We start from the raw sequence: 48,891 nt of genomic DNA on the forward strand, positions 1-48,891 counted from the left end.
ACGTCTTAAGTTTAACTCCAATCAGGCAACTTAATGTTTTGTTACATAGATTGGTTTTTTCCCGCCTATCTACTTACTTAGCTTTTTTTAGCGACAAGTGTAGCAGACAGCGGGATTACTGATTCCGTGTTTATTCTAGCAGTATAAGTGACTTGTGCGCCTTGTATTCCTTTTAAATCTTCAACTCGTTTTTGAATTTCGGAGACTCCAGCAGTTTTTAATCCACTTAAAAATGCTTGGTCATGATAAACTTCTTCGGAAAACGAAACTTCGTCACTTTTAGAAAGATTTTGAATCCTGGCAGCTTTGTTGACTGTGGAGCCAAAATAGTCGATCGAATTATTGAGATTTACGAGCAAAGCCGTACCTCGGTGAATACCAATTCTGACTTGAATCCACTCTGCTTGTTGGCGAGTTGAATTGTATTTCCTGAAACTAGCCACAGCATCGGTGGCTGTCATAATTGCTTGTTCGTTGCTGATAAAAGAAGCCATGACGGCATCGCCGATGGTTTTAATTACTTTTCCGCCAAATTTCTCGATCGACTCAAAGAAAATTTCAAAATGATCGCGGACAATATTGTAAGCTTTGGTATCTCCCAGTGTTTCGTACATTCTGGTAGAACCGGTAATATCAGTAAACATAATAGTAATCGCCCGAATCTTGACTCGCTCTCTTTCCGATATTACTTGATCGCCAAACAAACGCTTATAATCCGGGTGATGAAGCAGTTGCATTCCTGACAGCCGCAGGGGCAGTTGTTCTAATGTCAGTTCATCGGGCAATTGATCTGAATGCAAAATCAGCCCGGACAAATTGTGTTCGGTATTAGTTAATTCAAGCTTAACTTTTCCCGGACGCACGGCGAGCTCTTTTTTGTCAAAATCTGGGCCGGCTAACTGCTGGAGTTTAATTTCTTGTATGGCTTCTGTTTCTTCGCCTTCAACCTTTAAAATCCCTTTAGCTAAAGTTAGGGGACAGCAGTAGCGGTATCTACCTTCTTCTAAGGTGACAATCTCTGATTCGGTGCAGTATAAAGGCGTTACCAGTTGCAGTTTGCTCTGGAGTACGGGAGGGGGAGCGCAGACGGGCCGCAGTTGCGGGTCTTCGATTTCTTTGTTCAGGGAAAAAGTAACTTCGACGCGATCGAGCAAATCAATTTTAAACTCGCGCTCGCACATCGGGCAAAAAGACATTTCTGATGTGTCTGCCAAATCTTTAAATTCTTCTGTAATCATGTTGCAGTGGGGGCAGTGAATATCCCAGTGCAAGTCGAAGACGCCGGCTTTCACTCCGTGCAGAAATTCGGAAGTAATTTTTTTAACATTCTTGACTGTATCGCCTGCTACGTAGTAAGGATTAATTCTCAATCTCTGCAAAATGTGGGAACCGGTTAACCAGTTTTCGATTTGGTCGATCGTTCCTTTGCTCGAATTGGGACGTTTTTTTAGCTGTTCTAATTTTTCTTTTAATAGTTCGATGTTCATGATCCACTTGCCTTTGAGCGTCAGGGCAAGAAATTTCTAAGTATTATTTTGTGTAATTTGCTTGTCTAGTTTGTTTTTGCCTGACAATGCTGATGAGTTTGCACTTGTGCGGAGGTCCCTGATGTTTGTAAATCTTAACAAATTAGCAGCGTAAAGGCTAGGTTTATTTAGGCAGATTGATCGCGCTGCCACTTTTTTTGATTCAAAGTGCGATCGCTGCATCGGTCTACAGAAATAGGTTAAATCTCGGTAATTAAGAATGGGGAATTGGCAACTGGGAATTGTCAACCACCGAGCAGCGACTAATGACTAATGACTAATGACTAATGACTACTGACTAATGACTAACTCAAAAAAAAAGAGGGAAAATTCCCTCTTTTAATCACACTAACTGTGATGTTATTCTTCTGTCGCAGGAGGGATTTCTTCCTCTACATCTAATACTGCTTCGGGTGCTGCTTCGGGTGCTGCTTCGGGTGCTGCTTCGGGTGCTGCTTCGGGTGCTGCTTCGGGTGCTGCTTCGGGTGCTACTTCCGGCAGATCCTCTTCCATTGCTGAGGGTACATCTTCGAGTTCGTCGGAGAAGTCATCAGCATCAGTTGAGTCTACAGGAATGTCTATGCCTGCTTTAGCTTGCTTTTGAGCCAGCATTTTCTCGCGGAACTTAGCTGCCATTTCCTCAGCTTTTTCGTATACCAATTCGCGATTTTTGACCATCGCGCCCGGTTCCGGTTCCAACTGCTTGGTGGAGAGAGAAATCCGGCCCCTCTCGGCATCCAAGTCAATGATCATCACTTTCACTTCGTCGTTGACATTGAAAACGCTATGAGGCGTATCGATGTGATCGTGCGAAATTTCCGAGATGTGCAGCAAGCCGCTGACGCCGCCGATGTCGATAAAGGCACCGTAAGGCTTGATACCGCGTACTGTACCGATGACGACTTCCCCAACTTCGAGGCGGTTCATCTTGCGCTCAACTAAGGCGCGACGATGACTCAACACGAGGCGGTTGCGGTCTTCGTCTACCTCTAAGAATTTTAATGGTAATTCTTCGGCGACTAATTCTTCCTTCGGTTTGCGGGTACTGATGTGAGAACCGGGAATAAAGCCTCGCAAGCCTTCTATTCTCACGAGTGCGCCGCCGCGGTTGGTGGCAAATACTTGCGATCGTACTGTGGCATCTTCTGCTTGCAGTTGTCGCACTCTTTCCCACGCCCGCATATACTCGATGCGCCGGATGGACAGGGTTAATTGTCCGTCTTCATTTTCATCGGTGAGGATGAAAAATTCTCTGGTTTCGTTTGATTGCAATACCTCTTCAGGGCTTTCCACTCGATTGATGGACATTTCCTGAATGGGAATGTACGCTGCTGTTTTAGCACCGATATCAATCAGAGCGCCCCTGGGTTCTATACTAAAAACTGTACCCGCTACTACATCGCCCGGGCTAAAGTGATAGTCATATTTATCAAGTAGGGCTGCAAAATCTTCGTGAGTAAAGCCGATGTCTTTGACTGTGGTTTTGAGATTGACCATGCGAATAGTTTCCTAGGATTTCTCTCCTTCATGTTTTTCGTTTGTGCCGGCAGATATTAGAGATTTTGGTGAAAAAGCGATTAACTTTTTTCAAAATCTTTTACTAAAGTCAGTTTTCGCTAACTTTTGCCGGGTGCAACTGCACACCAGCGCTTGCCATTACTGTTACTCCATACTCTGTGTTAAAACGTTGCATCTTAACATTCCGAGTCAAGTAGACTATTTTGACACTCTCAGGTATAAATAAACTGAGATTCTTCATTCAACGAGCCGACTTGCTGGCGACAGGATTACTCCAGTCTAAGTAGAGGTCGGTTTCTCCAGAAGCGTAAATTTCGGTATGCCCTACCGTATTTAATTAGTCACCGATCTTTAGTTAGGTTTTGTTCAAATGCGAGCTTTCCTAAACTGCAACACCGTTAGGTGTGACTACGCACTCAACTAATCCAGTTAAGTTTTTACGTTGTCTAGTTATACTCTATTTTAGACCGATGACGATCATATCACACCCAGGACTCTTACTGAGAAAAAAGAACACTCGATCGAATGAGAGTCCCTTGAGTCGCTATTCCTCCCGGCCTTCCTCGCGACACGGTTTTCAATCTCCCAGAATATATCGATAAATTAATTTAAGCGAGCTTAGCTGGGAGTAGCGCAGGATGCTGGGCTTTCTCGATCGACTGCTTCGGAATCCGGCAAATCTGCGTCAAAATTTGTCTTTGTTTCTGTATCTTCAGCTTCGTTGAGGGGATTCTGAAGGTGATTTAGGGTATCTACAAAATCTCGGATGCCTCGAAATTGACGATATACGGAGGCAAAACGGACATAAGCGACTTCGCTGAGCGGCCGCAGGTGCAACAGCACCAGTTCCCCTATTTCTGAACTGGCGATCTCTCGGAGCGATCGACCTTGGAGTTGGGCCTCAATTTCTTCTGCCAGAGTTTCGAGATGCCCCGAAGACAAACCGGTTTTTTCGCAGGCCCGAATCAATCCCCTAACTAATTTTGACCTGTCAAAAGATTCGCGCTTGCCGTCCCGCTTGATCACCGTAATCGGCACAAATTCTATGCGTTCGTAAGTTGTGAAGCGGTGCTGGCAGTTCAAACACTCACGCCGCCGACGGATGCTTTGACCTGATTCGGCTGAACGCGATTCTAAAACGCGACTATTTGTGTGTTGGCAGGAGGAACAGCGCATGATTGCTGATTTTAAAAGGCATGGCCAGCAAATGGCCATTCATCTAACCGCCTGGGGTCTGATGAATGGCTGGACTAGAAAAAATCACTTAGCACACAGCGGTGAAATAGTCCCGCACCAAATTAGATCACTATGATGCGGGCTAACCGCAGTCCGGTTCAAGATATTTTGGACTTGCTGGAGGCGTATAGCTAATTATTTGCCAATCCGGGGAGGTTCCCGAAAGGCGATCGCAAAAAATAGTACGCCTATGGCTAAAGCCAGAATCAAAATGTAAGCAACGCTTTCCATGTTAAATTTTCCCTATCTTCCCTTGCCGTATTATCTTATCTTAATTGTTGGTTTTATTATTAACTAAAAAAACCCGGTTTCTTGAAGAAACCGGGTTTTTTTACACCGGGGATGTTTCCCGGCTAGCCAGAGGCTGGCAAAATTTAGAGAGGTTCTTCTCTTCTGGTGGTCACGTCGCCCAGTTTTTGGAACAGGCCCCACTCGACTTGTTCTTCCAAGTCAGCCTCAACTCCAGCAAACACGTCGCGGAAAATAGTCCGAGAACCGTGCCAGATATGGCCGAAGAAGAACAGCAAAGCAAAGCAAACGTGTCCGAAAGTGAACCAACCGCGAGTCGAAGTGCGGAACACCCCGTCAGAGTTCAAGGTTTCGCGATCGAACTCAAATACTTCACCCTTTTGAGCAGCGCGAGCAAACTTCTTAACATCTAGAGGATTATTAAAGGTTTGACCGTTAAGTTCGCCGCCGTAGAAGCTGACGGTAACTCCGCTTTGTTCAAAGCTGTATTTTGATTCAGCACGGCGGAAGGGGATGTCAGCGCGAACGACCCCATCTTTGTCCGTCAAAATTACTGGGAAAGTTTCAAAGAAGTTGGGGAGGCGGCGAACCGACAATACCCGACCTTCGCTGTCAGTAAATACTGGATGGCCCAGCCAGCTTTTCGCAATACCGTCGCCATTGACCATCGCGCCGGCCCGGAACAAACCGCCTTTAGCAGGAGAGTTGCCCACGTAGTCGTAGAAAGCCAATTTTTCAGGAATTTGTTCGTAAGCTTCTTGGAAGCCTTGACCACCGGCCAAGCTAGCTTGAGCTCTGCGATCGATTTCTTGTTGGAAATAGCCGCTGTCCCACTGATAGCGAGTCGGGCCAAAAAGTTCGATCGGAGTAGCAGCAGAACCGTACCACATCGTACCCGCAACCACAAAGGCTGCGAAGAAAACGGCAGCGATACTGCTAGAAAGTACAGTTTCGATATTTCCCATCCGCAGGGCTTTGTAAAGACGTTCCGGCGGCCGCACTGTCAAGTGGAACAAACCGGCAATTACGCCGACTACGCCCGCTGCAATGTGGTGAGCCACGATGCCACCCGGATTATACGGGTCAAAGCCTTCAGGGCCCCAAGCAGGTGCCACTGGCTGGACGTGACCGGTCAGGCCGTAGGGGTCGGAAACCCACATTCCCGGGCCAAAAAGTCCCGAAAGGTGAAATGCGCCGAAGCCAAAGCAGAGCAAGCCGGAGAGGAACAGGTGAATGCCAAACATTTTTGGCAAGTCGAGGGCTGGTTCACCGGTGCGAGGGTCTCTGAAAAGTTCTAAGTCCCAAAATACCCAGTGCCAAACCGCTGCTAAGAACAGCAGGCCCGAAAGGATGATGTGAGCGACAGCGACGCCTTCAAAGGACCAGAAGCCCGGATCGACGTTACCTTCGCCAGTGATGCTCCAACCACCCCAAGAACCCGTAACTCCCAAGCGAGTCATGAAGGGCAACACGAACATCCCTTGACGCCACATTGGGTTCAGAACTGGGTCTGTGGGATCAAAAACTGCTAGTTCATAAAGGGCCATTGAGCCGGCCCAACCTGCCACGAGGGCAGTGTGCATTAAGTGTACAGAAATCAATCGGCCTGGGTCATTTAAGACGACTGTGTGTACGCGATACCAGGGTAGTCCCATTGACTGCGGTTCTCCAAGGTGTAAGTGATGATGTCTATTTTTACGGAAAAATCAGATTCTTAATCCCCAGCAGTTACCTGCAGGGTTTAAACTCTGCCTTTTGCCGACTGCCATCTACCTTCAAAGGTGGAGGCATAAAAATGAAAGTTATTTAAAGAAGTGTATCGAGTGTTAGAACCGATTGCAATATGTTGAGCATTACATTAGTTGCGGGTTGCCCATTTCGCAGCGGGCGGCGATCGTCCCGAGGCGTTCGAGGACTTGCTCGGCATCGATCAGTCTGGTGAGGGTGACGTTGCCGATATTTTTGGCGGGATCGGCAGGATCGGGACGGACTGCTGGTTGGACTTCTACCATGAGTACGGCGTCTTCTACGCGGTAGAGCCACATTTTTTCGTTGCGATCGGAAAGACAGAGGTTGAGCTGTTGGATGTCCGGCGCCCGCCTCCAGGCGGCGTGACTCCACTCGCCGCCCACGCCCCAAACGCGCCCAACTTTCCAGCCGTCGGATAAGAAGAAGTATTTCACTTGTGTACGCTTGTTGAGATTTTTTTGTCTAACATAGCGCAAAACTGCAATAGTACGGAATGATTGAACCGCGAAGGCGCGAAGGGTGCGAAGGAAGAGTAGAGAAGATGTAGGTAATCTGCAAGCTGTTGGGTAAATCTACAGCATTGTCAGATAAGTTTCGGTCTGGTCGATCGGTAAAACTTCCAATCTTAGATTTTTCAAGTCGAGTGGAATTCCTAGTATTTCGAGAAGGAATACTCCTCACAGCGCCTCGCTTGGGTCAGAAAGTTCTAAACATTCAAATGTATATTGTGGTACTAACAAGGTTGTGGTACTTTTGCTGTTTTGGTCGCTGGCTGTCGATCGCATAATCTTAATCTCAATTAATATGCCCCAATTATGAGCGTTCGATATTTGACCAAACCTTTTACTATACTATATAATGGTATTAAATGACAGGTGCCCCGAACTGCACGGGGAGGTATGGTACGGTTGAGATACCGTGCGCCTGTCAGAGACAAGGTGCCCCGAACTGCACGGGGAGGTATGGTACGGTTGAGATACCGTGCGCCTGTCAACCTGAAACATGATTTTAATGATCATACCATCACTGCCAAAATAACGCCCCGCCAAGGCGTAGAGAGTTATTTTAAGCCCCTCTTAAAAGAGGGTTAAGCTCTCAATAAGGGCGAAATCCACGACTATAAATAGTCGTGGATTCGCATTTAAACTTACCCTTCATTTTAGCGGTCTTCAAAGTGGATTTTATGCTGGAGAATAGGAATTTTCAACAACTACATTTTCGGCTCAAGTAGATGGAAGGCTTCCTCCAATTCAGTATGACCACTGGCTGTCCCTGCTTCCTTTGAATAACGATCTATCAAGTACACCACATAATCTGCTAGCTGCAAACCAGTGTAAAATTCTGAGAAGCCAAACAAAGGTAGTTCCACAAAGTTAGAATATTTTTTTTGTGACTTCCAATCTCGATACACTCTGATCAATCTCCCATCCTGAATACTGGTATGCTGAGTTGAGCGCGAATCCATAAGTAATATTCCAGTTTCGCTAGATTGCTTTAGATAAGCATCTAGCTGCTCTAATAATTGATTGAAAGTTAAGCGATACAAACCAGTTTCATCTTTAATATATTCGCTGGTTTCGCGCAATCTTTTTTTGTTGGCTTGAACAGCGAATATATTGCTAGGTAACTGACTGATAGTTTCTGAAACTTTCTTGAACGCTTGAAGACGGAATTCCCTTGGAAAATTCTTAAATGAACCCACACCTTGCCAAATATCCCGCCCCTTAAGTTCCCAGTCTTCAGGTTCCTTCCCACTAAATAGCTCCTTTTTAAGTGCTGAAAATTCTCTATCCATTTGTGACCAGTGCTGGACATGGATAGCAAAGCTAGCTAAAAAAAAGAAATTTGTCTCCATATCTTTCCAGCCAGTGCCACCCTCATCAACGTAAAATAAAATGGTCATCTCGCCTTATGGTAACTTTTTGACATAAACGCTACATTATAAGTGTTTTTTAGCTTTTAACTTATACTAGAATAAAGACAAGACTAGAACCCCATCTCTCACCGGCGCTTATATTGATTGCCAACATCCAGGATACAAGCCCCCAGATTAATCCGTAGAGTCACCTCTTCAATTTAAAATCTAAAATCTAAAATCTAAAATCGAATGACCGCACAAACTCCAGTACAATTCCAAGACAGTTTCGACATCATCGTAGTTGGTGGCGGACACTCCGGCTGTGAAGCCGCCCTCGCCACTTCTCGCCTCGGCTGTCGCACCCTTCTCCTCACCCTCAACCTCGACAAAATTGCGTGGCAACCTTGCAATCCTGCTGTCGGTGGCCCGGCTAAAACCCAACTCACTAACGAAGTTGATGCGTTAGGCGGGGAAATTGGCAAAATGGCCGATCGCACCTACCTACAAAAACGCATCCTCAACTCTTCGCGAGGCCCCGCAGTGTGGGCGCTGAGGGCACAAACTGACAAGCGGGAATACGCCGCTGTAATGAATAATATTGTCGAAAACCAAGAGAATTTGACCATCCGGGAAGCGATGGTGACAGACTTAGTTTTGGGAAAAAACGAAGAAGTTATCGGAGTAGAAACATACTTCGGCGTCGCTTTTGAATGCAAAGCAGTAATTCTCACCACAGGCACTTTTTTAGGTGGCACGATTTGGGTAGGCAATAAGTCGATGCCCGCCGGACGTGCGGGAGAATTTGCCGCCGTTGGTTTGACGGAAACTCTCAACCGTTTGGGCTTTGAAACAGGCAGGTTGAAAACTGGAACTCCCGCAAGAGTTGACAAACGTACTCTCGATTACACCAACCTGGAACCGCAGCCGGGAGATGCAGAGGTTCGCTGGTTTAGTTTCGATCCAGAAGTGTGGATCGAACGGGAACAAATGCCTTGTTATTTGACTCGAACTACACCAGCTACTCATCAGTTAATTAGAGACAATTTGCACCTTTCTCCAGTCTACGGTGGCTGGGTTGATGCGAAGGGGCCGCGCTATTGTCCGAGTATTGAAGATAAGATTGTGCGGTTTGCGGATAAGGAAAGTCACCAGATTTTTATTGAACCGGAAGGTAGAGATATTCCTGAACTTTATATCCAAGGTTTTTCGACTGGTTTACCGGAAAATTTGCAATTGCAAATGCTGCGGACTCTTCCGGGTTTGGAAAAGTGCGAGATGATGCGCCCTGCTTATGCTGTGGAGTATGATTATTTGCCGGCAACTCAGTGCTTTCCCACGCTGATGACTAAGAAGATTGAAGGGCTGTTTTGCGCGGGTCAGGTGAACGGTACAACTGGATATGAGGAGGCGGCTGCACAGGGGATTGTGGCGGGGATTAATGCGGCCAGGTTTGCGAAAAATCAGGAGATGATTGTGTTTCCTCGCGAGCAAAGTTATATCGGGACTCTGATAGATGATTTGTGTACGAAGGATTTGCGGGAACCTTACCGGATGTTGACTTCGCGATCGGAATATCGGCTATTATTGCGATCGGACAATGCTGACCAACGCTTGACGCCGCTGGGACGGGAAATTGGTTTGATTGACGATCGCCGCTGGGAGTTATTTGAGCGGAAAAAAGCTAATATTGTGGCAGAGAAGGAACGCTTGTACTCGACGCGGGTGAAAGAGCACGAGGAAGTTGGTAAGGCAATTTTTGCGGGCACTCAACAAGCGATTAAAGGTTCAATTACTCTTGCTGATTTGTTGCGTCGTCCTGGTTTTCATTATGTGGATTTGGAACGCTACAATTTAGGCAATTCTAGTCTGAAGTTGGCTGAGAAAGAGGGTGCGGAAATTGACATTAAATATTCTGGCTATCTGCAAAAACAGCAAAATCAAATTGATGAAATTGTCAGACATGAACGCCGACAATTGCCTGCGGATTTGGATTACATGGCAATTACAACTCTCTCGAAAGAGTCGCGGGAAAAGTTGGCTAAGGTGAAACCGCTGACGATTGGCCAAGCGGCGAGAATTGGCGGGGTGAATCCGGCTGATGTTAATGCTTTGTTGATTTTTCTGGAAGTGCGAAACCGTCAGCAGCCAGCGGGTGTAGGTAAATAATTTAAACTAGAGGTGTCTCAAGGCTTCCTTCAATTTTATGCAATATAGCAATCCTTGCAGGAGTCGTAAACTTTTTACCCCACCCCAACCCTCCCCTTATCAAGGGGAGGGAGTAAGAAATTCACAAATGATGCGATGATTCCTATAGCAGTATGTAAAAGTGTGGCTATTGTGGCACCACTTTTTTGTTTGGCGGCTTTCATATTGATGGATATAGATTCTGGGCTTTGCTGAGTCACGGTATGAATCAACTTTTCGCTTGATGTTACAAAACTCACCCGACTGGGCTTATAAAAATTCCGAAATCTTGAATTTATACCTGTCTTCAGCAACGCCATAAAAAAGGAAAACTGGCAGAATGTCAACTCTAATTGATGAAGTTCTGCCAGTATATTGTAGATATTGATCAATCCTCGAACCAAGTCTGAATTTCGCAAACATCCTGCATAAGAATTAGCGTTCATCGGTGGTTCAAACATCCCCGAAATTCCCACCAGTGTTGCCCCCATCAAAGGCTTAAAAGAACAGCCAGATGCCTTGCTGTACGCTTATATACGCGGTCACTGGTGGTACTGGGAATCCAGCGGAATTTGGTATTGGGCGATCGCACAATCGGCTACATAGTCATTCCCCAACTTCGATAACAAAAGTGGGAGAGTCGGACAGAGGGAGAATTAGGAAAATCTTCCTTTATTCTCCTGACTACTGACTACTGACTGCTGACTACTGACTAATGTGCCCAGAGAATCACACCAGCTTCATAAGGACTGCTGAGATTATTGTGCTTCGGCAAAACGCGCAACGACAAACCTTGCAAACCGCTAGAAGTATAAGTAATGTCAGCCGTATAAAGGCTAGCATTCTGAGAATCTTCTCCCAAATACTCCATCACCACCGGCACGCCACCAATGATATCGCCGTTAGCATCAACCGAGCCTTGATAAAGTTCAACTTGTACGTCTGCAGGCGTCAATCCCATCAGATTAATCCGAGATTTAACAGATATCGACTGATTGACCTTAACTTCTTTATCCTGCGAAATATCAACAGCCTCAATCTTAATATCGTGCCATTTCGCGAGAACGTGCTTCTTCCAGTGAGACAACTCCTTGGCCGGAGCGCAATTATCCGAAGTCATGGTGTGGTAGCGATCGCTCACCGGGAAATATGCCCGTCGCGCGTAATCTTTCACCATCCGAGCAGTATTGAACAAAGGACAATTCAAGCGAATAGAATCCTTCATTTTCTCCGTCCAACCGCGGGGAATGCCATCAGCATCCCGGTTGTAAAACAGCGGTACAACTTCTTTTTCCATTAAGTCGTACAAAGCATTAGCCTCGACCTCATCCTGATACTTAGTATCTTCGTAAAACTCCCCATGTCCGATCGGCCAACCGGTACGAACATAATCAGCCTCATCCCACCATCCGTCAAGAATGCTCAGATTCGGCAAACCATTCATCGAAGCTTTCATCCCGGAAGTACCCGAAGCCTCACGCGGGCGGCGTGGCGTATTCAGCCACACATCGCAGCCAGACACCATCATCCGAGCAACGTTAATGTCGTAGTTCGGTAAAAACACCATCGAGCTCATCGTCTCGTGCTCGCGGATGAAGTGAACGATATCCCGAATCAATTCCTTACCCGGAATATCCATCGGGTGAGCCTTCCCAGCAATCACAAACTGCACCGGGCGATTTTGATCCCGCATGATCCGCATGATTCGATCGACATCGCGCAAAAATAGTGTCGCCCGCTTGTAAGTAGCAAAGCGGCGGGCAAACCCGATCGTCAGCACCTTGGGATTGAGAGCTTCCCGCGCGTGTTCGATTTCCGTTTGGGCCGCACCGCGTTCACGCAAAGTCTTTTGCAGCCACTCCCGCGCGAACACCACCAACTCCGATCGACAGCGTTCGTGATTGCGCCATAGTTCCTCATCAGGAATCGACGAAAGCCTGTCCCAGAGACGATCGTCCTTACCGGTCATTTCCCAGTCCGGGCCAAGGTATCGATCGTACAACTCCTGAGTAGACTTCGCCACACAACTGCGAGCGTGCACCCCGTTGGTAATCGAAGTAATCGGTACTTCTTCCTGGGGCAAACCCGGCCACAAACCCTGAAACATCGGGCGCGACACCACCCCGTGCAAAGCCGCCACCCCGTTGACAAAACTCGACATTTTAATAGCCAAAATTGCCATATTCAGAGGTGCGGACAAATCGCCAGTATTCTCCCGGCCCAATCCTAAAAACTCATCTTGGGACAAGCCAAACATCTTGGGATACTGACCTAAATAGTGCATCACCATATCCGGCTCGAACAAGTCAAACCCAGCAGGTACCGGCGTGTGAGTCGTAAACATACTGCTCGAAACCACCACCTGTTCCGCTTCTACGAAACTCAGGTGATATTCCTCCATCAGCATCCGAATGCGTTCCAAAGCCATGAAAGCCGCGTGGCCTTCATTCATGTGATAAGCCGTAACTGTCAGCCCCAATGCCTTGAGCATTTTCACGCCGCCGATGCCCAGCATGATTTCTTGGTGCATCCGCAGAGTTTTATCACCGCCATACAGTTGGTCGGTAATATCTTGGTCGTAGCGACTATTAGGTTCAATATTTGTATCCATTAGGTACAAAGGAACCGTTCCCACTTGTACCCGCCAAATCCGGGCATACACCTTGCGGCCGGGATAGTCTACCTCAATCCGCAATTCCGAACCGTCGGGATTGCGTTCTGGGTGCAGCGGCATATTGTAGAAATCGTTGAGCGGATAGCGTTCTTGTTGCCAGCCGTCGGCGTTGAGATACTGCGAAAAATAACCTTCTTGGTAGAGTAGGCCGACACCGACTAAGGGCAAGCCCAAATCACTAGCTGATTTGAGGTGGTCGCCTGCGAGCACGCCCAAACCGCCTGAATAGATGGGTAGGGCTTTAACTAAGCCGAATTCCATCGAAAAGTAAGCGTAGCATTCCTGCTGCTCGGTGCCGCGCTGTTTGCGGTACCAGGCGCGATTTTTGAGATAATCGTCTAACTGCTGGGCTGCTCGGTTCATTTGGGCAATGAAGCCTTCGTCTTCTGCCATTTCTTGCAGCCGCTCTTGAGATATGGTTCCGAGCATCAGCACCGGGTTTTGGTTGCTGGAGTCCCACAGGTCTCGATCGAGGCGGCGGAATAGGTCTTTGGTATCGACGTTCCAGTCCCAGTGCAAGTTGTAGGCAAGCTTGCGTAGGGGTTCGAGAATTGTCGGTAGCGACGGGGAAACGTTAAATGTACGAATTGGCTGCATAGACAAAGCCTTTATGTTGGGGTAGCGATATTTTCCTCTGTCTTTAGGTACAAGTCCGTTATTCTGCACACTATTTTAAGTTTTAACCAGTTCATGCACGATGCCATCAAGCAGACGAAACGGAAGCGCAGGTCGTTCGATGTGAGCGAACTAGCCGTTTTCGGCTGCGATAACTGTCGCAAGAAGGCCTCGCCACCAGACCATCACGACTGGACGGCGATCTGTCTTGAGTGCGGCAACGAGTTTTCCTACAGTGGCTGCTCGTGCGACGGCTGTTGCGGCGGGACCTATGCGGGTTTCGGCGGTGGTCGCACGACTTTTTACGTGTAACGTTCGCAGGACTTGCACGCAGCGTTACAACCTCACGCAGTCGTAAGTCGCGACCCAATTAAGCAATTTGCACTTGTCGCAAATGAGAATTTACCAAAAGTTTGCTAGCCTCACCAGCCGAGAGGGCAGGGCTGAAATAGTGGCCCTGAATTTCTTGACAGTGGAGTTCGCGCAAACACTCCAACTGCTCTTTAGTTTCTACTCCTTCGGCTACCACGCTCAAGTTTAAATCTCGCCCCAGGGTCGCTACAGCCTTGGCGATCGCCCGTTCGCAGGGATCAGTAGTCAATCCGCTGACAAAGGATTTATCTATTTTTAGGATATTCAAGGGAAACTTTTTGAGATAATTTAGAGAACAATAACCCGTGCCGAAATCGTCCAGCGCAATTTGCACTCCCATATTCTGCAACTCCCTGAGAACTTTTGTGGTATAATCCACATCTTGCATAGCTGTCGTCTCGGTAATTTCTAACTCTAAATACTTGGGTGCTAAACCGCTTTTTTCCAAGCATTTCGCTACCATTTCTAATAAATTAAATTGCTGGAACTGCCGAGCCGAAACGTTGACTGCTACCCGCAAATCTGGCTGCAAAGCATCCTGCCAAGCTTTATTTTGAGTGCAGGCTGTTTGCAGCACCCATTCCCCAATAGGTACAATGAGTCCGTTCTCTTCGGCGATCGGAATAAATGTAGCGGGAGTAACTAAACCTAATTGTGGATGTTGCCAGCGTAGCAGAGCTTCCATGCCCTGAATTTGCCAAGTAGTGATGTTGACTTTGGGCTGGTAAAAAACCTCAAATTCTCCCTGTTCTAAAGCTTCGTGCAGTCTGTGTTCTATAGTTAGTAAATGGCTGCCGTGGGGATTAAGTGTTGAAGTATATAACTGATAGTTATTTCTTCCCATTTCTTTAGCGTAGTACAAGGCAGCATCGGCATTTTTGACTAATGTTTCGGCATCTTCACCATCATCGGGATAAAGGGCAATGCCGATGCTGCTGCTGACATGAAACGGTTGTCCTTCTAGTTTAAATGCTGGCTTTAAATTGTTGAGTATTCTTTGAGCTGTTTTAACTGCATCTTCTAAGCAATTGATGTCGGGAAGCAGTATGGTAAATTCGTCGCCTCCCCAGCGGGCAACCGTGTCACTCGATCGCAAAGTGTCACTAATGCGTCCGGCAAAACCTTCTAACAGGCGATCGCCCGCAGCGTGACCTAATGTATCATTAATCTTTTTGAACCTGTCCAAGTCTAAAAACATCACAGCAAGCATTTTTTTTGTTTGTTTAGCTTGTTTTAAGGACGCCACCAGCCGCTCGTTAAAAAGTATCCGGTTCGGTAAACCGGTGAGTTGGTCATAAACAGCTTGATAGCGAATAATTTCTTCAGCTTGCTTGCGCTGAGTGATATCCATCATCGTGCCGATCGCCCTGACTGCTTGGCCACTTTCATTGCGGATGATATAGCCGCGATCTAGCACAAAAACATATCCCCCATCTGCACGGTGAAAGCTGTATTCTTCCGACCAACATTGAGCGTCTGAGTTCATTGTTTGGTTGAAGCTTAACATCACTCTTTCCCGTTCTTCGGGATGAATATTTAGCCACCATGATTCTAACTCTATAGTCTGAGTTTCGTTGAGTTTGTATCCAAAAACTTTTTCAAATTCTGCGCTCAACCAATACTCATTTTTTAACAAATCAAAATCCCATACGGCGTCATTTGTCGCCCGCGTCAGCAGGTGAAAACGTTCTTCACTTTTGCGGAGTTTTTCTTCGGATTGCACCCGTTCCGTTACATCCCGAAAGCTGAATACTCGACCAGTAATTTTGCCTCCCGTGCGCTGGGGCAACGAGTAGCGCTCGAAGATTCTGCCATCTGTCAACTCGATGAGATCGTAACTTTCTGCTGCAGGGCGATCGGACAATTCTTTAGCACGGTTGAGAAATATTTCCGGGTATTTTAACTGGTTGATTTCAAAACCCAAAATTTGGTTATTATCTCTCGAATCCACCAGCAAATCTGGCAAATGCCACATTTCGGCAAATTTACGGTTAAAGCTAACAACTTTTCCTTCACTGTCAACCGCCAGAATACCGTCAGCCGTAGATTCAATGGTTGCTTGAAGCAACGAAAGAGATGTTTCTAGTTCTAACTCTGCTAATTTGCGATCGCTGATGTCAAATGCTGTGATTAATATTGAGGCTTTTTTTTCAAATTTTATAATATCTACAGTTGCTTCAATCCAGCGCATTTCTCCAGTTTTCGTGACTATTACTAATTCATATTTAGAGCCTGCAGTTGAGCGCGCATGGCTGGATTTACCCCATTTTTTAACTATTTCTATAAAATCTAGATGAATTAAGTCGTATAAATCCAATGCTAGTAATTCTTCGCGAGTATATCCTGTCAGAGCTTCTGTCTGAGCATTGACATAGCGGAACTGTCTGCGGTGATAGATAAATGCAACAGCATTCACAGTTTCTATCAGTTGGCGAAACTTTTTTTCACTGCGCCGCAAATTTCTTTCAGCCCGCTTGCTATCAGTAATATCTTGTGCTATGTATAACTTGCCGCTGACCTTGCCTTGACTGTCGCGAATAATTGAAATAGAAAGCAGTATAATTATTTTTTTTTGCTGTTTAGAAAGGTAGACTTTTTCCACGTTGTGGACAGAACCTTCGGCTGTTAAACTTCCTAAATCTAACTCCGGGGCTGGTGATTCACTTTTCTTAAAAAGTCCGGCTATTGGTTTGCCTAACAACTCTTTTTTAGAGTATCCCAAAAGTTGACAGGTAGCTTGGTTTAACGACAGGATATGACCGCCGGGGGTAGTCGCAATTATCGAGACGTTCATTTCCTCGCAAATATCCAGGGCATATTCGGCAGTTTGCTGCAAATCTTGGGTCATTTGGGCAATAGTATGCCAGATATCCTGTTCTTTTTTTGGATACAACACTTTTTCTCCTTTTGGTAGCTTGTCATTCTCTGTTTCAGACTTCGGCTTGATTAACCTGATCGTCTTGGATAAGCTATTTACTGTTTTACACCTGATTAATAATGATGAGATTACTACACAAATAAAAATCAGGTAATAAGCGATTGTTTTTAATCTAAAAGTAGCTTCTTTTCTAGGAGTTTCCTGAGATTCTATATAATTGTAATTCGGTAATTTTACTGACTCAATTTGGGATAACTTATCCAAAAATAATGGGGCGCTTGCAGAAGTAAGGGGGCGAGCTGCCGATCGCAAATAGCTATGTTTCTGAGACCGAACCAAAATCCCTGCTACAGGGCGACTGCCAGGTTCATCTCCTAGACTTGTCGGTAATATTTTTGGATTTATGTCACATTCCACACCAAAAACAGCAACCGCGAAATATCCCAACATTAATTGAAAAATTCTTCTCATTGGCTCTATTTCCTAATTTTAAATATCTTTTTAGCAATCATAAATCTCAAAAAGTTTAGCAGAACTTTCTGTACAATAGGAAAACGCAGCCACCCTGAATTTATGTGGATTTGTAAATTAAATTTTACCAAGCTAATAACTTAGCTTTATAACTAATTACAATTTTAATCTTAATTTAAAATGTGTCATCAGCCATTGTGCCACAAATTATCCGCCATTCTGCCTAGACACCGGGTGGAAGCGCGCTAAGATTAGATAATTCCCGCAAGGAGGCGACCGGGATTTGTTATAAAAATAAACAATTAGCTTAAAATCGATGCAGAGGTCCACTAATTGAACCCATGAGTCAGACCATCCCAGAACTCCAAAAAGAAGTCCGCACGCTGCAAGCAGAAGTTACCGCCCTGCAAGAGTGGCGGGAAAAACTTGGCGTACAGCGCTCTGAGTGCCGAGTGGCAGTCAGTTTTCCCAAAAATAATACTCCTGAAGCCATTGCCGAGTTCCACCAGCAAACTGCTGCTTTTGGGGAGCAGTGGTTGCAGCAAATCCAGGAAATTGACCGAGAGACTAAAAATATTGAAAAGCAACTGCAACAAAAACAGGCTTTACTCAATTACAAGCAAGGTGAACTAGAAAAATTGCTGGCAGGAGAACACTGGCAAGAAGTAGAAAACACTGTTCAAACCGGGGAAAAGCGCTTGCAAGCACAAGCTCGCAGAATCAATCAAGTCGCAGCGCAGCTAGAGGTAGAAATTCAAGCTTTGAAAGCACTGTACGATCAACTAAATCCGAGTTATTCCGAGTGGTTTCAACAACCAACTCAAATAGTCAAATTTTCGGCAACAACTATTCCTTATGCTGTTCCAAGCAGCAGCGGTTTGATATTAGAAAATAAGGAGATTGAATGGGAAAAAAATAGTTTTAATTTGTAAATTTTAAAGGTAAATTAGTGATTGGAATGTCGCCGTCGAACCATCTAATAAGCAAGACGGATTCGACGGCAACATTGCAAGGCTTTTTCCTGCTTTTCTAGATAAAAAATACAAAACTGCCTCTGGCGCAGCTAAGTTTAAGATTTTTTAGTTTCTTTTTTTGAAACAGGTTTATTTTCAACTCTGGTGTCAATCTAAAATCTAAAATATAACTGTTCTGGACGCATCAACCGGGTTTTACGAAAAGACTTTGTTGCAGCCCTCGCTTCCGCTAAAACACCCGGTTGATGAAAGCGAGGAGTGCGTAAGCTCGGTCTAAAATCTCAAATAGACTTACTAATGAAACAATTGATTTGGATAGCGCTATTTATTCTGGTTGCGGTGACGGCTGTGGGTTGGCGTTCTGACTCGTTGCAGCGGTTTTCGGGTGTACCCGAATTAGGGATCGATCGCAATATCCACACTTCCCAAAACCCGTCTCCTTTACCGCTTCCTGCTGAAAAAAATACTTTTTTTCAGCCCCAAATTGACCCGTCTCGTTTGTGGAAACACGTCGATAGTTTAGCAGGAGAACGCGAGGAAGAACGAGATCGCTCTTTTACGAGAGATTACATTTCTAAACAACTACAAACATTAGGATTTTCCCCAGATTTGCAGCCGTTCGATCGCGGAATTAACGTCTTCGCTGAGAGAAAAGGCACTGACTCAAACGCGGGTGCAATTTTAGTGGCAGCACACTACGATACTGTACCAAATTCCCCAGGCGCTGACGACAATGCGACGGGAGTTGCAGTAGTTTTAGAAGTAGCAAGATTGCTGGGTTCTCGTCCCACGCCTCGGACATTGCAAGTAGCTTTTTTCGACAGGGAAGAACTCGGACTTTTAGGCAGTTTAGCATTTACAGGTAGCGACGCGCGGTTAAAAAATTTGCAGGGTGCGATCGTCCTAGATATGGTAGGTTATGCCTGCCGCACGCCCGGATGCCAGCAATATCCCGAAGGATTGACAGCGCAACCTTTTCTAGAAGCATCGGGGGTAACATCTCCCGACAAAGGCGAGTTTATCGCTGTGATTGGGGATACGGAACATCCGCTGCTATTGAAAAGTTTTGCGGAGTCTGGAAAAGCCGGTTTGCCGCCGGTGGTGGCGTTGCCTGTTCCCCTGAAAGGGTTGCTGACTCCCGATGTTTTACGCAGCGACCACGCGCCTTTCTGGTATAAAGGAATTGGTGCTGTGTTGGTGACGGATACTGCAAATTTGCGATCGCCCCACTATCACCAATCTAGCGATACATTAGCAACTATCGATCGACCTTTTTTCGCCGGTTCTGCTCAAATTGTTGTCAATGCCGTGGCTAAATTATTGGAATTAGGTAATTAGTAATTGGGAATTGAGCATGGGGAATTGGGAATTGGGGATGGGACATCGGGCATTGGGCATTGGGCATGATGACTGTTATTGATACTGCCAACTGCCAACTGCCAACTAATAACTAATGACTAATGACTAACAAAGAAAGCCTGCAACGGCATTTACTGCAACTAGACAATCGAGGCTACAAAGCCTACAAAGACATTCAAGGTAAGTACGAGTTTTCTGAATTCACATTAATTATTGATTACGTGCAGGGAGATCCGTTTGCTTCTCCCAGTAAATTTAGAGTCATAGTCCCCCCCAACATTGCTCAAATTCCCCGCGAACTTTTCAATTCTCGCAGTCGAGAAATAGCTTTGCGAGATTACCTAACTCGCCAGTTTGACCGAGCAGCGCACAGCATCAGCAGCAAACGTGGTACTGGCAAAAGTGGTATGATTGCAGTGACTCGGTTCGGACAAGAAGTTTTAGAGCGAACTTCGGCATTTATCATTTCCTCAAATACATACGATCTCGAAGATTTAGGAGGAGTTGAACTGCGATTTGCCGTCGGACTTCCAGCGGGCGGACGCAGTATATTAGGGCGACAAGCTGCTGAAATGCTGTGCGAAGATATTCCCCAAATTGTCAGCAATTCTCTCAAATATTCTCACTTAAATGCTGCGGAATGTCGCCGTCACGTTGAAACTGTAGAAGATGCTGACTGGCTGCGACAGCAGTTAGCTGAAAACGGATTAGTTGCGTTTGTTGCTGACGGTTCTATTTTGCCCCGTCGCACTGGTGTTGACAACAGTCCTTTGTTAAATAATGCTGTGGCTTTTCAATCGCCGCCGTCGTTAAAAGTTGAGTTTAATTGTCCGAATCGCGGTTTGATTTCCGGTATGGGTATTCCCGCTGGCATTACTTTGATTGTTGGAGGTGGCTATCACGGCAAATCAACTTTACTCAGGGCGATAGAGTTGGGAGTCTACAACCGAATTCCGGGAGATGGCCGGGAATTTGTGGTGACTAACCCGGCGGCGGTGAAAATTAGAGCGGAAGATGGCCGAAGTGTGGCGGGAGTTGATATTTCGCCTTTTATTAACCACTTGCCGCAAGGTAGAGATACTACACAATTTTATACTGAAAATGCGAGTGGCAGTACGTCGCAAGCTGCTAATATTATTGAGGCTTTGGAAGTGGCGAGAATGCCTGTTTTATTGGTGGATGAGGATACGGCGGCGACGAATTTCATGATTCGCGATCGCAGAATGCAGGAACTCATCGCTAAGGATAAGGAACCGATTACGCCGTTTATTGATAAAGTTAAACATTTGTATGCGGATTATGGCGTATCGACTATTTTAGTCATGGGCGGAAGCGGTGATTATTTTGATGTGGCGGATACTGTGATTGCACTGGAGAATTTTCAAGCATATAATGTGACGGAAAAAGCTAAAGAGATTGCTAAAAATTACTCGATTAGCCGCGCTGCTGAAGGGGGAGAAAATTTTGGTGAGATTACTCAAAGAGTGCCGGTTCCTGCTAGTTTAGATCCGAGTCGGGGAGGGCGAGATGTGCGGGTGAAGGTGCGGGATGTTGATGAATTGGCTTTCGGAACTGAGGATATTGATTTGGGTGCTGTTGAGCAAATTGTGGACAGCGGACAGTTAAGGGCGATCGCTGCGGCAATGGTTTATGCTAAGCAGCAATACATGGACGGAAAACGCACTTTGTCGGAAATCATAGATTTGGTGATGGCAGATATTGACGCGCAGGGGATGGATATTTTATCGCCTTTTCCTGAAGGGGATTTTGCCATGTTTCGACGGTTTGAATTAGCGGCGGCAATTAATCGGCTTCGCAGTTTGTCGGTTGTTGCCAAAATGACTGTTGACTGTTGACTGTTGACTGTTGACTGTTGACGGTTGACGGTTGACAGTTGACAGTTGACAGTTGACAGTTGACAGTTGACTAATGACTAATGACTAATGACTTCCACTTTTTGATATGCTGACAAAAGTGAGTGCAAAAACCGCCATTAAAGTATGACAGGCAATATAGGACAACTGACTGCTTTAAGCGATCGACCGTATATAGTATTAAGCAATCAAGGCGAGGTTTTACAGTTAGAGTTAAAACAGCAGCAGCACGTATTGGGGCGCGATCGCACTCGTGCTGATTTAGTCATTCCGGATGCTTGGCGGGCAGTTTCCGGCGTTCACGGTGTTTTGCGCCAAATTGGGGATAATTACTGGATTTACGACGGTGACGGGCAGCGGCCGAGCACTAATGGCTTATTTGTCGATCGCACTCGCATCACTCCCAATGACGGTTATTGTCTGAAAAACGGCACAGAAATTAAAATCGGTCTCGATCCTCAAAATCAAGTTTTGCTGAGTTATTTTAATCCGCTGGCGAATCAGGTTGCTGTCCCTAGCAAGCAGTCAATTCTTCTTAAGAATCGGTCGGTTTTGTTGGGCCGCGATCCAAACGCTTCGCTGCAATTAGATGCCCCGCTTGTTTCTAGACGCCACGCCACAATCGACCAAGACAGTCGCGGTAATTATATTTTGCGAGACCACAGCGTTAACGGGGTTTTTGTTAACGGTCAGCGAGTGACAAATTCTGTACAGTTGTCCGAGGGAGATGCAATTCGGATCGGCCCGTTTACTCTAACTTACCGCAGCGGTGAGTTGCAGATGCAAGACTCCGGCCATCAAATTCGTTTGGATGCTGACAGTCTGGTGATTCCGAAGCGTTTGGATAACATCACTTTGGCGATCGAACCGGGGCAGTTTGTGGCTTTAGTCGGCGGTAGCGGCGCTGGCAAATCTACTTTAATGCGGACGCTTTTAGGCATCGAAAAAACTACTAACGGCGCTGTGTTTCTCAATGGCGACAACCTGCGCCAAAACTTTAATATTTACCGCAATCAAATCGGTTACGTGCCTCAAGATGATATTGTGCACGCAGATTTGACAGTAGAAGAAGTTTTGAGTTATGCAGCTAAATTGCGCTTACCTCCCGATACAGATGTCAAGCAGGTAGTCGCAAAAACTTTAGAAGATATTGAAATGACTCACCGCCGCAAGGCTTTGGTAAAACAGCTTAGCGGCGGACAGCGGAAGCGGGTCAGTATCGGAGTTGAACTGTTAGCCGATCCGAAACTTTTCTTTTTAGACGAACCGACTTCAGGACTCGATCCGGGTTTGGATAAGAAGATGATGCAACTGCTGCGAAAGTTGGCAAATCAAGGCCGGACGGTGATTCTGGTGACTCACGCGACGGCAAATATCACGATGTGCGATCGAATTGTTTTTATGGGTCGCGGCGGACGCCTTTGTTACTTCGGCCCGCCTAGGGAAGCGCTCGATTTTTTCGATGTCAAAACAAGCGATTTTGCAGACATTTACAACGAATTAGAAACAGGAGAAAACAACGTTCAAAGCTGGGCAGAAAAGTTTAAACAATCTCCCTACTATCAGCGCTATATTGTCAACCACTTCAGCATCGGCAACCCCGGTGGAAAAACACCCTCTGCACCTTCTGTGCCAAAATCTGTATCTTTTGTAAAACAACTCGTTTTGCTCGCCCAGCGCTATTTTAAGCTTATTTCCCGCGACTTAGTTAACTTGAGTTTAGCTCTTTTAACGGCTCCGATCGGCATTAGTTTGCTGCGGCTAGCCGTCAGAGATAAAGACCCATTAATTGGCGCACCGGAGGCAACTTTAGCACCTTTAGCGCTCAGAGTTTTATTTGTATTTACCTGTGCGGCTATTTGGGTAGGACTGGCAACTTCTCTGCAAGAAATTGTTAAAGAATCTGCTATTTATTTGCGAGAACGTTTGGTCAATTTAGGATTATTTGCTTATTTAGGTTCAAAAATTTTTATACTTTCGGGTTTGGCAGTATTGCAAACGCTGTTAATGGTAGGAGTTATCCTGATTGCTTTTAAATCCCCCGAACCGAGTTTGATTTCCTGGGCGATGGGGGCAACTATTACCACATTCCTAACTTTGATGAGCTGCATAAGTCTCGGATTAGTCGTTTCCGCGATTGTTAAAAATAGCTCTCAAGCTAATAGCGCTTTACCTCTCTTATTGCTGCCTCAGATTATTTTTTCGGGAGTTTTGTTTAAGATGGAAGGTGCGGCGAGCAAGTTTTCTTGGCTGATGTTAAGCCGCTGGTCTGTGGGTGCTTACGGCTCTTTAGTTAATGTGAATGGGATGGTTCCCGCGCCTACTACATTACCGGATGGGAGTACGCTTCCTCAGCCGTTTGAGCCTACTCCTGTTTACGACCCAACCTGGGAAAATTTGGGTTTAAACTGGGGTATTTTGTGCGTGCATATTTTCGTTTATTTGATGTTGACTCTGTGGTTGCAGAAGCGCAAGGATATTTTATAATTAAAATTACGCCTTTTTAACTCACAGTTCCTTATCAAATCAGATCATTGGAGAGATAAATGTTAGTTAAAACCAACGCAGTAGTAGAAATTGCTGCATCGCCTGAAGTAGTCTTTGATTTTGTTACGTCCCTATCAAATCTGCCCAAAGTCTTTCGCGGATATGGCCCAATTCCAGCAATTATTAAAGCTGAGATGGCAGATGGTGGAGAAATGCGTGAAGGCGGCGTGCGGCGGATAGAAAATGCTGACACTTCGGTGATTGATGAAGAAATCATTACTTTCAAAAAGCCAGAAAGACAAGCCTACCGACTGGTTAGAGGGTTTAAGTTTCCGATTTCTCTACTCATTGAGTCTGGTGGCGGAGATTGGAATTTCACTGCCACAGCAAAGGGAACTCGGATTGATTGGGAGTTTTATTTTATGCTGACTTCTCCGGTATTCTATCCCGTTGGGTTGTTGCTCGTTCAGATTTTTATGCAAAAAGCTATGCAGCAGTGTTTAGAGAAAATTAAAGAATATTTGGCTAACCCAAGCGAATAGATTGTATGAATTATTGGCTGATGAAGTCGGAACCGGATGTTTATAGTATTGCGGATTTGAAGGGCGATCGCACTTCCATTTGGGATGGCGTTCGCAACTATCAAGCGCGCAATTTTATGCGAGAAATGAGTCGGGGAGATTTAGTATTTTTTTACCATTCTAATACTCAAATACCGGGAATTGCCGGGTTAATGCGCGTCATTGAATCTGGGATTGCTGATCCGAGTCAGTTTGATATGAATAGCGGATATTATGACCCTAAATCGCAGTTTGATGCTCCTCGCTGGCAAACTGTGAAAGTGGAGTTTGTTGAAGAGTTTGCTAAGTTAATATCTTTGGATGAACTGAAACAAAAGTTTAGTGCTGATGAGATTTTGCTGGTGAGGAAAGGCAATCGGTTATCGGTGATGCCGGTATCTGAAAGTGCGGCTGAGAAGATTTTGAAGATGACATAACTCTACCTAAATATGGTGCGCCAGCAGAGCGTTATTTCTTCAACAATCTAGAAGCTTAAAGCTGACGCACCATACAATTATTAACTAAAGACCGGCCGCACAAACTGCGGCTCCAATTAACCCTACATTATCATTTAAAACCAATCTCACCGGCATCATTTCTAACAGCGAATCCATCCGGCCTTTGTGGGTAAAAGCTCGCATAAAACCCCCTTCTTGAATCAGTGGCAAAATTTTAGGAGCGATGCCGCCAGCTATGTACAAACCACCGTAAGGTAAAAGTGACACAGCCATATTTCCTGCGACAGCGCCGTAAGCTTCTACAAACATTTGCATTGTTTGTTCGGAAAGCCGATCGCACTTTTTGAGTGCCGCCTGTGCAATTGTCGCCCCCGGATCGACAGTCTTCTCAGTTTTCCCGACTTCTGACTCCCATTGTTTGATAATTTCTCCTACCTCCGCTGATTCCGGCGCAAATTTTCTGTCCCGCAAAAACTGGTAAATTGCCACAATTCCCTGTCCCGAAACGACTCGCTCGATCGATATTCTGGGAATGTCGTGTTTTGCCAACAAATAATTCAGCAATTCAAACTCTAACTCCGATCGCGGCGCAAAGTCACCGTGTCCCCCTTCCGAAGAAAAAACCCTCACCCCATTTACGTCGGGAATAGCAAAACAATTTCCCAAACCAGTACCCGCACCAATCACAGCAATTGGAGCGTCTTGTCGGGGTTTTCCAACTTGCAAAGTCTGCAAATCTGTAGCATCCAAACCGCACACGCCGTAGCCAACAGCGACAAAATCATTAATTAAACTAACGTGTGATATTCCTAATTCCTGTTCCAGACGTTTCGCATCCAGCCTCCAAGGCAAATTAGTCAGTTTTGCAGTGTTATTAACCACCGGGCCTGCGATCGCAAAACAAGCTTTTTCAGGCAATGGCGCAAAATCCAATTTCATAGCAGCTTCCGTCAAAAACTGCTGCACCATCGGTACTAAATCGGGAAACTCCCCGCTCGGATAGCGAAACTCGTAAAGAGCATTCATTTCACCGTTAACAGTCCTTTCCACTAAGCGCAAAATAGTCTTAGTTCCGCCAATATCGCCCGCTAATAATAATGCCATAAATCTCTTTTTCCACCAAAGATAACATTCCCCATTTAAACACCCACAGTATTAATTGCCAACCAAGACCGCAGCACCTCAGCCACAGTCCAAGCTTGAGCCGTGCAACCCCGAGGCGAGTGGGGGGCGTCGCCTTCAAAAATTTCGCCCAGACTGCCAACTCCGCCGGCTTTTATATGATGTGCCATGGGTTCCAGGAATTCGCTCGCTTGTGCTGGGTTTTTGTATACGTGCAAGTGCGCCAAGACAAACGGGCCAATCAGCCAGCCCCAAACTGTGCCCTGGTGGTAGGCGCTGTCGCGCTGCAATTGGTCGCCTCCGTATGCGCCGCGATATTGCGGGTGCTGCGGCGAGAGGCTGCGGAGGCCGACAGAAGTCAGAAGCTGTTGAGCGCAGCCGTCCACCACGCCGCGCTGCTGGATGGGCGTCAGTAACGGTGTATAGCGGGTTTCCTGGCACATCCCCGCTGACAAGGAGTTGGCGGAGTGAGGAGGAATCGAGTCTAGGGGCAGGGAAACGGCGAATATTTGGTTGGGGCGCAGGGAGGGATCGTGTCCGTCGGGGCCGTCGAGAACGTCGTAACAGTAACCGGTTGAGGCGTTCCAGAAGCGAGGGAATCCAGCGGCTGTTCGATCGCCCAATTGCTGGTATTCGTTGTGAGGCTTGCCCAATTTTCGAGCAAAACTTGCCATAGCTTGTATAGCATTGTACCAAAGCGCGCTGAGTTCGATCGGCTTACCAATCCGAGGCGTCACCACCCAATCGCCGATTTTCGCGTCCATCCAAGTCAGTTGCACACCCTTTTCGCCCGCGTAGATTAAACCGTCATCGGGATCGAGGCGGATATTATACCGAGTTCCCTGTATGTGCCAATCTACAATCTCACATAAAGTAGGCCAGAGTTCCCTCAAAAGTTCCTCGTCCCCAGTGGCATCGATATAAGCGCGAATTGCCTCAAAGTACCACAGAGTGGCGTCTGCGGTGTTGTATTCCGGTGCGCCGCCCGCATCCGGGAAGCGGTTCGGCAGCATTCCCCGATCGACATACCGCGCAAATGTCTGCAAAATCGATCGCGCAATTTCCCATCGCCCCGTACAGATTGTGAGACCGGGTAGGGCGATCGTCGTGTCGCGCCCCCAGTCGCTGAACCAGGGATATCCAGCGATAATCGTTTTGCCTGCGGGTTCCTCCGGTAGCGGGCGGCTGACGATAAATTGGTCGGCTGCGAGCACTAAGTGATTGATCCAGTCGGGAGATTCGCTCACTTTTGACCAGTTTTGCAGCAGTTGTTGGTCATAAGTGCGGCGCTCTTCTAAAGCTGTACCGCCGTTGAGTTCGGTATTTTTCTCGGTGCTGGCTATCAATGTGAGAGAACTTCCCGGTGCGATCGTCATGTGAAAAGTCGCCGCGTGCAAGTGATCCTCGCAGCAGTCCAATCCGCGCCGCTTTTCGGCTGCTAGGTCAAATCCGTAATGCCAATTGTATAAAGGCGTAGAAACTCGAAAGTTGGCCTCTGGTTCGGCATCCGTCAGCAGGTACAGGGGTACAGACTTGGGAAATGCAGTCACGCAAACCCCGCTTTCTAAGGTCTGTAGGCTCATCGGCCAGTCGCCGACGCTCGTCGTGTGGTGGTAGTCGCGGTAGTTGACTAGGGCTTTGACAGCGAGGGCGATCGGTTGTGAGGCACGGTGCAGGCGGTATTGAATATATGTTGTGTTAGCACCTTGCTGCATCCAAATTCGCTTTTCCAGGATAGCGTCCGCGAGAGCAAACCTCCAAACAGGCGTCGTGCCTTCGAGGTGAAAGCTTTCGATGTATTTGTAGCCGTGGGGTTCCATCGTCGCGTCGGCCCAGCGGTTTGTATAAAGCGGATATGCGTGATCGTTATACACAGCCGTCTCGTCCAGCTTGGCGAGCATCAAAGTGCGTCCCAGCGGGGGTTTGAGGGCAGCTACCAGCAAGCCGTGATAGCGGCGGGTGAGGAGATTTGCGATCGTCCCGCTAGCGTAACCGCCGATCCCGTTTGTGACCAACCACTCGCGAGATTCCGCCGAGTCGAGATTGCAGCAGATTTCCCGTCCAAAAGCCATAACCATAAAGTCCACACTCGCGCTGATTTTTGACCTACCTTTAGGTAGATTTTCGACATGATATCAACCAGAAATATTAACGCTTGCAGGCCGCTAATTTGGCGATCGGCCCCGTGCCGATTCCTGCTCTAATTTAAGCCTAACCAACCGCTAATTTTGCCCCTTACCCAATTTTCCCCTTTGATGCCTCTGTCTAAAGTTAGTTGTTTGTTATATTAAGTAATATTACCGTCTAAACAGGCGCTGAACGTTAAGGGCAAGCATTTGATAGCGCGTCGGGCGATCGAACCACCAACCTATTTTATAAGGAGAACAGCTCAAAGTGAAGATAGGAGCAAATTACCTCGGCAATAACCAATGTGAATTTACCGTTTGGGCGCCCACCCTCAAACAAATGGCAGTCCAAATTGTTTCCCCAAAAAAACGCCTGATACCTCTGGAACAATCGGCAGAAGGTTATTGGCGAACCACAGCTACAGACATCGAACCAGGAACCCTTTACACTTACCAAATCGAAGGAAAAACCGACCGACCAGACCCAGCCTCAAAATATCAACCCCAAGGCGTACACGCTCCGTCGCAAGTAATAGATGAAAATATTTTTACTTGGACTGACACAAATTGGCAAGGCGTGCCACTAGCCGAAATGATTATTTACGAACTGCACGTCGGCACTTTCACCCAAGCCGGAACATTTGAAACAATAATTCCCCAGCTAAAACAACTTAAAGAATTGGGAATCAACGCCATCGAAATAATGCCAGTAGCCCAATTTCCTGGCGATAGAAACTGGGGATATGACGGCGTATATCCCTACGCGGTTCAAAACTCCTACGGCGGCCCCGAAGGCTTCAAAACACTCGTCAACGCCTGCCACGAACACGGTATTTCAGTAATTCTCGATGTAGTTTACAACCACCTCGGCCCCGAAGGAAATTATCTCAGGGACTTCGGCCCCTACTTTACATCAAAATACGGCTCGATTTGGGGAGACCCCTTAAACTTCGACGATGCCTACAGCGACGGCGTACGCAACTACTTTATTGAAAACGCCCTCTACTGGTTTCGAGATTATCACATCGATGCCCTGAGATTAGATGCAATTCAAGCAATATTTGAAGTCGGTGCAAGACCTTTTTTACAAGAACTATCCGATGCCACAGCCGATATTTCCCAAGAACTAGGACGGCAACTTTACTTAATAGCCGAAAGTGACTTAAATGATGTCCGCACAATACGTCCTAAAGAACTCGGTGGCTTCGGATTAGACGCCCAATGGTGCGATGATTTCCACCACGCACTGCACGCCTTGCTCACCGGAGAAAACGACCGATACTACCAAGATTTCGGCAAGTGCGAACACTTAGAAAAAGCATTCAAAGAAAGCTTTGTTTACTCCGGCCAGTACGCCCCCCACAGAAAGCGGAGACACGGCAATTCTGTTAAGGATGAACCGGGTCATAAATTTCTGGTTTTTGCCCAAACCCACGACCAAATCGGCAACCGAATTTTGGGAGACAGACTATCCAAAATAGTTGACTTTGAAGGATTGAAACTCGCAGCCGGCACCGTCTTAATTTCTCCCTACATTCCCTTCTTTTTTATGGGAGAAGAATACGGAGAAGAAGCACCGTTTTTTTACTTCGTTTCCCACTCGGACGAAAACTTAATTGAAGCTATCCGCAAGGACAAACAACAAGAATTTAAAATCTTTGAAGGCCGAGGCAAGTTTCACGACCCCCAGAGTCCTGAGACTTTCGATAAGTGTAAGTTAAACTGGGAAAAACAAACCGAAGGCAAACACAAAATCCTTTGGGAATGGCACCAACATTTGATTCAGCTGCGGCGGACAATACCAGCGCTTAAAAAACTCGACAAAAACAGTCTAGAAGTGTCCAGCATTGAAGCGGAAAAAATCTTATTTCTACGTCGCTGGACAGATGACAGCCAGATATTCTGCATTCTAAACTTCAACACGCAAGATGTTGCTTTTACGGCTGCACTGCCCCAAGGCAACGGTCACAAAATTTTAGACTCTGCTGATGAAAAATGGATGGGTTCAGGTTCTAGCTTGCCTGAAAAGATAACTTCAGAGCAAAAATTGACCATTAAACCGCATAGTTTTGCACTCTATGAATTAGAGTAATTAAAACGGGAGGCAGAGCCTCAAATACAGGCGCTCCCAGGCAGAGCCTAGGAACAAGCAACAGGAGGCAGAACCTCTCTCGTTCGTTCTCAGGCTACGCCGCGGAATGTAGTCTAACAAGAAACGGGAGGCAGAGCCTCTCTCGTTCCCAGCCTCTGCCCATTGGTGACAACTTAACGTTAAACGTAGTATCGGTCTGCTGTCTGACGATTAGGGCTCGATCCCCCCTAGCCCCCCTTAATAAGGGGGGGACAGGAATCTTATCAAAGTCCCCCTTATTAAGGGGGATTTAGGGGGATCGAGACTGGGTTAAAAGCGAGATTTATCAGGGGTTTCAGTCTTAAGTTGACACCAATGGCCTCTGCCGGGGAATGCAGTAGAGGAGGCTCTGCCTCATATATTAAAAGAGAAAACCCTAAAAAACCAGGAGTAAAATTAACATGATGAGAATTCCCACAACAACTTATCGGATTCAATTTCATGGAGGTTTTAACTTTGAAGCCGCCAAACAAATCCTTAGCTATCTAGAAGATTTAGGAATTACCGACCTTTACGCTTCACCGATATTTAAAGCCAGAAAAGGCAGCTCTCACGGATACGATGTCGTTGACTCAAATCAGCTCAATCCCGAATTGGGAACTTCAGAAAATTTTGAAGCCCTCACATACGAAATCAAGAAACGGAACATGGGATGGCTGCAAGATATTGTCCCGAACCACATGGCTTACGACACTCAAAATTTGCTGCTGTTAGACGTATTGGAACACGGGCCAGATTCCGACTATTTCGATTACTTTGATATTGAATGGAATCATGCTTACGAACATCTCAGAGGTCGAGTGCTGGCTCCGCTGCTGGGCAATTTTTATGGAGAGTGTTTGGAAAATGGCGAGATTCAACTCAAATACAGCGAAAATGGGCTGAGCATCAATTATTATAGCTTACAATTGCCCGTAAGAATTGAATCTTATGCTAAATTTATTAGTCATAATTTGGGGCATTTAGCCAGAGAATTAGGCAGACGCCATCCAGATTTTATCAAGTTTTTAGGAATTCTTTATTTGATTAAAAATACACCTTCAGAAACTAAAGGTAAAACCCGATACGATCAGATAGCTTTTGTCAAAGGGCTGCTGTGGGAACTCTACAACCAAAATCCCCTTGTACAGGAATTCATTGATGAAAATATCAAAGTTTTTAACGGAGAAAAGGGGAATGCCGAAAGCTTTAATCTGCTAGACGATTTGCTTTCCGAGCAGTTTTACCGTCTGTCTTTCTGGAAAGTGGGGGCAGAAGAAATTAACTACCGAAGGTTTTTTACGGTCAACGAGCTTATTTCGGTAAAAGTTGAAGAGATTAAAGTTTTTCACAAAAACCATGCTCTGATATTCGACATGGTTGATGAGGGAAAGTTTACCGGATTGAGAATCGACCACATCGACGGGCTTTACGACCCCACAGAATATTTGAAACGGCTCCGGGAGAAGGTCGGAGATACTTACATTACTGTTGAAAAAATTCTGGAACACGAAGAAGATTTGCCGTCATATTGGCCAATTGAGGGAACGAGCGGCTACGACTTTTTGAATTACGTAAACGGCGTTTTTTGTCGGTGCGATCGCGAACAGCAATTTAGCGAAATATATCAGAGATTTACTCGCTTGAATGTTCCCTATGAACAGTTATTTTTAGATAAAAAAGGACTGATTGTTGAGAAAAACTTGGCGGGAGATGTAGACAATCTAGCTCAACTTTTGAAGAATATCTCCGGTCAGTCGAGACAGGGAAATGACTTTACTCGTCCCGGTTTGGAAAAAGCATTGGCGGCTGTTTTGACAATTTTTCCAGTCTACCGAACTTACATCAATCAAGACGGTTTGAGAGAGTCCGATCGCACTTACGTACAATATGCGATCGCCCATGCCAAACAACAAGCACCCCGACTCCTCAAGGAACTTAAATTTATCGAAACGGTGCTGTTACTGGAAGAAGAAGAAACTCTAACACCAGAACAAAAAGAGCAGCGTCGGCACTTTGTAATGAAACTCCAGCAGTTGACGGGCCCATTAATGGCAAAAGGCGTTGAAGACACGCTTTTATACGTCTACTATCGGCTTTTATCCCTCAACGAAGTGGGAGGAAATCCCAGTCAGTTCGGCGTGTCGCTGGGAGATTTTCACGAGTTCAACAAACAACAGCAAGTCGCTTGGCCGCACAAAATGAATGCTACAGCTACCCACGATACCAAACGCGGCGAAGATGTGCGAGCCAGAATAAACGTTTTGTCAGAAATTCCCGATGAATGGGAACAGCAAGTCAGGTCTTGGAGAGAGGTAAACTCTTCTAAGAAAGTCAACTTTGCGAATCGAATGGTTCCAGATACTAATGACGAATACTTCCTGTACCAAACTCTGCTCGGCAGTTTTCCCTTTGAGGGAATTGAAAACACTGATTATGTCGATCGCCTGAAAGATTATGTGATTAAAGCTGTCCGCGAAGCAAAAGTTTATACGGCTTGGCTGAGACCGGATAACGATTACGAAGCTGGTTTTATGACCTTTGTCGATACCGTTCTCGAACCTTCGGAACAAAATCAGTTTCTCAACAAATTTACACCTTTCTGTAAAAAAGTAGCTAATTACGGAATTTTCAATTCTTTATCTCAAACGCTGCTGAAAATCACGGCTCCGGGCGTTCCCGACATTTATCAAGGGACGGAATTCTGGGATTTAAGCCACGTCGATCCCGATAACCGCCGTCCCGTGGATTTTGAGCGCAGAATCGAGGTTTTGCGGGAAATTAAAGAACAAGCTCAGACGGATATTTTGCAACTGGTTGAAGATTTGATTGCGACGCGAGAAGACGCGAGAATTAAGTTGTTTTTGACGGCAAGAGCGCTAGAAGCGAGAAAAAAATACTTGCAAGTTTTTCAATCTGGCGATTATCTGCCCCTGGAAGCCGTTGGCACTTTTAAAGATAATGTTGTTGCCTTTGCCAGAAGCTTTGGAGAGACTACAGTTATTGTCATTGCTCCCCGGTTTTTGACGGGAATTGTCAAACCGGAAGAAATGCCGATCGGCAAACAAGTTTGGAAAGATACTAATTTGAAATTATCCGAGCAAATGCCGTCGGTTTGGAAAGATGCAATTACAAATCAGGCGGTAGAAAGTAACAGTACTTTGGCAATTGGTGACGCTCTCAGTTACTTTCCTGCAGCTCTGCTGATCGGTAAAAAATAGCAATGAAAAGCTGGAAAATTCACTAATTTTCCGAGATTCCCACGAGGCGGACTTGAGGCTCTTCCTCAATAAAATATTCTTTCTCAGGCACAGCCTGGAAGTAAACGGGTAGGGACAGGGCATTGCCCTGTCCCTTTTTAGAATTGATGTTATATCAAATCCGTTAGCATCGGAATAGTAAATTCGAGTTCGCTGTTCGCTGTTCGCTGTTCGCTGTTCGCTGTTCGCTGTTCACTGTCAACCGTCAACCGTCAACATCATTCCGGTGTAACCGGAAATGATATTAAACCTGATTTGAAGCCAAAAAACCGATCGCCCCTACCAACCAAACAAAATTTATACACATAAGACGGCAAACACAACACAACGTATACGGTTTGCCACAATACCCGAATCGATCGCACACCGTACATTAGGAAGAGTAAAGAAAAGCAGTCAACAACTGTAGCGGTGTAAACCTCATGAATGCAACCGTCCCCCAAAAGGTTCGGTAAACACGCCTTCATCGCCTGGTCTAACCACCCGCAGTATAGAGATAAGCACCTATCTAAGACTGTATTAAAGCAGGACTCACTATCCGTACACCCCCCACAGGTGAAATCGCAGTCCTGAATAACCAGACTATCACACAGATAGAAAACCAAAATTTTGTAGAGATTGGAGCCGGAACACCCCTATGGGAAAAGTAGTTGGAATTGACTTAGGTACGACAAACTCCTGCGTCGCAGTTATGGAAGGCGGCAAACCCACCGTCATAGCCAACGCCGAAGGGGGTCGCACCACACCTTCTGTAGTAGCATACGCTAAAAATGGGGATCAACTTGTCGGACAAATCGCCAAGCGTCAAGCCGTGATGAACGCCGAAAACACCTTTTACTCAGTAAAACGGTTTATCGGGCGTCGGGTTGATGAAGTAACCCACGAAACCACTGAAGTTTCCTACAAAGTTCTCAAAGTCGGCAACAGCCTCAAACTAGACTGTCCCGCCCGTGGCAAGCAATTTGCCCCAGAAGAAATTTCTGCACAAGTTCTCCGCAAACTCGTAGAAGACGCCAGCAAATACCTCGGCGAAACTGTTACCCAAGCGGTAATTACTGTTCCCGCTTACTTTAACGACTCCCAGCGCCAAGCTACGAAAGACGCGGGAAAAATTGCCGGTATAGAAGTGCTGCGGATTATTAACGAACCTACAGCAGCAGCTTTAGCTTACGGGTTAGATAAAAAGAGCAACGAAACCATCCTCGTATTTGACTTAGGTGGCGGTACTTTCGACGTATCTATTCTCGAAGTAGGCGACGGCGTGTTTGAAGTGTTAGCAACTTCTGGAGACACTCACCTCGGCGGTGACGATTTCGATAAAAAAATTGTTGATTTCATCGCTAATGAATTCCAAAGAGCCGAAGGCATTGATCTTCGCAAAGACAAACAAGCACTGCAACGCCTGACGGAAGCTGCAGAAAAAGCCAAGATTGAGCTTTCAAGCGTTACCCAAGCAGAAATCAACCTGCCGTTTATTACCGCGACTCAAGACGGGCCAAAACACTTGGACACGACTTTGACGCGGGGCAAGTTTGAAGAACTGTGCTCGGATTTGATCGATCGCTCCCGCATCCCTGTTGAAAATGCGATCCGCGACGCCAAATTAGACAAATCTGCAATTAATGAAGTCGTCTTAGTTGGTGGTTCTACGCGCATTCCTGCGGTGCAAGAACTGGTTAAAAAGCTTCTTGGCAAAGACCCCAACCAAACGGTAAACCCGGATGAAGTGGTCGCAGTCGGTGCAGCAATTCAAGCCGGCGTACTCTCCGGCGAAGTCAAAGACATCTTGTTGCTCGACGTTACTCCGCTGTCTCTCGGCGTCGAAACCTTGGGTGGCGTGATGACCAAAATCATTCCCCGCAACACCACTATTCCTACCAAGAAGTCGGAAACTTTCTCGACTGCTGTAGATGGCCAAACAAACGTGGAAATTCACGTTTTGCAAGGCGAACGGGAAATGGCGAATGATAACAAGGATTTGGGAACCTTCCGCTTAGATGGAGTTCCACCAGCCCCCCGTGGCGTACCTCAAATTGAAGTTACTTTCGATATCGATGCTAACGGTATTTTGAATGTAGCTGCTAAGGATAAAGGTACTGGCAAGGAGCAATCGATTAGCATTACTGGTGCTTCTACTTTGCCCAGCAATGAAGTCGAGCGCATGGTGAAGGAAGCCGAATCCAATGCTTCTGCTGACAAGGAACGTCGCGAAAGGATCGATCGCAAAAACCAAGCTGATTCTCAAGCCTATCAAATCGAGAAGCAGTTAGCAGAATTGGGCGATAAAGTTCCCGCTGATGACAAAACTAAGATTGAAGGGTTGCTCAAAGACTTGCGCGAGGCCATTGGTAGTGAAGATGACGATCGCATCAAAACCCTAACAACAGAGTTGCAGCAAGCATTCTACGCTGTCAGCAGCAACCTGTACCAGCAAGCAGGCGGCCCAACTGACGGCCCTGGTGGCCCCGGCGGCTACGGAGACGGTGGCCCGACAGGCGGCGGCGACGACGTGATTGACGCCGACTTCACTGAAGGCAACAAATAACAGGCTAAATTAAAAGCCCCCAGCTAGAAGCAAGAAACCCGGTTTTGAACAGAAACCGGGTTTCTGTGCATTCAAAAACAAACAAAAGGCGATCGCCCAAAATCAGTAAAAATCTGCTTGAGGCATAGTGAAAAAAATTGAATATGCTTCAATAAATATCATAAACTAGCAGTAATATCGCAATCGAGAGCCATTAAATGTCACCTTCTCCTATACAAAGTTCCTCCCCAAATAACCCCAGCCCATCTCATGTAGCATCCTTGCGCCGACTGCGCCGGATCAGCCATTTACTAGACAATGCAATTCCGATTCCCGGCACAAAGTACCGCATCGGACTCGATCCTATACTGGGACTGATACCGGGCGGCGGCGATGTAATCAGTTCAATTTTTGCAGGATATGTTGTCTTCAAATCCGCTCAAATGGGAGTGCCTCAAGAGACCTTAGTAAAAATGGCAGCTAATATCGTGTTTGATACAGTGGCTGGTACTGTACCGGTAGCCGGAGATTTGTTGGATGTTGCTTGGAAAGCTAATGTCAAAAATATAGAATTGCTGGATGCTCATTTAGGTTCCCCTGAACAAGGCAAAAAAGCCGATTGGCTATTTGTGGCGGCGTTGCTGTTGGGTTTGATATTAATTGTCGGAGGCGTGATTTTCTTGAGCGTGATGCTTTTTGGCTGGCTATTTCAAGTAATTACAGGGCGTTAAATTGGGTGTGATGAGCAAGATAAATCCCTCTCTTTATGTCATTCATAGTGATAGCATATAATCGGAAAAGTTTTCCTAAAAAATCCTCTTTGAGGATGATTGCGAACTGACAAAAAACATCTGGGTTTAAGTATCCATAGGTGCGTTGCTTTTTTTACGAGTCAAAAAAAAGAGCGAATATATCACATCTCCGTAGATTAAAAACAGGGAGATTGGAAAGAAAACACACCCTTTTTTCGCAGCAATACTTAAGAGAAACAAGAGGATTATTGGCTACGAAAAAACAGTGGCTGCCATCAATGTTGAAAAATTCAACCAACCCCTACCAATAAAGGTTCTGATCCTCTTGCCAAGAAGAGATATGTGGCATAAATCTGAGATATTGCACCACTCTCAAGAACAGGCAAGATGCCTGTTCCACAAGAAAATTCACTCTAGATATTGAAAAGTATATCTTAAGGGGATTGACAAAATTTATTAACTATGTACTCAAGTGTCAATTTTCTTTGAAACTAGGTAGTGACCAGGAATTTCTTGATGGTACCCGCCACGTGATCTATCCGTGGAATCAATCCCAAATCGAAAATCGAAAATCCTCAAGCCCCCGCATTTATCTCGCGCAAGTCAATCGAAAATCTAAAATCTAAAATCTAAAATCGATTGACCCGATCGCCCTTGAATCCGATATAGTGATATAATCCAGACTATAATATCAAATTGATATAAATGCTTGAATTATCAGCCCTTGGACTGCTACAGTTGCAACCCATGCACGGCTATCGGCTAAAGCAAAAACTGGAGCTGTTTATGAGCAGTTGCATCAGCGTCAACTATGGAGCGATTTACCCACTCCTGAAGCGCTTGGAAGAGCGAGGCCAGATTGCGACAATTGCCGAAGAAGCCGGAGATGCGGGATGTCCGCGCAAAATCTACGGAATTACCGCCCAAGGGCGCGAACTCTGGCGGCAAAAAATGCTCGAACACCCTCAAGAAAGCTGGGTTAACAGTGGTTCCCGGTTCCAAATCAAGTTTTTCTTTTTTGGCGACTTAGAGCCTGCTGAACGGCTGAAGCTATTGGAACACCGCTTGCGAGCCTGCTACACCCGGCAAGACTACATCGAAAGTCTCAAGAGCGAATATCCACTAACAGATGACTATCAATTTGCCTCTCGCGATCGCTGCAAGTCAGTGCTGGCGTCAGAGATAGAGTGGTTAACCGAGCAACTAGCCAAGGAAAAAAGTGCGATCGCCGGAGTGCGTGACTCCCCAACCTTCGCTAAATCCGCCGACTCCAAGGAAAAATCTTTCCAACTCACCCACTCAGGTGAGTCATAAGAAGGATGTGCAATCTTGCCTGCCATCGTAACTTTTGAGAAATAACAAGAAGCTTTCCTAAAAATAATCACCATCAGGCTGGGCTAACTGTGATGAGACTAAAGCCCTGCACATACTCCAACCTCATTAAAAAGAGACTTTCCCGATTCCATCATCTTTAAAATCCCTTGTCCTTATTCCCCCATGTTTGAGAGGAACGCCGGAAAATCAAAGATTTCGCCCAAGTCTCAGTCAGAAGTTAAAAAAAATCTAAGTGGTGCTGCCAATGAGTTATTCTAAATCCCCAGAATCCGTCGTTGAAGCTGAAAAGCAAAAATCTCCCACACCGGAACTGCACCCAATTGATGCAGACAACGATCGACCAGAAGATTTTGCAGCCGTTGCCGATCGCCCCCAACCTGTTGCTAAACCCGAACTGCACCCAACCGATGCAGACAGCGATCAACCAGAAGATTTTGCAGCCGTTGCCGATCGCCCCGAACGTGCTGCTAAACCACGATCGCGCTGGCCCCTAATTGCCGCGATCGCGATCGCCACAGGCGCAGCAGGTTTCGGCTGGTACTCGTGGCAATCGGGTCATAATCGCGCACAGCAACCGGCAGCAGCAGCCCAACCCCCAGGCATACCAGTCAAGCTCGCAGCCGTACAAACCAGCTCAGTCCAAGAAGCCTCCGAATTTGTCAGCAGCTTAGAGGCCAAGCGTTCGGTAGAAATCAAACCCGAAGCAGAAGGGCTAGTCACCGAGATTTTTGTCAAATCCGGGGACTTCATAAACAAAGGACAAGCCATCGCCCGCATGAAAAGCGACAGCGCCCAAGCTGACTTGAGGCAATCTCAAGCCAACCTGATCCGCGCTCAATCCCACTTAGCCGAGTTGCAAGCAGGAACCAGGCCCGAAGAAATCGCCCAAGCTCAAGCCCAAGTCGCGCAAGCCCAAGCCAACCTCGCCCAACTGCGATCGGGCTCTCGGCCAGAAGAAATTGGTCAAGCCCAAGCCCGCGTTAGCCAAGCTGAAGCTGACCTCGCCGATGCCCAAACAGGTAGCCTCTTAGAAGACATCGCCCAAGCAAGAGCGCAAATAGAAGCAAGCACAGCCGAAGCAAAATTAGCCACCCAGCAGCTTGCCAGATATCAGGCATTGGCAAGAGAAGGTGCAGAATCTGCCAACACTCTTGAGCAATACACCCAAAAAGAAGGCAGCGCCAAAGCCAACCTCCGAGAAGCTCAAAGGCGGTTTGAGCAGCGACAAAAGAACAGACAAGCCGAGATCGAGCGCCGGACAGCAGCCTTGCAACAGCAGCGGCAAGCTTTGCGGCAATTGCAAAACGGTTCGCGCCCAGAGGAAATAGCCAAAGCCGAAGCAGAAGTTGCACAAGCCAAGAGCAGATTAGCGCAGTTAGCCAACGGCACTCGCCAAGAACAGCTCGATCAAGCTGAAGCGCAAGTTGCCGAGGCCGCCGCTCAAGTGCGCGGCTTTGAAGTACAACTACAAGAAACTGCCGTCATCGCGCCCTTCGCAGGAGTCATCGGCGACATACCAGTGAAAGTAGGTGATTACTTGCAAAAAGGTGATGCCCTTGCCACCCTGACTGAGAACCAATTGCTAGACTTGCGGTTATCAATTCCTTTGGAACGGCAGCCTCAATTACGCTTAGGGCTACCAGTACAAATGCTCGACGCTCAAGGTAAGGCGATCGCCCAAGGTCAAATCAGCTTTATCTCCCCCAACGTCAGCGCCAATTCCCAAACAATTTTAGCTAAAGCCACCTTTCCCAACCCCACCGGCGAACTGCTTAATCTCCAGTTTGTAAAAGCTAAAGTCATCTGGAAACAGAACCCCGGAATTTTAGTTCCAGTAACAGCAGTCACTCGCTTAGGTGGGGAAACTTTTGTCTTCACAGCTCAAAAGCCGGAACAGCCAAAACCTGGGATGCCACCTTTAGTAGCGCGACAAAAATCCGTGAAATTGGGAGCCATTGAGGGGAATAATTATCAAGTTATTCAAGGTTTGAAAGCCGGGGAAAAAATTGTTACCGCAGGCATCCTTAACCTGACAGACGGTGTTCCGATTATGGCTCAAGAGGAAGGGGAAAAAGCTGGGGAAAAATTACCAGTAGGAAGCAAAAAATAAGGTATGTTGTTGCGCTTTAGCACTCTTAATTCACTTCTTAAGAGCGCACAAGCGCAACTACGTACTGTATGTGAAACTACTTGATTGCTCAGCTATTAAAAAAGGGGAAATTTTAATTTTTGACGTAAGTCTAATTAGAAATTAGAAATTACGAATTATCAACTAACAACTACCCATTACCCAAATAATGTTTGCAGATTTCTTTATTAAACGACCAGTCTTTGCTAGCGTCTGCGCCTTAATTATTATCTTGGTAGGGGCAATCAGCATCCCCAGCATACCTATCGAGCGCTTCCCCGACATTAGCCCTACCCAAATCAACGTCACAGCTAACTATAGCGGGGCGAGTGCTGAAATTGTCGAAAATGCCGTTACCAACATCCTAGAAAGGCAAATCAACGGGGTTGAAGGACTAAAATATCTAACTTCCAGTAGTAGTAACGATGGCACCAGCACCATTACAGCTACCTTTGATTCATCGCGCAACAAAGACATTGCCGGCGTCGATGTTCAAAATCGAGTTGCAGTTGCTCAACCCCAATTACCAGATGCCGTACAACGCACAGGAGTTAGAGTTACCAAACAATCTACAAGTCTCCTATTAGCGATCGGTTTATTTACCGAAAATAAAGAATACGACACCATCTTTTTAAGCAACTACGCTGACCTATATTTAGCAGATGCCTTAAAACGGGTAAAAGGTGTGGGCGACGTGCGAATTTTTGGAGAAAGACGCTATGCAATGCGTTTGTGGATAGACCCTAATAAATTAGCAGCTCGCCGTCTCACAATGCAAGATGTAACGAGAGCTCTCAACGAACAAAACTTGCAAGTTGGTGCTGGGAGAGTTGGTCAAGAACCTGCTCCACAGGGACAAATGTATCAAATTGACTTGCGTGCTGAAAGTCGCCTCAAAGAACCAGCAGAATTTGAAGAAATTGTCCTCAAAACAGAGACCAATGGAACGTTAGTTAAATTAAAAGATGTGGGGAGAGCAGAACTAGGGGCAGAGAATTACAGCTCATTTCTGCGATTTCGAGGCAATGATGCAGTAGGTTTAGGGATTTACCAACTGCCTGGAAGTAATGCTTTGAATGTTGCCCATGCCGTCAAGACAGAAATGGAAAAACTAGCGGTTGCTTTCCCTCCGGGCTTGATACATAGAGTAGCGCTGGACACGACTTTGTTTGTAGAAGAGTCGATGGCAGAAGTAGTCAAGACATTATTTGAAGCTGTCTTGCTAGTTGTTATAGTTATTTTTGTTTTCTTGCAAGACTGGCGCACAACTATTATTCCTATCATCACAATTCCAATTTCTTTGATTGGGACGTTTGCCTTTATCAAAGTTTTCGGATTTACGATTAACAGTTTATCTCTGTTTGGTCTGACATTAGCGACGGGATTAGTGGTTGATGACGCTATCATTGTAGTAGAAAATATTGACCGCCTGATCCGCCAAGGGATGAATGCCCGCCAAGCGGCTTTTGAGTCAATGCGGGAGCTTTTTAGCGCTGTAATTGCGACTTCTTTAGTGTTGATGGCAGTGTTCGTACCCGTGGCATTTTTCCCCGGAACTACAGGAGCGCTTTATAAACAATTTGCGCTAACAATTGCTTTTTCCGTCCTGCTTTCTACCTTTATTGCTATTACTCTCACGCCCTCACTTTCAGCAATATTACTGCGTCGAGGACCGAAGTTTGGGGGCCCGCTGGGTTGGGTTTTTGACAGGTTTAATGGAGTTCTAGATTGGGTACAGCGGCAATATCGCAAATCGTTAATATTTCTCACAGGAATTAAGACTATTGTCACCCTCGTGTTCATCGCTTCTCTGGGAGTAACAGCTTGGCTTTATTTATCAGTCCCCACAGCATTTATCCCGGAAGAAGACCAGGGCTATTTTATGACAATTATTCAAGGGCCCCAAGGTGTTTCGCTGCAATACACTCAGAAAGTAATGGATCAAGTAGAAGCAGAAATCCTCAAACTTCCTGAAGTTGTCGGGACTTTTTCAGTGGGTGGATTTGGTTTTAGCGGTAGCACTTCTAATCAAGGCATTATATTTACTACGCTGAAAGCCTGGGAAGAACGTCACGGAGAAGATCAAACTGTACAAGCGATTATTGGTAAGTTGCGGGGTAAGTTTTTCTCGATTCCCGAAGCGAGAATTTTCCCAGTGAATCCGCCGGCTATTCAAGGTTTAGGTCAATTTGGGGGTTTCCAATTTCAATTGCAAGACCGCAAAGGTAACGGCGGTTTAGATGGCTTAGTCCAGACTATGGGCGGGATTTTGAAGCAGGCAAATCAGACACCGGGATTGCAAGCGGTATTTAGTACATTTGCTGCGAATACCCCTCAGTTAATTGTGGAGGTTGACCGCAATCGAGCTAAGGCTCTAGATATTCCGATTAATGATGTTTTCAGTACGTTACAAACGGCTCTGGGTGCTCAGTATGTGAACGATTTTAACCTGCAGCAGCGCAATTATCGGGTGTATGTTCAGGCGGATAAACAGTTTCGTGATAACCCTGAAGATATTGGGAAATTGTATGTGCGTTCTGGAAAGAATGAAATGGTTTCTTTGAGCAATTTGGTGAAGATAACTCCGGTGGTGGGGGCACAAACTGTTAACCACTACAATTTATATAGGTCAATTGAAATTACTGGCTCTCCGGCTCCGGGAGCGAGTTCTGGACAGGCGCTAAAATCGATGGAAAAGGTGTCGGCTCAAGTGTTACCCTCTGGTTTTGGCTATGAATGGTCGGGGAGTTCTTTAGAAGAAATTGAATCGGGCGGTCAAGCACCGATTATTTTCGGTTTGGGGCTGATTTTTGTGTTCTTGGTGTTGGCGGCGCAGTACGAAAATTATGTCGATCCTTTCATTATTTTGCTATCGGTGCCTCTGGCGATTTTGGGTGCTCTTTTAGCTCAGTCGTTGCGGGGTTTGGCGAATGATGTTTATTGCCAGATTGGTTTGGTGATGTTGATTGGATTGGCTAGTAAAAATGCGATTTTAATCGTGGAGTTTGCGAACCAGTTACGGGAGCGGGGATATTCAATTGCTAAGGCGGCAGTTGAGGCTTCTCAAGAGCGTTTACGACCGATTTTGATGACTTCTTTATCATTCATTTTGGGTATTGCTCCTCTGGTTAATCCAGAAGGTGCGGGTGCCGCCAGTCGCCGATCGCTAGGGAATGCGATCGCGGGGGGGATGGTTGTTTCTACTTTCTTGAGTTTGTTTATGGTGCCGGTTCTGTATGTGGTGGTTGTCTCGGCTCGCGATCGCTTTAAGAAACGCGATCGCCCGCAAAATCCGCCCGAGGATGGCACAATTTTGAATGGGAAAACGGCTACCCGCGAGGAGATTGAACGCGATAAAGTATCCCCGTTGTAGTTGGTAAGTTGAAAAGGCGATCGTTTTGTGAGTCTCATTGGTGCGATCGCCCAAAACCCGCCAATCCCCAATCAAAACCCCCAAAGTCCCCTGATTAGTCCGGGGTTCAATTCTTCAATCCCAAATCCCAAATCCCAAATCTAAAATCTAAAATCTAAAATCTAAAATCGATTGACGGCGGCCCCCATCTGCCGCTACGCTTTGAAGTGAGAGGTTGCTTGCTTGTAGAGGAGGCAGCCCGTGTCGCCCGAAAATCTAGTTGCACTGCCCAAAGCTGCTACGAACAGCAATGGACAGCTAACCGCCAAACTGATCACAGCAGTCTGGAGGCTAACGGAGTATCTTAACATCCTCTGTAGCCGCCCTGCTATGTGTTGAACTGCGGGGCGGCTGGGTTTTTGGGTTTTCCTAGAAAACCCAAAACCAGGAGAACATATTATGTCACAGGAATTAGTGCCTGACGACAACTTGTCCGATCGCCCAAATGACGACTCAGCAGCAGTATGCGAACAGGAAGTGGTGCTGTTAACGGTTGTCGGTTCGCCGAAGGGAGTCAGGGAAACCATACTCACTTTGTATCGGCTGGGATTTGCCGAAGTCGGCGATTGGAGTCCCCTACAACGTGCGGCGAATCCGAAGCAGGTGATGAGCGTGCTGATCCGTCGTTCGCGGGCTAACGGTACACCGCCGAGAAAATCTGAACGGTAAGCTGCGCTGTCATTTTGATTGAAGCGAAGAATATTCGTGGGGTGGGCGTCTCGCCCGCCCTAAAAATACCATTACTTACTGGGCGTTGATATTGGATTTTAGGGTAAAAGTAAGAGACTTGCGATCGCGGGCAACAATTTACTGCAAGCTTCTACCAACGTCGCCGCGCTAGGTAAACCAGCAATAGTCCCTTTCAGAATCTTCATTGCCGTTTTCCCCGTCTTTTGCATGGTGCTTTCCTGGGGATTTTTCCCTACTTCTGCCAAAGCTTTTACCTGTTCCAAGGCTTCAGCTTTATCCTCATCAGATAAATCAGTTTCAGCCTCGATCGCTGTTTGTAACTCAGTCAATAATTCTTTGATTCCCGGTTGATCACTTTGAGGAGAAGCTGGTAGCTGATTAATCGAGTTGGTAACTGTACCGCTGATATTGCTATTTAAAGTTGATTGATTAATATCTCTAGCATTGATGTTGTTGCTGTTGGTTGGGTTCATAGCTGTACTCTCTAATTTAGATTGAGGTGTATTAGTATTAGTAATACTAACATCAACAGATGGCCGAGTCAACTTTAAAAGTTCATCTTGCTCAAAATTTTTACTAAACACTCCTCTCACAAAGTCTTGAAAAAGACGGTAGTTATGTCTTTCTATTTCAATAATTTCATCTTTAGATTTTAATTGCTCGGTTCGCATTTGAGCTTCTAGCCTTGCTTGATAAACTTCGTCCCAAATTTGCTCAACTTTACCCTTATCAGTTCCTTCTGGAACTTTGAGAGTCAGTAAAACATCGTTTTCTTTCTTCTCAACTCCTTGAATTGACTCGGGTGTAATGTCTGGAAATTCTCGCATTAACTTCTTAAAAGCGGCGACAAAAGCTTCGGGGTTAATCCCATCTTTGAGGAGGATTTGCACAGTTTCCATAATCTTTTTATAGAGTTTCTCGAAATCCCCCGGTTCAAAACATTTACTGGGGTCGTGAGGGCGGCGTTCGCGATCGCCAGTTTCCGGTTGGGGATATTCTAGAAGAAAAACAAACCGACAGTTAACGCGATCGAGCTTTGTATTAGCGTCAATGTTCCAAGCTTCCAAACAAGCACCTGTAAAATAAGCTTTTGTAAAATCTGTTGCTAAGGCTTGAGTTTCAGTCAGGTTTGCGAATTCCAAATTAGCTTGATGCAAAGTTGCTTCGCTGAGGTTAGCCTGCTTGAGATTAGCATAGCTGAGATCAACCCCTGTCAGGTTTGCTCCTTGGAGATTCGCACCGAAATATGATTTTTTGTAGCCCTTGCCAGTGATGAGTAATTCTCGGACGCGGGTATCAGCTAATATCGAATTACCGACTCGCGCGCGATCGAGTTTTTCTGTATTGCGGAAGCAAGTGCGAGTAAGATTGGCTGTTCTCAAATCTGTACTTTTGAGGGTTGCCTCAGTGAAATTGGCATCAGTTAGATCTGCATTGCGAAAGCTAGTGCCGCCTGTAGCGGCAAAGGCAATGGCGATCGTGCGAATCAATGCCTGTTTCTCATCTCCAGCCAAAGCACGCCAAGCAACGTAAATACCTAGTCCTGCCGCTGTCGTTGCCACTGCCACTGCCCCTGCCACTGCCCCTGCCCCTGCCCCGGCGGCTGCCCCTGCCCCGGCGGCTGCCCCTGCCGCTACCACTGCCACTATCCCTGCGACTGCCACTGCCCCTGTGCCTGCCACTACCGCTGCGACTGTCCCTGCGGCTGCGACTGCCCCTGCCCCGGCGGCTGCCCCTGCGGCTGCGACTGCCCCTGCCCCTGCCCCTGCAACTGCCGCTGCCACTGACCCTGCCGCTGCCCCTGTCCCTGTCACTGCCCTTGCCCATGCCGCTGTCGCTGCCGCTGTCGCTGTCGCTGCTGCTGCGGCTGCCCCTGCCCCTGCGGCTGCCCCTGCGGCTGCCCCTCCTCCTAGACCTTGGCGGATAGTAAGTATAAAGAAGATTGCCAAAACTATCAACACAACCACACCGGGAATAATGGTGTACTGTTTGATGTTATCTGGAGTGAAAAAAACTGCTACCCACAAACTAGCAAAGCCTGACATCAATCCCGATATTAACGATAGAAATAGTGAGATAGTTGCTAGACAAATTGTCCAGCGGCGTTGCAGTCCAGCTTGAGCACGGCTGAAGTCAGCTTCTCGGAGGATGGCATTTGTGAAATTTGCGCCTCGGATGTCTGCACCGATGAATTTTGCACCTGTCAGGTTTTGACCTTTGAAATTGTGGCCTCGGAGATTTTTACCGGAGAAGTCTTTGGGCATGATTTCACGCAGCGAGATAATATTATGTCCGGTCAATTAATGAGGACTACAGTGCGAGCTTCTAGCTCGCGAGCCTTACCCTTTTTCTACACAATCATTATTAGCGATTACCGAACCTAATATGATAACTATTTAATAAAAACTCACACCATCCCAAATATCCTCTTGGGTAAGATAGGGAAAATCATCTAAAATTTCTTCATAACTCATCCCAGAGGCGAGATATTCCAACACCTCATAAACCGTAATTTTCATACCTCGAATACAAGGTTTCCCACATCGCTTACCCGGTTCGATCGTAATGATATTACCGATGTCTTGTTCTGACCTGGCACTTTTCCTTTAGCTTGTTTTCTCAATTCTAGGCTAACAAAGGGATAGAGCGCTCGTAACGTTTGGTAGTTTCCAGCATTTTATTAGTTCCTTTAATTTCCTAATTCACTTTAACTCAATCTCCCCCCAGCCAGCACTCGCCTCAAGTCCCATCAGGGGCGTGCCCGGAGTGATTTTGGGTATCTTTTCGCCGATCGCACCCCATCGTGCAATAATGATATGACTTGCACAAAAGCTCTATTAGTAGGTAAATCTTGCCTACCTTACCGCTACATATAGCGTCTCAACTGTCAACCCGTGCAAGTTACCAATTAAACCGGCTGTTGCACTACACAAATTTTTCCTAATGGCTGAAGTCCCCCTAAATCCCGCAGAACTTGCAGAAGCCCTCAACGGCTTTACCGATATCAATTTCCAATTACCAGACCCCGAAGACGAACAAATACCAGAATTTGATTTTGAAAATCAGGTTGACAATGCCTGGAAAGTGTGCGATCGCTTCGACTTGCAAACCGACATTTGGCGGGGACGCATTCTCCGAACAGTCCGAGACAGAGAAAAAAAAGGTGGCGAAGGACGCGGCACAGGGTTTTTGAACTGGCTTAAAGAAAGAGAAATTGGCAAAAGTCAAGCCTATTCTTTGATAGAATTAGCTAATAGTGCCGATACTCTGATCCAGCAAGGAGATTTAGACCCAAATTCCATTAGAAACTTCAGCAAAAGAGCCTTTGTAGAAACCGCCAAAGCATCTCCCGAAGTGCAGCAAATGGTAACAGATGCCGCAGCAAGTGGCGATCGCATCACCCGCCGCGAAGTCAAACAACTCTCCGACGAATGGATGGCAATGAACTCAGATTTATTGCCAGAAGAAGTCAAAGAAAAAGCATCTAGCGGTTCTTTACCTTCCCGCTACCTCGCTCCTTTAGTCAAAGAAATGGAGAAACTCTCCCCATCTCACCAAAGCGAAATTCAAAAAGAAGTAGCAGAAAATCCCGACGTAGATACTGTCAAACAGCTAACTTCAGACGCCAAGAACTTATCAAAATATCTCGACGCCGCCGCCCAAGTGCAAGCTCTAAATCAGTCTCATTTAGACATGGAAATGGCCTTAGAAGAATCTTTGAGAGTCGGCTGTTTGGGAACCACGGCCGACGTTGTAAAACAAGCCGCACAGCTAGAACAAACAGTAGTCAAACTCTACACAATTTGGAAGCGTTTAGGCAGTTTGGCAGATAGATTGTACGTGGATACAGGAGCAAGTACACCCAATTTGCGGTTGCTTTTGGGATGCTTAGACAGTCTTTCGGGAGAAAAGATTGAAGTAGATTTTGGAGACGGAGAACGCTCTATCCGCTTGCAAATTTTCAGCGAATAGCTTAAGTTTGACCGCAGATAAAAGCCAACATCCCGGCTAATTATCTGCGTCGAACCCTGTTCATCTACGGTTAAAATTTATAAGTTTTTTTCCAAAGATATCGGGGATGCAAATAACGCCGATATTTGGTAACTACTTCTTTACCCAACAGCACTACGCTAATCCAAAAACAAACTTCTGCCCCAACAGCCAGAACGAAAGATAAAGTAGTTTTTTGGGTAATGTCCAGCTGCAGGAATGGCACAACAAAAAAAACTGCCAACCACGGTAGAAAAGATAGAATAAATAAAAATAAACCGAGCTTTTGCATAGATTCACATAATACAGATTTGATATCCCCTTTATCCAGGGCTATTTCATTCTAGTGTAAGGCCTGATAGAATAACAGATTAATCTCACTGAGGGTTCAGGTCAAAAT

At 46.2% G+C, this 48,891-nt stretch carries 32 protein-coding genes; 16 read left to right on the forward strand and 16 right to left on the reverse strand.

The features are described from left to right. Window positions 1-77: 77 nt before the first annotated feature. The 7 genes from Q5691_RS17635 to Q5691_RS17665 form a co-directional block, all read right to left on the reverse strand. Complete coding sequence (locus Q5691_RS17635; protein WP_333345947.1) at window positions 78-1,487, reverse strand: adenylate/guanylate cyclase domain-containing protein; 1,410 nt, start codon at window positions 1,485-1,487, stop codon at window positions 78-80. Between the two features lie 399 nt (window positions 1,488-1,886). Then, entirely contained in the window at window positions 1,887-3,023 is a 1,137-nt protein-coding gene (locus Q5691_RS17640) for a 30S ribosomal protein S1 (protein WP_333210816.1), read from the reverse strand. Window positions 3,024-3,662: 639 nt separating this feature from the next. Next, a complete protein-coding gene (gene nrdR / locus Q5691_RS17645) occupies window positions 3,663-4,220 on the reverse strand; it encodes a transcriptional regulator NrdR (protein ID WP_333324284.1) in 558 nt (185 codons plus the stop codon). A gap of 195 nt (window positions 4,221-4,415) precedes the next feature. Beyond that, window positions 4,416-4,511 (reverse strand): photosystem II reaction center protein T, encoded by a 96-nt coding sequence (locus Q5691_RS17650; protein ID WP_006635641.1) that lies wholly within the window; start codon window positions 4,509-4,511, stop codon window positions 4,416-4,418. 143 nt (window positions 4,512-4,654) lie between these two features. Beyond that, window positions 4,655-6,184, reverse strand: a complete 1,530-nt coding sequence (gene psbB / locus Q5691_RS17655) for a photosystem II chlorophyll-binding protein CP47 (protein ID WP_333210814.1) — start codon at window positions 6,182-6,184, stop codon at window positions 4,655-4,657. A gap of 198 nt (window positions 6,185-6,382) precedes the next feature. Then, window positions 6,383-6,712 carry a hypothetical protein gene (locus Q5691_RS17660; protein WP_039887994.1) on the reverse strand — a complete coding sequence of 110 codons (330 nt, stop codon included), beginning with the start codon at window positions 6,710-6,712 and terminating at the stop codon, window positions 6,383-6,385. A 776-nt stretch (window positions 6,713-7,488) separates the two neighbouring features. Next, window positions 7,489-8,181 carry a DUF3800 domain-containing protein gene (locus Q5691_RS17665; protein ID WP_333345950.1) on the reverse strand — a complete coding sequence of 231 codons (693 nt, stop codon included), beginning with the start codon at window positions 8,179-8,181 and terminating at the stop codon, window positions 7,489-7,491. 204 nt (window positions 8,182-8,385) lie between these two features. Here Q5691_RS17665 and mnmG point away from each other — a divergent pair, with 204 nt between their 5' ends. After that, window positions 8,386-10,302, forward strand: a complete 1,917-nt coding sequence (gene mnmG / locus Q5691_RS17670) for a tRNA uridine-5-carboxymethylaminomethyl(34) synthesis enzyme MnmG (RefSeq protein ID WP_333310712.1) — start codon at window positions 8,386-8,388, stop codon at window positions 10,300-10,302. A 74-nt stretch (window positions 10,303-10,376) separates the two neighbouring features. Here the strand turns inward: mnmG and Q5691_RS17675 are convergent, their stop codons facing one another. The 3 genes from Q5691_RS17675 to Q5691_RS17685 all read right to left on the reverse strand — a co-directional run bounded on the left by Q5691_RS17675 (window position 10,377) and on the right by Q5691_RS17685 (window position 16,877). After that, entirely contained in the window at window positions 10,377-10,781 is a 405-nt protein-coding gene (locus tag Q5691_RS17675) for a hypothetical protein (RefSeq protein ID WP_333210809.1), read from the reverse strand. Between the two features lie 251 nt (window positions 10,782-11,032). Beyond that, window positions 11,033-13,591: an alpha-glucan family phosphorylase gene (glgP, locus tag Q5691_RS17680; RefSeq protein WP_333345954.1), complete on the reverse strand. Its 2,559-nt coding sequence runs from the start codon at window positions 13,589-13,591 to the stop codon at window positions 11,033-11,035. A gap of 388 nt (window positions 13,592-13,979) precedes the next feature. After that, complete coding sequence (locus tag Q5691_RS17685; protein WP_333210805.1) at window positions 13,980-16,877, reverse strand: EAL domain-containing protein; 2,898 nt, start codon at window positions 16,875-16,877, stop codon at window positions 13,980-13,982. Between the two features lie 794 nt (window positions 16,878-17,671). Between Q5691_RS17685 and Q5691_RS17690 the strand changes: the two genes are divergently transcribed. From Q5691_RS17690 to Q5691_RS17715, 6 genes are all read left to right on the forward strand, one after another. Then, a complete protein-coding gene (locus Q5691_RS17690; RefSeq protein WP_333210803.1) occupies window positions 17,672-18,262 on the forward strand; it encodes a hypothetical protein in 591 nt (196 codons plus the stop codon). A 339-nt stretch (window positions 18,263-18,601) separates the two neighbouring features. Further along, complete coding sequence (locus Q5691_RS17695; protein ID WP_333310716.1) at window positions 18,602-19,642, forward strand: M28 family peptidase; 1,041 nt, start codon at window positions 18,602-18,604, stop codon at window positions 19,640-19,642. Between the two features lie 122 nt (window positions 19,643-19,764). Continuing rightward, window positions 19,765-21,519, forward strand: coding sequence for an ABC-ATPase domain-containing protein (locus tag Q5691_RS17700; protein ID WP_333345957.1), 1,755 nt, complete (start codon window positions 19,765-19,767; stop codon window positions 21,517-21,519). 144 nt (window positions 21,520-21,663) lie between these two features. Continuing rightward, window positions 21,664-24,024, forward strand: coding sequence for an FHA domain-containing protein (locus Q5691_RS17705; RefSeq protein WP_333345960.1), 2,361 nt, complete (start codon window positions 21,664-21,666; stop codon window positions 24,022-24,024). Between the two features lie 59 nt (window positions 24,025-24,083). Next, a complete protein-coding gene (locus Q5691_RS17710) occupies window positions 24,084-24,566 on the forward strand; it encodes an SRPBCC family protein (RefSeq protein WP_333210796.1) in 483 nt (160 codons plus the stop codon). Between the two features lie 5 nt (window positions 24,567-24,571). Then, window positions 24,572-25,021 carry an EVE domain-containing protein gene (locus Q5691_RS17715; RefSeq protein ID WP_333210795.1) on the forward strand — a complete coding sequence of 150 codons (450 nt, stop codon included), beginning with the start codon at window positions 24,572-24,574 and terminating at the stop codon, window positions 25,019-25,021. Between the two features lie 84 nt (window positions 25,022-25,105). Here Q5691_RS17715 and Q5691_RS17720 read toward each other — a convergent pair whose 3' ends face one another. Beyond that, the gene (locus tag Q5691_RS17720; RefSeq protein WP_333310722.1) at window positions 25,106-26,146 is read right to left on the reverse strand and encodes a glucokinase; all 1,041 of its coding nucleotides are present in this window, start codon (window positions 26,144-26,146) and stop codon (window positions 25,106-25,108) included. A 35-nt stretch (window positions 26,147-26,181) separates the two neighbouring features. Beyond that, window positions 26,182-28,242: an amylo-alpha-1,6-glucosidase gene (locus Q5691_RS17725; protein ID WP_333345963.1), complete on the reverse strand. Its 2,061-nt coding sequence runs from the start codon at window positions 28,240-28,242 to the stop codon at window positions 26,182-26,184. 316 nt (window positions 28,243-28,558) lie between these two features. On the opposite strand from Q5691_RS17725, the gene treZ reads away from it, so the two are divergent. From treZ to Q5691_RS17760, 7 genes are all read left to right on the forward strand, one after another. Then, window positions 28,559-30,382 carry a malto-oligosyltrehalose trehalohydrolase gene (treZ, locus tag Q5691_RS17730; RefSeq protein WP_333310726.1) on the forward strand — a complete coding sequence of 608 codons (1,824 nt, stop codon included), beginning with the start codon at window positions 28,559-28,561 and terminating at the stop codon, window positions 30,380-30,382. Between the two features lie 443 nt (window positions 30,383-30,825). Next, on the forward strand, window positions 30,826-33,621 hold the full coding sequence (treY, locus tag Q5691_RS17735) for a malto-oligosyltrehalose synthase (protein WP_333210856.1): 2,796 nt from the start codon (window positions 30,826-30,828) through the stop codon (window positions 33,619-33,621). Window positions 33,622-34,297: 676 nt separating this feature from the next. Continuing rightward, complete coding sequence (gene dnaK, locus Q5691_RS17740) at window positions 34,298-36,205, forward strand: molecular chaperone DnaK (RefSeq protein WP_333310727.1); 1,908 nt, start codon at window positions 34,298-34,300, stop codon at window positions 36,203-36,205. 197 nt (window positions 36,206-36,402) lie between these two features. Further along, window positions 36,403-36,915 carry a DUF4112 domain-containing protein gene (locus tag Q5691_RS17745; RefSeq protein ID WP_333345967.1) on the forward strand — a complete coding sequence of 171 codons (513 nt, stop codon included), beginning with the start codon at window positions 36,403-36,405 and terminating at the stop codon, window positions 36,913-36,915. A gap of 726 nt (window positions 36,916-37,641) precedes the next feature. Then, window positions 37,642-38,250, forward strand: coding sequence for a PadR family transcriptional regulator (locus tag Q5691_RS17750; RefSeq protein ID WP_333310730.1), 609 nt, complete (start codon window positions 37,642-37,644; stop codon window positions 38,248-38,250). A gap of 265 nt (window positions 38,251-38,515) precedes the next feature. Continuing rightward, a complete protein-coding gene (locus Q5691_RS17755) occupies window positions 38,516-40,381 on the forward strand; it encodes an efflux RND transporter periplasmic adaptor subunit (protein WP_333310732.1) in 1,866 nt (621 codons plus the stop codon). A 187-nt stretch (window positions 40,382-40,568) separates the two neighbouring features. Then, the gene (locus tag Q5691_RS17760) at window positions 40,569-43,772 is read left to right on the forward strand and encodes an efflux RND transporter permease subunit (RefSeq protein WP_333345970.1); all 3,204 of its coding nucleotides are present in this window, start codon (window positions 40,569-40,571) and stop codon (window positions 43,770-43,772) included. A 194-nt stretch (window positions 43,773-43,966) separates the two neighbouring features. Here Q5691_RS17760 and Q5691_RS17765 read toward each other — a convergent pair whose 3' ends face one another. Continuing rightward, a complete protein-coding gene (locus tag Q5691_RS17765) occupies window positions 43,967-44,122 on the reverse strand; it encodes a hypothetical protein (protein ID WP_333345973.1) in 156 nt (51 codons plus the stop codon). 88 nt (window positions 44,123-44,210) lie between these two features. Here Q5691_RS17765 and Q5691_RS17770 point away from each other — a divergent pair, with 88 nt between their 5' ends. Next, window positions 44,211-44,480 carry a hypothetical protein gene (locus tag Q5691_RS17770; protein ID WP_333210782.1) on the forward strand — a complete coding sequence of 90 codons (270 nt, stop codon included), beginning with the start codon at window positions 44,211-44,213 and terminating at the stop codon, window positions 44,478-44,480. Between the two features lie 98 nt (window positions 44,481-44,578). Here Q5691_RS17770 and Q5691_RS17775 read toward each other — a convergent pair whose 3' ends face one another. Both Q5691_RS17775 and Q5691_RS17780 read right to left on the reverse strand, forming a co-directional pair. Next, the gene (locus Q5691_RS17775; RefSeq protein WP_333345976.1) at window positions 44,579-46,765 is read right to left on the reverse strand and encodes a pentapeptide repeat-containing protein; all 2,187 of its coding nucleotides are present in this window, start codon (window positions 46,763-46,765) and stop codon (window positions 44,579-44,581) included. 132 nt (window positions 46,766-46,897) lie between these two features. Further along, a complete protein-coding gene (locus tag Q5691_RS17780) occupies window positions 46,898-47,080 on the reverse strand; it encodes a DUF433 domain-containing protein (RefSeq protein ID WP_333345982.1) in 183 nt (60 codons plus the stop codon). A 364-nt stretch (window positions 47,081-47,444) separates the two neighbouring features. Between Q5691_RS17780 and Q5691_RS17785 the strand changes: the two genes are divergently transcribed. Then, window positions 47,445-48,473 (forward strand): hypothetical protein, encoded by a 1,029-nt coding sequence (locus Q5691_RS17785; RefSeq protein WP_333080450.1) that lies wholly within the window; start codon window positions 47,445-47,447, stop codon window positions 48,471-48,473. Window positions 48,474-48,543: 70 nt separating this feature from the next. Here Q5691_RS17785 and Q5691_RS17790 read toward each other — a convergent pair whose 3' ends face one another. After that, window positions 48,544-48,783, reverse strand: a complete 240-nt coding sequence (locus Q5691_RS17790; protein ID WP_333345979.1) for a transporter suffix domain-containing protein — start codon at window positions 48,781-48,783, stop codon at window positions 48,544-48,546. Between the last annotated feature and the right edge of the window lie 108 nt (window positions 48,784-48,891).

Source organism: Microcoleus sp. w1-18aA5 (genome assembly GCF_036701705.1).
GTDB lineage: Bacteria > Cyanobacteriota > Cyanobacteriia > Cyanobacteriales > Microcoleaceae > Microcoleus.

Excerpts from the sequence above, each read along its gene's own strand:
- Q5691_RS17785 (WP_333080450.1), top strand. The coding sequence starts at position 47,445 with ATGGCTGAAGTCCCCCTAAATCCCGCAGAACTTGCAGAAGCCCTCAAC.
- Q5691_RS17725 (WP_333345963.1), bottom strand. The coding sequence starts at position 28,242 with ATGGTTATGGCTTTTGGACGGGAAATCTGCTGCAATCTCGACTCGGCG.
- Q5691_RS17665 (WP_333345950.1), bottom strand. The coding sequence starts at position 8,181 with ATGACCATTTTATTTTACGTTGATGAGGGTGGCACTGGCTGGAAAGAT.
- Q5691_RS17650 (WP_006635641.1), bottom strand. The coding sequence starts at position 4,511 with ATGGAAAGCGTTGCTTACATTTTGATTCTGGCTTTAGCCATAGGCGTA.
- mnmG (WP_333310712.1), top strand. The coding sequence starts at position 8,386 with ATGACCGCACAAACTCCAGTACAATTCCAAGACAGTTTCGACATCATC.
- Q5691_RS17750 (WP_333310730.1), top strand. The coding sequence starts at position 37,642 with ATGCTTGAATTATCAGCCCTTGGACTGCTACAGTTGCAACCCATGCAC.
- Q5691_RS17710 (WP_333210796.1), top strand. The coding sequence starts at position 24,084 with ATGTTAGTTAAAACCAACGCAGTAGTAGAAATTGCTGCATCGCCTGAA.
- treY (WP_333210856.1), top strand. The coding sequence starts at position 30,826 with ATGAGAATTCCCACAACAACTTATCGGATTCAATTTCATGGAGGTTTT.
- Q5691_RS17640 (WP_333210816.1), bottom strand. The coding sequence starts at position 3,023 with ATGGTCAATCTCAAAACCACAGTCAAAGACATCGGCTTTACTCACGAA.
- Q5691_RS17765 (WP_333345973.1), bottom strand. The coding sequence starts at position 44,122 with ATGTTAAGATACTCCGTTAGCCTCCAGACTGCTGTGATCAGTTTGGCG.
- nrdR (WP_333324284.1), bottom strand. The coding sequence starts at position 4,220 with ATGCGCTGTTCCTCCTGCCAACACACAAATAGTCGCGTTTTAGAATCG.
- Q5691_RS17745 (WP_333345967.1), top strand. The coding sequence starts at position 36,403 with ATGTCACCTTCTCCTATACAAAGTTCCTCCCCAAATAACCCCAGCCCA.
- Q5691_RS17760 (WP_333345970.1), top strand. The coding sequence starts at position 40,569 with ATGTTTGCAGATTTCTTTATTAAACGACCAGTCTTTGCTAGCGTCTGC.
- Q5691_RS17770 (WP_333210782.1), top strand. The coding sequence starts at position 44,211 with ATGTCACAGGAATTAGTGCCTGACGACAACTTGTCCGATCGCCCAAAT.
- Q5691_RS17705 (WP_333345960.1), top strand. The coding sequence starts at position 21,664 with ATGACAGGCAATATAGGACAACTGACTGCTTTAAGCGATCGACCGTAT.
- Q5691_RS17720 (WP_333310722.1), bottom strand. The coding sequence starts at position 26,146 with ATGGCATTATTATTAGCGGGCGATATTGGCGGAACTAAGACTATTTTG.
- dnaK (WP_333310727.1), top strand. The coding sequence starts at position 34,298 with ATGGGAAAAGTAGTTGGAATTGACTTAGGTACGACAAACTCCTGCGTC.
- Q5691_RS17695 (WP_333310716.1), top strand. The coding sequence starts at position 18,602 with ATGAAACAATTGATTTGGATAGCGCTATTTATTCTGGTTGCGGTGACG.
- Q5691_RS17775 (WP_333345976.1), bottom strand. The coding sequence starts at position 46,765 with ATGCCCAAAGACTTCTCCGGTAAAAATCTCCGAGGCCACAATTTCAAA.
- Q5691_RS17790 (WP_333345979.1), bottom strand. The coding sequence starts at position 48,783 with ATGCAAAAGCTCGGTTTATTTTTATTTATTCTATCTTTTCTACCGTGG.
- glgP (WP_333345954.1), bottom strand. The coding sequence starts at position 13,591 with ATGCAGCCAATTCGTACATTTAACGTTTCCCCGTCGCTACCGACAATT.
- Q5691_RS17755 (WP_333310732.1), top strand. The coding sequence starts at position 38,516 with ATGAGTTATTCTAAATCCCCAGAATCCGTCGTTGAAGCTGAAAAGCAA.
- Q5691_RS17690 (WP_333210803.1), top strand. The coding sequence starts at position 17,672 with ATGAGTCAGACCATCCCAGAACTCCAAAAAGAAGTCCGCACGCTGCAA.
- Q5691_RS17675 (WP_333210809.1), bottom strand. The coding sequence starts at position 10,781 with ATGTTTGAACCACCGATGAACGCTAATTCTTATGCAGGATGTTTGCGA.
- Q5691_RS17700 (WP_333345957.1), top strand. The coding sequence starts at position 19,765 with ATGACTAACAAAGAAAGCCTGCAACGGCATTTACTGCAACTAGACAAT.
- Q5691_RS17715 (WP_333210795.1), top strand. The coding sequence starts at position 24,572 with ATGAATTATTGGCTGATGAAGTCGGAACCGGATGTTTATAGTATTGCG.
- psbB (WP_333210814.1), bottom strand. The coding sequence starts at position 6,184 with ATGGGACTACCCTGGTATCGCGTACACACAGTCGTCTTAAATGACCCA.
- Q5691_RS17635 (WP_333345947.1), bottom strand. The coding sequence starts at position 1,487 with ATGAACATCGAACTATTAAAAGAAAAATTAGAACAGCTAAAAAAACGT.